The organism is Micromonospora sp. CNZ309, from assembly GCF_002846525.1.
This window is the reverse complement of sequence record NZ_PJNG01000001.1, coordinates 1503662-1559685: the sequence shown is the minus strand read 5'-3', so window position 1 is coordinate 1559685 and position 56024 is coordinate 1503662. Positions and strand designations below refer to the sequence as shown.

Sequence of the window (56024 nt, the reverse complement as noted above, 5' to 3'; positions counted from 1 at the left end):
CCGCGCAACCGCGGCTCGTCGCACGGCGACGAGGGTCGGCCGGTGCCCCGCGGGCAGGTGTCGCCGTACGGGCCGGCCGCCGAGCCGGTCGCCGACGACGAGAGCGCCCCGGGCTAGCGGCCCCGGTGCGAGGCGGGCGGCCGCAGCCGGTTCCAGGTGGCTGCGGCCGCCACGCCGTACGCGAGGTGCGGCACGAGGTCGGCCAGCCAGTCCCCGCGTCGCCACGTACGCGGATCGGTCACGCCGAGCACCGTCATCGACCCGTCGGACATCGTCATCACGCCGCCACCGAGCACCCCGGCGGCCAGCGGCAGCGGCATCCGGCGGCCCCGGGAGAGCAGGGCGTAGCCGATGCCCGCCGCGACGCCGATGCCGTAGCCGAGCAGCGGGCCGAGGCCCGAGCGGCGGTTGGCCGCACGGTCCCCGGGCCCCAGGTCCACGTGCGCCACCTGGGCCAGCCGTCCGGCGCTGCGCTCCGGGGTGCTGCTCGCCGGACGCGCCCGTACGACCATGTCCAGGTAGCTGACCACGTTCAGGGCGGTGCTGCCGACCGCGCCGGCGATCGCCCCGTCGGCCAGGCCGGCCGCCCTCACTTCGGGTCGCCCGGTTCGCGCTCGCCCTTGGGGCCGTAGACCCGCTCGCCGCGCACGACGCCCCGCTGCCCGCGGTCGGACTGCAGGATGCGGTTGGCCACGTCGTTGGCCTTGTCGTCCGGCACCCGTCGTCCCGAATCGTCTATCGCGTTGCGGATGCGTGCCCGCTGCTTGTCGTACGCGTTGCTGCCCGGCCGTGGTCCTGGCATCGCTGCCTCCTCCGGTCGTCGTCGCCGTTGGCGTACCGCGGTCGTCTACCCGCCTGCGCCGCGACCAACCCACGACCGGTTCGGCGGGGTGGGGCGGGCTCAGCGGGGCGCGCGGACCACCGCGACGGGACAGTCGGCGTGGTGCAGCATCGACTGGCTCACCGAGCCCAGCAGCAGCCCGGTCAGCTCGCCGCGGCCCTGCCGGCCGACCACCAGCAGCTGTGCCCGCCGGGACGCCTCGGCCAGCACGGTGGTGGGGCGGCCCCGGGAGGTCTCCCGGCTGACCGGCACGTCCGGCCACCGTTGCGTCAGCCCGGCCAGCGTCTCGGCGACCACCCGCTCCTCCTCGGAACGCAGCTCGGTGTCGTCGTACACCAGGGGCAGCATGTCCCCGGCGCCGGTGGAGGCGGGATGCCGGTAGGCGTGCAGCGCGACCAGCGGCGCGCCGCGCACGGACGCCTCCTCGATCGCGAACTCCGCGGCGAGCCGGGCGGTCTCGGAGCCGTCGACCCCCACGACCACGGGCCCGTCGGGGTGGTCGGTGCCCCGGGCGACCAGCACCGGGCAGTCGGCGTACGCGGCGACCTGCACCGCGACCGACCCGACCACCAGGGCGGAGAAGCCGCCGAGTCCCCGGTCGCCGAGCACGATCATCGCGGCGGCCGGGGACTCGCCGAGCAGCACCGCGGCGGCCTCGCCGTCGATGATCTCGCCGGAGATCCGCAACCCGGGCACCGTGGCCTCGGCCTCGTCCGTGGCGGCGGTGACGACCTGTTCCGCCTGTTCCCGCAGGCCGGCGCCGGGCGGTCCGCCGGCGGGGGCGTCGACCGGGACGCGCAGCAGGGGCCAGATGAAGCCGTGCACGATCCGCAGCGGCCGGTGCCGGCGGGCCGCCTCGACGGCGGCCAGCCGTACGGCACGCAGCGCCGATTCCGAGCCGTCCACGCCGACGACCACCGCCGCGCCGTTCGCCGAGTTCACCGCCCACCTCCCGCCGGTTCCCGGCCAGTATCGCGGCCGGCTGCCTGTCGGCGGGCCGATACCGCGCAGGCCGAGTGGTCGGTACGCTGTCCACGCCCACCGGGGAGGGAGCGTCGTCGATGGTTGAGCCCGACCAGCCGAGCACCGCGCGCATGATCGATTTCTGGCTCGGCGGGGAGCACCACTTTCCGGTCGACGTGGCGGCCGCCCGTGCCTTCGAGCACGCGTACGGGCCGTGCGCGCCGGTGTTCCGCGAGCTGCGCGCCTTCCTCGGTCGGGCGGTGCGGGCGATGGCCGCGCGGGGGGTGGACGGTTTCCTCGTCTTCGGCGCCGGGGTGCCCAGCATGGGCAACGTGCACGAGGTCGCCCCGGAGGCCACCGTGCTCTACACCGACGTCGACCCGGTGACCATCCGCCTCGGTCAGCGCCTGCTGGCCGGCAGCGACCGGGCCGGCTACGGCTACGGCGACGCCACCGACATCGGCACGGTCGACCGCGCCCAGCTGCACCGGTTCGTGCCGGGGTGGGGGAGGAGGCCGGTCGGGGTGGTCTTCCTCGGCCTGGCCGCGTTCCTGGACGACGAGACGCTGGCGCGCACCCTCGACGAGCTCTACCAGGCAACCGCGCCCGGCAGCCTGCTCGCCGTCGACTTCGACACCGAGGAGCTGGCCGGTCACCCGGAGGCCCTGGCGATGATGGGCCCGACGTTCCGGATGCGCGCGCCGGTCGCGTTCGCGCGGCTGCTGGGCCGCTGGACGCCCACGGACGACGGCATCGTGCCGATCAGCCGGTGGCGCCCGGACGGTCCGCCGGCGCAGGTGCCGGACGCCTTCCACGGGGGGCTCGCCGTCCGCTCGCCGGGCTGACAGCCTCGCCCGGCGGGCCGGGTCTCAGGGCGCTTACCGTCTGCTCGCCGGGGCTGACCGCCTCGCCCGGCGGGTCGGGTTCCAGGACGGCGGAGGCGGTACCGGCCGCCCGCCGCAGCACGCACGCGCCGGCACCGCCCCGGGTGGTGCCGGCGCCCAGTGTCGTGGCCGTCGACGCGTCCCGGCGGGCCCGCCCGCCGGGAGGCCGGGGCGCGGGTCTCCGTATGATGCTTGCCCTACGGCAAGCTTTTCGGAGGATGATCATGTTGGAGGCACCGGGCCAGGTCTCGCGTGCGCTTCGTGCGGCCCCGCCCGACCAGGTGGTGGAGGCGGCGGACCGGGCCATCCGGTCCGCTCTGGGCGCCACGCGAACGGACGTGTTCATCGCCGACTACCGGATCACCGGGCTGTGGCCGGTGCTGGACACGGACCTCGCCGACGGCGGGGAGTTCCTCGCCTGCCACACCATGGCACAGCGCTGCTTCAGCAGCCAGCAGCCGGTGACCGACGCCACGGACGAGGGCCGGTGGTGGCTCTACCTGCCGCTGTCGGTGTGGGGGGAGCGGCTCGGGGTGCTGCTGGTCGAGCTGCCCGACCCGCCCGGTCCGGACGTCGTCGAGCGGGTCGCGGACGTCGCCGGTGAGCTGGCCGTCGTGCTGCGCGCGGCGGACCGGGAGACCGACCGGTACCGCCGGGTCCGCCGGCGGGAGCGGCTCAGCATGGCCGCGGAGATGCAGTGGGAGCTGCTGCCGGGGCGCGGCGTGAGTCACGCGGCGTTCGATCTCGCCGGCCAGCTGGAGCCGGCGTACACCGTCGGCGGGGACCACTTCGACTGGTCCGTGGACGACGACCGGCTCACCGTGACGGTGCTCAACGGCGCCGGCATCGGGCTGGCGGCGGCGCTGCTGACCGCCGTCACCGTGAACGCTCTGCGCAACGCGCGGCGTTCCGGCGGGAGTCTCGTCGAGCAGGCCGAGCTGGCCTCCGACACGGTCTTCTACCAGCATCGTGGTCGCCGCTACGTGGCCACGCTCCTGCTCGAACTGGACACCGTCACCGGTCGGGTGCGGGCGGTGGATGCCGGCTCCCCGCACCTGTTGCGGCTGCGCGGCGGGACCGTGACACCCATCCACCTGGAACAGCAGCTGCCGCTGGGCATGTTCGCCGAGGCCCGCTACGACGTCCAGGAGTTCGATCTGGAGCCGGGGGACCGGCTCTTCGTGGTCAGCGACGGCGTGTGGGCCGCCGACCCTGGCGACCGCGGGGCCTACGGCGAGCGGGCGATGGCGCGGGCGATGCGGTCCACGCGGCTGCAACCGCCGGCGGAGGCGGTTGGTACGGTGATGCGCGAACTGCACGCCTGGCACGCGGATGTCGATTTGCGTGACGATGCTGTCGTCGTCTGCCTGGACTGGCGTGGCTCCGCCGGGCGGGGCGACGGGTGAGAGCCGTCGTCGCGCCGGCAGCACACGAGCGGGACGATCGCAGGGACACCTGGTGGAACGACCTCTGAATCTCGCCGCGGCGATCGACGCCGCCGCGGAGGCGCTCGTCGGTGTGCTCGACTCGGCGGTGTCCCGGCACCAGATGGCCGTCTCCCCGACGCAGTTGCGCGTGCTGTCGCTGATCTCCGGCCGACCGGAGACCAACGTCAACGGCCTGGCCGAGCTGCTGGACGTCGTACCCTCCTCGGCGAGCCGGCTCTGCGACCGGCTGGAGGCGACGGGCCTGCTGCGCCGGGTCCCCGACCCCCGCGACCGGCGGGAGGTGCGGCTGGTCCCCACCGCCGACGCCGAGCAGTTGCTGAGCGAGCTCCAGGAGCGCCGCCACCGCGCCGTGCAGGCCGTACTGGACCGGATGCCGGGTCGGGCGCAGCACGAGCTGCTGCTGGCGCTGCTGGCCTTCGAGCGCGCGGCCACCGCCGTGCCGACCGAGGTGCCGGCCGACACCTCCGCCCGCACCGCCTGACGCCCGGCCCGACGGCGGCTTTCCGGCAGCCCGTACGTTCCCATCGCTCCACTAGTGTCCTAGGACGCTTTGCGGGTGGTGACCCACCGCACAGAGACAGCCGGACACCGGCGGACGAGCGGGCTGAGCCGGAGGGCAGCGGCGGCGGCCCGATATAGTGGCAGCGCAATCAGCCGGCCCGTGATCATGACGATCGCGGGCCGAGTCAGGTGAAGGTCCCGTCGGGGGCCACAGGGGACGCCGGCGTGAGCCGGCCCGACAGCGCCCACGTTCTCCGCGCTCGGCCGGGCGGCGGAGCGTGTCGCGGAGGAGGTCCGGTGTCGCGTCCGCCGGCTCGGGAAGATCACCCGGAGGGCACCGCCGCCACGAGCGGGGCCGCCGTCGGCGACCGGGTCCTCACGCTGCCGAACGTCATCAGCTTCGTCCGCCTGCTCGGCGTGCCGCTCTTCCTCTACCTGCTGCTCGTGGCGCGGGCCGACGTGGCGGCGGTCGTGGTGCTGGCCATCGGTGGCACCACCGACTGGGTGGATGGCTGGGTCGCGCGCCGGATGCGCCAGGTCAGTCGGTTGGGGGAGCTGCTCGATCCGCTGGCCGACCGGCTCTACATCCTCGCCACGCTGCTCGCGTTCACCGCCCGCGACGTGGTGCCCTGGCAGTTCACCGCGGCGCTGCTGGCCCGGGAGCTGCTCCTGCTGGGTTCGCTGGCGGTGCTGCGCCGCCACGGCTACGGTCCGCCACCGGTGCACTACGTGGGCAAGACCGCGACGTTCCTGCTGCTGGCGGCCTTCCCGGTCCTGCTGCTCGCCGCGGCGGTGCCGGGGGCGGCGAGCGCCGCGGGGGCGATCGGCTGGGGCCTGGCCTGGTGGGGCCTGGTGCTCTACTGGGTTGCCGGCGCGCTCTACGTGGTGCAGGCCGCCCGGCTGGTCCGGTCGGTGCGGGCCGGGAGAGTGACGGCATGACGGGTACGCCGGACGACGGTCGGGGCCGTTCCGACCGGGTGTACGCCCCCGACTTCCTGACGGAGTTGTTCCGCAACCCGTTGGATCCCGGGTACGCCGACGCGGCGGCCCGGCGCCGGGAGCGGCAGACGCCGCCGGCGCGGTGGCGGCGTTGGTCGGCGCGCTCCGTGACCCTGGTGGTGGCGTTGCTGCTGGGTTTCCTGTTCGCGGTGGCGTACCGGCAGACGCTGGAGGCCGAGCCGGGGCGCAGCCAGGCCCGGTCCGGCCTGGTCGAGCAGATCAAGCAGCGGGAGACCGAGACGGACCGGCTGTCGGTGCGGGCCGACGAGCTGCGGGCGGAGGTGGCGCGGCAGCGGGCGGCGGCGCTGGGCGGCTCGGAGGCGGCGCGGCTGCACAACCTGGAGGCGGGTACCGGCCTGGGGCGGGTGCGCGGTGACGGCGTGGTGGTGCGCCTGGCGGACGCCCCGCAGAACCAGGACGCGGTGACCGGCGCGGACGTGGGGCCGTCCCGGGTGATCTACAGCGATCTTCAGGGTGTGGCCAACGACCTGTGGGCGGCGGGGGCGGAGGCGATCGCGATCAACGGTCAGCGGTTGACGGCGATGTCGACGATCCGTTCGGCGGGGCAGGCGATCCTGGTGGACTTCCGGCCGGTGACGGGCCCGTACGAGGTGTCGGCGATCGGTCCGGGGTCGATGCGGGACCGCTACGAGGACAGCCGCAGCGCGTTGACGATGCGCAAGGTGGCTGAGGACACGGGGTTGTCGTTCGGTGTGCGGGAGGCCGAGGACCTCACCCTGCCGGCGGCTCCGGACCCGCGGCTACGCTACGCGCAGCCCTCGGTGAGTCCGACGCCGTCGCCGTCGGGGGTCGACGGTTCCGTCAGTCCTGGGCCGACCGGTTCGAGGACGTCTCCCAGCCCCTCCGGAGGTGGTCGATGATCGCGGTGCTGGCCTTGCTGGCCGGTGTGGTGCTGGGGGTGTGGCTCGACCCCACGGTTCCCACGGCGTTGCAGCCGTACCTGCCGATCGCGGTGGTGGCCGCGCTGGACGCGGTGTTCGGCGGGGTGCGGGCGAAGCTCGACCGGATCTTCGACGACAAGCAGTTCGTGGTGTCGTTCATCTCGAACGTGCTGGTGGCGGGTCTGATCGTGTACCTGGGTGACCAGTTGGGGGTGGGCGGTCAGCTCTCCACCGGTGTGGTGGTGGTGCTCGGGGTGCGGATCTTCGGGAACGTGGCGGCGATCCGTCGGCACCTGTTCCGGGCGTAGGTTGGTGGCGATGAGCAGCGACGAGCACACGGAGACGGGCACGGGCTGGCCGCAGCCGGCGGGTCCGGGGCGGTCGGGGGGTCCGGCGGGGGAGCCCGATCCGCGGCCGGAGGCGCCGGATCCGGACGAGTTGAGCCCGTTGGTGCCGGAGCGGTCGGCGCCGTCGGTGGAGCCTTCCGTGCGGGAGCCTGAGGACGGGGCGACGGTGGATCTGAGCCGGGCGGCCGGTGCGGGTGACGTCGCGCCGCCGGCGGCTGCCGGGCCGGCGCCGCGGCGGCGGGTGAGTTCGGCCGGGGTGATGATCGCGGCGCTGTTGGCGTTGCTGGGGTTCACGCTGGTGGTGCAGTTCAAGACGACGTCGACGGATCCGACGGTGGCGGCGACGCGGCAGGAGGATCTGGTGCGGATCCTGTACGACCTGAATTCGCGGGAGGTTCGGCTGCGGCAGGACATCGCGACGTTGGAGGAGAGCCAGCGGCAGTTGCGGTCGGGTCAGCAGGGTCGGCAGGCGGCGTTGGAGGAGGCGACGCGGCGGGCCGACGAGTTGGGCATCCTGGCGGGGACGTTGCCAGCGACGGGGCCGGGGTTGTCGGTGCGGTTCGAGGCGGGTGAGAAGTCGATCTCGGCGTCGCGAGTGCTGGACGCGGTGCAGGAGTTGCGGGGCGCGGGCGCGGAGGCGATGCAGATCTCCGGTGGTGACCGGGCGACGGTACGGATCATCGCCTCGACGTTCTTCCTGGACGGGGAGGGCGGGGCGTTGGTGGTGGACGGGCGTCGGTTGACGGGTCCGTTCACGATCACGGTGATCGGTGATCCGGCGACGATGCGTACGGCCTTGAACATTCCTGGCGGGGTGGTGGCGTCGGTGACGGGTGACGGCGGTAAGTTGATCGTTGAGGATCGTGAGGTTGCCGAGGTTTCGGCGCTGCACGCGCCGATCAAGCTGGAACACGCCCGTCCGGTCGCCTGACCGGCGCGGCTCGCACCGGGTTTCCGGTGCGCCGATGGATGAAGGACGCGTCTGGTGATTCCTGAGGATCTGCGGTATACCGCCGAGCACGAGTGGGTGGCGGGTGACGGCGGTGGCACTGTCCGGGTCGGCATCACGCACTTCGCGCAGGACGCCCTGGGTGACATCGTGTACGTCCAGCTGCCCGAGGCGGGCGCGGTGGTGGCGGCCGGTGAGTCGTTGGGTGAGATCGAGTCGACCAAGAGCGTGTCGGAGATCTACGCCCCGCTCAGCGGTACGGTGTCGGCGCGCAACGAGGCGCTCGGCGACACCCCTGAGGTGATCAACACGGATCCGTACGGTGCGGGTTGGTTGGTGGAGATCGCCTTGGACGATCCGGCGGCGGTCGACGGCCTGTTGTCCGCGGACGCGTATCGTGAGCTCACCGAGAGCTGAGTGCGTCCCTTCCGGGCGTGGTGGGTGTTCCGCGCGTCCGGTTGCCCTGCATTTCGGCGCTGGCTAGGCTCGCCCAGTCGACCGAGAATCCAATAGTTCAGCGTTGCGGAATTGCCTTTCCGGGCACGGGGAGCCAGCCGCCGGGTGTGGTAGTGCCCGGCGGCCAGACCCGCCATTACCCGACGCCGACCGAACAGATCCGTGAGGTGGTCCCATGACGCGCCCAGACGACGAGTTCCCCCCACTCGACGTCACTTCGACGCTCAATCTCGGTTCGCTCGACGAAGTGCTGGAGGGGCCGGACACCGACGTGGTGCCGAGCCGGATGTCCGGTTCGTTGCCGCCGGGTATGGCGCTGCTGGTGGTTCGCCGGGGTCCGAACGCGGGTGCCCGGTTCCTGTTGGATCACGATGTGACGACCAGCGGTCGTCACCCGGACAGTGACATCTTCTTGGACGACGTGACGGTGTCGCGGCGGCATGCGGAGTTCCACCGTGACGGTGGGACGTTCACGGTGCGGGACGTGGGAAGTCTGAACGGCACGTACGTGAACCGGGAGCGGGTCGAGGCGGCCACGTTGAGCAATGGTGACGAGGTGCAGATCGGCAAGTTCCGGGTGGTGTTCATCGCCGGTCCGCGTCCCGAGGAGGGGGCCGGCCGGGGGTGAACGAGCCTGCGGCCTCCACGCCGCCCGAGGCGGCCCGCGCCCGTCCGCTGATGAGCATCGGCGAGGTGCTGGGTCAGCTGCGGGTTGATTTCCCGGACGTGACCATTTCGAAGTTGCGGTTCCTCGAGGCCGAGGGTCTGGTGGAGCCGCAGCGGACGGCTGCGGGTTACCGGAAGTACAGCTGGGACGATGTGGCGCGGTTGCGGTTCGTGTTGACCGCGCAGCGGGACCAGTATCTGCCCTTGCGGGTGATCCGTGATCAGTTGGCGCAGTGGGACGCGTCCGGGGAGTCGCCGGGTCGGCAGCGGCCGACGTTGGTGGCGGTGGGTCCGGACGGTGAGGTTCCGGGGCGGGTGTCGGAGGAGCCGGCCGGGTCGTCGCAGGTGCGGCTCGGCCGGTTGGATCTGGTGGCGCGCAGTGGGATCGACGAGTCGACGCTGGGCGAGTTGGAGCGCCTCGGTGTGGTGGTGTCGGATCCGCCGGGTTGGTACGACGACGATGCGTTGATCATCGCGCGTGCGGTGGCGGGTCTGGCGGCGTACGGGTTGGAGCCGCGGCATCTGCGGGCGTTCCGGACGGCGGCGGATCGGGAGGTCGGTCTGTTCGCGCAGTTGGTGGCGCCGTTGGCGCGGCAGAGTGATCCGGCGGCGCGGGCGCGGGCTGCGGAGACGGCGCGGGAGTTGGTGGCGTTGTCGCAGCAGTTGCATGCGGCGTTGGTGCGGGTGGGGTTGCGCTCGACGTTGGGTCGGTGATCGGGTGGGGCGTGCGGAAAGATCTTCCCCGGGAAGCGTGTCGTAGGCTTGCCGGGGTAACCCCTTTCTGGCGCGGGCGTGGTGCAGGTAGCGCATGGGACGGCCGTGTCGCGGTCCGTGTACCGTGCAGGGAAAGGGCGCGGTGCGGCGTAGGTGACAACGACACGGAGGCGGCGGTGCGCGAGCTGAGCGTGGTCGGAGTTCGGGTGGAGCTGCCCAGCAACCAGCCGATCGTCCTGCTCAGGGAGGTCGAGGGGGACCGCTACCTGCCGATCTGGATCGGTGCGGTCGAGGCGACGGCGATCGCCTATGAGCAGCAGGGGGTCAAGCCGGCCCGGCCGCTGACCCATGATCTTCTGCGGGACGTGTTGGCGGCGTTGAAGGCGCCGTTGCGGGCGGTGGAGATCACCGAGCTGAAGGAGAACGTCTTCTACGCGGATCTGTTGCTCGGTGACGGGGTGCGGGTGTCGGCCCGGCCGAGTGATTCCATCGCGTTGGCGTTGCGGGTCGGTGCGCCGATTCGTTGTGCCGAGGAGGTCCTCAGCGAGGCGGGGATCGTGATCCCGGACGAGCAGGAGGACGAGGTGGAGAAGTTCCGCGAGTTCCTGGACCAGGTGCGTCCGGAGGATTTCGCCGGCTGATTCCGGTCTTCCGCAGGGGCGTTACTTTCGGTGACGGTCCGGTGCTGTGGGTGATCGTCGTTGTCGTGTATCGCGGCGTGTCGCAACGGTTCCTGCGGGGCAATTTCTCAAGGCGGCTATAGGGTTGCCGTGTCGAGGGGTGCACGTCCCGGAAGCGACGTGTCACCGCACTGGCGGGGAGGTTGTCCGGATGCACGAGCCGCGAGATCCCGATCCGGGTACGGAGCTGGACGAGCCGGGTGTGGCGCCGCCGGGTTGGGCGACCGAGGGTGACGGTGCCGTGGGGTACCGGGGTGTGACGGCCTGCCACGCGGTAGGGATCAGCTACCGCCAGTTGGATTACTGGGCCCGTACGGGGTTGGTGGTGCCGAGTGTGCGCGACGCTTCGGGTTCGGGCACGCAGCGGTTGTATTCGTTCCGGGACCTGGTGGTCCTGAAGGTGGTGAAGCGGCTGCTGGACGCCGGGGTGTCGTTGCAGAACATCCGTAAGGCGATCGAGGCGCTGCGCTCCCGTGGGGTGGAGGATCTCGCGGGCATCACGTTGATCTCCGATGGCACGACCGTGTACGAGTGCCGGTCGCCGGAGGAGGTGGTCGACCTGTTGCAGGGTGGCCAGGGCGTGTTCGGTATCGCGATCGGTGGGGCGTTCAAGGAGATCCAGGGTTCCTTGTCGCACCTGCCGTCGGAGCCGGCGACGTCGGTGGAGGCGCCGGTGGCGGCTGATCCGGTGGGTGACGAGTTGGCGGCACGTCGGGCGCGTCGTCGGGCTGGTTGACGGGCCCGGGTGGTCTTCTGTGGGCGGCTGCCGGTCCCGGGTGGGTGGCGGCTGACGTCCGGTGTGTGGTGTACGCCACGTCGTGACCTGTCGCCTTATTGACACTCTTGCCGATCATGGCAATCCTGTCTGCGTCGTTGCGCCTGTCACGCACGGATGTCGCCGCCCCGTCGGGTGTGGGCGGTCGTGGGCCGGTGCACGGAACACGACGCAGGCAGCGGCGGTGACGCCTGCCCGACGATCGGATTGAACCGAAGTGCAGACCGACCTGGATGCGGGCGCCGTGGGTGGAGGTTGCCCCGTGGCGCACGCGTCCGCCCCGTCGGTGGGGGATCCGACGGCGGAGGCGGTGGAGTTCCTGCACCTGTACCACGAGGAGCGTCGGCTGCCGGGGGTGGCGGCGCGGGTGGCGGGGGTGCGGGAGGAGATCGCGGTGACCGGCACGTACCGGCACACCGGCGACGAGTTGGCCTACGGGGCGAAGGTGGCGTGGCGGCAGTCGGCGCGTTGCGTGGGGCGGGCCCGGTGGGCGGGGTTGAAGGTCCGTGACCGGCGCGAGGTGACGACCGTGGCGGGGATGGCGCGGGAGTTGGCGCGGCATCTGGCGGTGGCGGACAACGGTGGGCGGATCCGGTCGGTGATGACGGTGTTCGCGCCGGACCGGCCGGGGGTGGGTCCGCGGGCGCGGATCTGGAACGACCAGTTGATCCGCTACTGCGGGCACCGGCTGGACGACGGGTCGGTGCTGGGCGATCCGGCGCAGGTGGCGATGACGGACGCGGTGCGGCGCCTGGGATGGCGGCCGCCGGCGGTGCCGGGGCGCTTCGATCTGCTGCCGTGGGTGCTCGAGACGGCGTACGAGGATCCGACGTTGGTGCCGGCGCCCCGGGAGTTGGTGCGGGAGGTGGCGCTGGCGCATCCGGCGTACCCGTGGTTCGCGCGGTTGCGGTTGCGGTGGCACGCGCTGCCGGTGATCAGCACGATGCGGCTGCGGGTGGGTGGGGTCGACTACAGCTGCGCCCCGTTCAACGGGCACTATCTGGGCGACGAGATCGGCACCCGGAACATGGGCGACGGGGACCGCTACGACCAGTTGCTGCCGGTGGCGCGCGGGTTGGGGTTGGACACGTCGCGTGAGGACACGCTGTGGCGTGAGCACGCGGCCCTGGTCCTCAACCAGGCGGTGTTGCACTCGTTCCGCTCGGCGGGGGTGCGGGTGTCGGATCCGCACTCGGAGTCGGAGCTGTTCATGCGGTTCTGCGCGCAGGAGGAGCGGGCGGGGCGGCCGGTGTACGGCGACTGGTCGTGGCTCAACGGCAGTGTGGGGTGGGCGGCGTTGCACGCGGTGCATCACCGCTACTACGACCCGCGGGTGCCGAATCCGAACCTGTGGCAGACCGGTCGCTCGTACGGTGCCGCGGGTGTCGGGCCGGCGACGTTGCGGCAGCGGCACGACGTGGCGGGCCGAGGGGAGGGCTGAGGCATGGACGTGGTGGCGTTGCGCCAGAGTTGGGCTCAGCTGTGTGTGGCGGGGGCGGAGGCGGCGAGGTACTTCTATGCGACGTTGTTCCTGATCGCGCCGGAGACGCGGACGATGTTCCCGACGAACATGGAGTACCAGCAGGACAAGTTGCTGGCGGCGTTGGGGCACATCGTCACGCACGTCGACGACGAGCGGGAGGTGACGGCGTTCGCGCGGCGGCTGGGTGCCGATCACCGACGGTTCGAGGGCGAGGACCGGCAGGGCCGGCTGGTGCCGTTGGGGGAGGGGCACTACATCCGGGTGGGGCAGGCGTTGCTGGCCACGTTGGAGCGGTTCCTCGGTCCTCGGTGGACGCCGCAGTTGCGGGCGGAGTGGGCGGCGGCGTACGAGTTGGTGGCGCGGTTGATGCTCGCCGGTGCGGCGGAGGCGGAGCGGACGTCGCCGCCGTACTGGGAGGCGGAGGTGCTGGCGGCGCAGCGGCGGCGGGCCGACGTGTGTGTGTTCACGGTCCGCCCGAACTATCTGTGCGAGTACCTGCCGGGGCAGTCGTTGCCGGTGCAGGTGCCGCAGTTGCGGGCGTGGCGGTATCTGTCGCCGGCGAACGCGCCGCGCGCGGACGGGACGATCGAGTTCCATGTGCGGGCGACGGGTCGCTTCTCCACGCATCTGGTGCGCAGGCTGCGTGAGGGTGACCGGGTGTTGCTGGGCTCGCCCGTGGGGACGGCGTTGTCGTCGTACGACCGGTCTGCGGGGTTGGCGTTGCTGTTGGTGGCGGGGGGTACGGGGGTGGCGCCGCTGCGGGCGGTGGTGGAGGCGTTGCGGCAGGGCTCGGATCGGGCGACGACGCTGGTGGTGGGTGCGCGGACCCCGGACGACCTGTACGACGACGCGGCGCTGCGGGAGTTGGCGTCGGCGTCGGCGCAGCCGTGGGGCTCGGCGTGGCTGCGGTACGTGCCGACGGTGGAGTCGGGTTGGCAGTGGCAGGGGGCGGTGGGCACGGCCGCCGAGACGGCGGTGCGGTTGGGTCCGTGGCCGGACACCGAGGTGTTGGTGTGTGGCAGCCCGGAGATGACCGGGGCGACGGTGGCGGCTCTGACGGCGTCGGGGGTGCCGCCGCAGCGGATCCTGGTGGAGGGGTTCGACCATTCGCTCTATCCGCCGCTGGCGGGCGCGGCTGCCGCCGTGCGGGACGACTTCGGTGGGACGGGGGTGCGATGAGCGTCGAGCATGGCGACCTCGCCGGTGGGCGTGGTGAGCTGGCCCGGGCGGTGGGTGCGTTGGAGGTGCGTCGGTTCCGGGGCAGCCGGTGGTTGTCCGCCGACGAGGTGGCCGACGTGGCGCGTTCGCTCGACGAGCGGGTGTCGTTGCTGGGTGGTGAGGTGGACCGGCTGCGGCGGGAGAACGAGGGCCTGGTGCAGCAGGTGGAGATGCTGCGGCACGGCGCGTTGCCCAGCACCGCCGCGCAGGGCCCGGATCCGATGGTGATCGAGTTGGCGATGCGGGCGCAGGACGAGGCGAACCGGACGATCGGTGAGGCCAGCGCGGAGGGCGCGGAGATCATCGCTGACGCGCGACGGCAGGCCGACGAGATCATCGCGCAGGCGCAGGCGCAGGCGCAGACCCAGGGCGTTGTCGGTTCGTCGCGGGGTGAGCAGGTGCGGCAGTTGGAGCAGCGGCACGCTGCGCTGGTGGCGGCGGTGGCGTCGGCGCAGCAGCACCTGAGCCGGTGGCAGGCGTACCTGTCGGAGCAGTCGGAGCAGTTGCGCGCCGACGCGGCGGCTGCCGGTGCGGTGGGCGCGCAGCTGCGGGCCGTGCTCGGCGAGTAGCCGCGCCGGTCCCGTCCGGCGGGTCGGCGTCGGTCGGTGGGGGCACCGCGTCGCCGTCCCCGCCGTGCCGTCGCCACGACTGGCGGGTCGCGGCGGGTTGCCGTCGGACGCGGTGGTGCTGGGGCACGGCTGCCGTCAGCGTCGGTCGACGGCGGTGACGGCGTCGGCGATGGGGGTGTCACCGCCCACGACCTCCAGGATCGTGCCGGCGCTGTGTGGGTGGTAGAGCAGGGCGACGAGGACCCGGGCGACGTCGGTGCGGGTGACGGCGCCCGCCGGTGCCCGCCGGGCGAGGGTGATGCGTCCGGTGGGCGGGTCGTCGGTGAGGCGGCCGGGGCGCAGGATCGTCCAGTCCAGGTCGCGGCCGGTCAGGTCGTCCTCGGCGGCCTTCTTCGCCCGCAGGTACGCGGCGAACACCTCGTCGGTGCCGGCGGGCGCCTCGCCCTCCACGCCCATGGACGACACCAGCAGGTAGCGGCGGACGTCGGCGCGTTGCGCGGCGTCGGCGAGCAGGACGGCGCCGGCCCGGTCGACGCTGTCCTTGCGGCCGGCGCCGCTGCCGGGGCCGGCGCCGGCGGCGAAGACGACGGCGTCGGCGCCGCGCAGGTGTTCGGCGAGTTCGTCGACGTCGACGTGTTCGAGGTCGGCGACGACGGGGTGGGCGCCGGCGGCGCGCAGGGCGGCGGCGTGGTCGGGGTTGCGGATCAGGCCGACGGCGGTGTCGCCCCGACCGGCGAGTTCGCGGTGGGCGAGCTGGGCGATCTTGCCGTGGCCTCCGGCGATGACGACGCGCATACTGTCAACCTAGCCGCCGCTTCGGCCCGGCGCGGCCGGTCGGCGGTGGCGCCCGCGTGACCGGGTGACGCGCGTGGCCGGCGGGGGTGGCGGTGCGGGGCGTGCACCGGCGGGACGGTCACCGGCGTTCGCCGAGGGGCACCTGCCTGAGGCAGCATGGACGGGTGACGGAGACGGTCGACGCGCTGGCCGGGCTGGTGGCCGGCGGCGGTGTCGTGGTGTTGAGCGGGGCGGGGCTGTCCACCGAGTCGGGCATCCCCGACTACCGGGGGCCCAGTGGCGCGGCGCGGCGGCACACCCCGATGACGTACCAGGTGTTCACGCGTGACCCCGTGGCGCGGCGGCGCTACTGGGCGCGCAGCCACCTGGGGTGGCGCACGATCGCGCGGGCGATGCCGAACGAGGGGCACCGGGCGGTGGCGCGGCTGCAACGCGGCGGGCTGGTCGACGGGATCATCACCCAGAACGTGGACGGGTTGCACACCGCTGCGGGCAGCCCTCAGGTGGTGGAGCTGCACGGCCGCCTCGACGAGGTGGTGTGCCTGGACTGCGGCAACCAGACGTCGCGGGAGGAGCTGGACCGGCGGCTGCGGGAGGTGAACCCGGGCTTCGACGCGCGGGTGGCGGCGGTCAACCCGGACGGTGACGTGGATCTCGCCGACGAGCAGGTGGCCGGGTTCCGTACGGTCGACTGCACGTTCTGTCGGGGTGGCGTGTTGAAGCCGGACGTGGTGTTCTTCGGTGAGACGGTGCCCGCGGAGCGGGTGGCCCGCTGTTTCGAGCTGGTGGCGCGGGCGCGGCTGCTGCTGGTGCTGGGGTCGTCGTTGACGGTGATGTCGGGTCGCCGGTTCGTGGTGGCGGCGGCGAAGTCGGGCATTCCGGTGGTGATCGTCAACCAGGGGCCGACCCGGGGTGACGGGTACGCGGCGTTGACGGTCGACGCGCCGTTGGGTCGGCTGCTGCCGGTGCTGGCCGACCGGGCGACCGGCGGTGTGCCGGTGGGCTGACCGGCAGGGGCGGCACCGGCCTGTCGGGGTGTGGACCAGGCGGCGCTGGTAGCGTTGACCATGCCGGTAGCACCCACGTGGGAGAGACCGCCCAGCAGCATCTCAGGCGGCGCCGAAGGGGCAAATCCTCCCCGGAACCTCTCAGGCAAAAGGACCTCGTGGGCAGGCACTGTGGAGCGCCTCGTGGGCGCGACAGAGGGGGAGGCCGACCTGTCGACCTCGCCCCCGGGAGTGCCGCCCATGACCGCAGAGCAGTTCGCCGCCCGCCACATCGGTCCCGATCCGCACGACGAGCGCCGGATGCTGGAGGCCGTCGGTTACGGCTCGGTCGAAGAGCTGATGGACGCGGCGATCCCCGAGGTGATCCGCTGGCACGGCACCCTGGACCTGCCGGAGCCGGCCAGCGAGCACGACGCCCTCGCCGAGTTGCGGGCGCTGGCGGCCCGCAACACCGTCGTGGTGTCGATGATCGGGTTGGGCTACCACGGCACGCACACCCCGGCGGTGATCCGCCGCAACGTGCTGGAGGATCCGGCCTGGTACACGGCGTACACGCCGTACCAGCCGGAGATCAGCCAGGGGCGGCTGGAGGCGTTGCTGAACTTCCAGACGATGGTCACCGACCTGACCGGGTTGGCCACCGCGAACGCGTCGATGCTCGACGAGGGCACCGCCGCGGCCGAGGCGATGACCCTCGCGCGCCGCGCGTCGAAGAGCAGGAGCGCGGTGTACGTGGTCGACGCCGACACCCTGCCGCAGACCATCGCGGTGATCACCAGCCGGGCCGAGCCGCTCGGTATCGACGTGCGGGTCGTCGACACCGGGCGTGACGAGTTGCCGGCGGAGTTCTTCGGTCTGCACCTGCAGTATCCGGGGGCGTCGGGGGCGGTGCGTGACCAGGCGGGTCTGGTCGAGGCGGCGCACGCCGTGGGGGCGCTGGTGACCGTGGCGGCGGATCTGCTGGCGCTGACGCTGCTGCGCCCGCCGGGGGAGATCGGCGCCGACATCGCCGCCGGCACGACGCAGCGTTTCGGTGTGCCGATGGGCTTCGGTGGGCCGCACGCCGGCTACCTGGCGGTGCGGGCGGGGTTGGAGCGGATGCTGCCCGGCCGGCTGGTGGGGGTGTCGCGTGACGCGGACGGCAACCCGGCTTACCGGTTGGCGTTGCAGACCCGGGAGCAGCACATCCGCCGGGAGAAGGCGACCAGCAACATCTGCACGGCGCAGGTGCTGCTGGCGGTGATGGCCGGCATGTACGCCGTCTACCACGGTCCGGACGGGCTGCGGGAGATCGCCCGCCGTACGCATGACAGGGCGGCGCGGTTGGCGGCGGCGCTGCGGGGCCTGGACGGCGTGGAGGTGGTGCACGAGGCGTTCTTCGACACGGTCCTGGCGCGGGTGCCGGGCCGCGCGGGGGCGGTCGTGGCCGACGCCGCCGCGCGGGGCGTGAACCTGCGCCTGGTCGACGCCGACCACGTGGGGGTGTCGTGCGACGAGACGACCACGCTGGCGCACCTGCGGACGGTGTGCGACGCGTTCGCGGCCGTGCTCGGCGGGCGGGTCGGGGGTGTGGCGGCGGTGTGGGACGCGCCGGTCGGGGGCGTGTTGCCGGCGGCGCTGGCCCGTACGTCGGACTTCCTCACCCACGCGGTGTTCCGCAGCCACCACTCGGAGACGGCGATGCTGCGCTATCTGCGGCGGCTGTCGGACTTCGACTACGCCCTGGACCGGGGGATGATCCCGCTCGGGTCGTGCACGATGAAGCTCAACGCGACCACCGAGATGGAGCCGGTGAGCTGGCCGGAGTTCGCCCACATCCACCCGTTCGCGCCGGACGCGCAGACCTCCGGTTACCGGGAGATGATCTCCCAGTTGGAGGGGTGGCTGGCGGAGGTGACCGGCTACGACGCGGTCAGTGTGCAGCCGAACGCCGGTTCGCAGGGCGAGCTGGCGGGCCTGTTGGCGATCCGCGCCTACCACCGCGACCGGGGTGAGGGGCACCGCGACGTGTGCCTGATCCCGTCGTCGGCGCACGGCACCAACGCGGCTAGCGCGGTGATGGCCGGCATGCGGGTCGTCGTGGTGGGCTGCGACGACGGGGGCAACATCGACCTGGTGGACCTCGACGCGAAGATCGACAAGCATCGGGACGCGCTCGCGGCGATCATGGTGACGTATCCGTCGACGCACGGGGTGTACGAGACGGGCATCGCGTCGCTGTGCGCGAAGGTCCACGACGCCGGTGGGCAGGTGTACGTCGACGGGGCGAACCTCAACGCGCTGGTCGGTTTCGCCAAGCCGGGCAAGTTCGGGGCGGACGTGTCGCACCTGAACCTGCACAAGACGTTCTGCATCCCGCACGGCGGCGGTGGTCCGGGGGTGGGTCCGGTGGCGGTGCGGGCGCACCTGGCGCCGTTCCTGCCGGGCGATCCGCTGGGCGTGCACGTCGACGGCCGGCCGGCGATCTCGGCGGCGCGGTACGGGTCGGCGGGGATCCTGCCGATCCCGTGGGCGTACCTGCGGATGATGGGCGCGGCGGGGCTGGTGCGGGCCACGGGTGTGGCGGTGCTGGCGGCGAACTACGTGGCGGCGCGCCTGCGCGGGCACTTCCCGGTGCTGTACGCGGGCAACAAGGGCCTGGTGGCGCACGAGTGCATCCTGGACCTGCGGCCGTTGACGAAGGCGACGGGGGTGAGCGTGGACGACGTGGCGAAGCGGCTGATCGACTACGGGTTCCACGCGCCGACGATGTCGTTCCCGGTGGCGGGGACGCTGATGGTGGAGCCGACCGAGAGTGAGGACCTGGCCGAGCTGGACCGGTTCTGCGATGCGATGATCGCCATTCGGGAGGAGATCGACAAGGTGGGGTCGGGGCAGTGGCCGGCGGGCGACAATCCTCTCGCCAACGCCCCGCACACGGCGGCGATGGTGTCCGCGGACGAGTGGCCGCACGCGTATGCGCGCTCGGTGGGCGCGTATCCGGGCGGGGTGGAGCGCGCCGGGAAGTACTGGCCGCCGGTGCGGCGCATCGACGGCGCGTACGGCGACCGGAACCTGGTGTGTTCGTGCCCGGCGCCGGAGGCGTTCGAGAGCTGACGTCGCGTGACGCCGGGGCGGTCGTGGTGCCGCCCCGGCGGGTGCGCCGACCTGGCCGGGGGGTGTCCCGACCGGGGGACCAGCCTGGATCGGCGCGTCGCTATTGCGTGACGCAGCGTGACAGGGTCAGGCGACGAGGGCGTGTCGGGCGGGGCCGCGGTGGGGGGCGATGCTGCTGCCGTCGGGGAGGAGCTCGCCGGTGTCCTCGAAGACGATGACACCGTTGCAGAGCAGGCTCCAGCCCTGCTCAGGGAAGCAGGCGAGGATTCGGGCGGCTTCCCGGTCGGTCGCTTCGGCGGAGGGGCAGGTGGGTTGGTGCTGGCACATCGGGATCTCCGGACTGTGGGGGCACTGTGTCATGGTTCACATGACCAGTGACGCACAGTACCAAGCAAAAGCGGTCAGCATCGAGCAGGTACGCGCGTGGATTCGCTGAAATCCACTGAACGGATGAGGGTGGATGGGCCGGACGGCGTGGAAACGCTCCCAGGGTTAGGGGTCGACGTGCCGGGGGCGCCGGCCGACTGCCGCCGCACGCTCGTCGAGCGGGCCCGCTGGCAGTGGCGGCCCGCCGACGGCGGGGACCCGGCGGCGCGGGTCGAGGAGTTCCTCGCCGCGTACGGCCTGCCGCTGCACGAGCTGGCCCGCCCCGCGCCCCGCCACGACCCGGCCGGGGTGTGCGGCGCCGCCCTCTACGTCTCCGCCGCCGCCGGTGCGGCCCTCATCGGCGCGCCCCCGGGCGCCGCCAACCCCGCCCCCGCGCTGCCGGAGGTCGCCGTGGTCGTCTACGGCCACGACCCGGCCGCGGTGGCGTCGAGCCGCCCGGTCGCGGCGGGCGCCACGGCACCCGACGCGCACTGGTGGCGCGGCGAGTGGGCGCAGAGCTGGACTCCGCGCCAGCACGCCGACGCCGTCACGGCGGTGCGCGCTGCGATCGGTCGCGGCGACGTCTACCAGGTCAACCTCGTCGGTCACGCCGCCGCCCGCTACGGCGGCGACCCGCTGCCGGCCCTGCGTCGGTTGGCCGCGCTGCCCGGCGCCCGCTACGGCGGCACCCTCACCGGTGCGGGCTGGGCGATCGGCTGCGCCAGCCCGGAGACCCTGGTGGAGCTGGCCGACTCTCGGCTGATCACCCGGCCGATCAAGGGCACCCGGCCGGCCACCGCCGCCGGCCGCGCGGCGCTGCTCGCCTCGGCGAAGGAACGCGCCGAGCACGTGATGATCGTCGACCTGGAGCGCAACGACCTGGCCCGCGTCGCCCGCACCGGCAGCGTGCGCGTCGACGAGCTGTTCGCCGTACGCCGCTGGTGCGACCTGTGGCAGGCCGAGTCGACGGTGTCCGCGGCGGTCGCCGACGGGCTCGGTCTGGCGGACCTGCTGCGCGCGTTGTGTCCCGGCGGCTCGGTCACCGGCGCCCCGAAGCTCGCCGCCCTGGCGCATGTCGCCGCGCTGGAGCCGGTGGGTCGGGGCGCCAGCATGGGCGCGCTCGGCTGGGTCGCCCCGGGCCGCATCGACCTGGGCCTGACGATCCGCACCGCCGCCGTCGACGGCGAGCGGGTGCACGTCTGGGCGGGCGGGGGCATCACGTGGGGCAGCGATGCCGACGCCGAGGTCGCCGAGGCCGCCGCGAAGGCTGCCCCGGTGCGCGCCGCCCTCGGCGAGCGCTGAGCGCGGCGCGCACCGGGGCAGCGCGGCCCCGGGCGTCAGCGCGTCCCGCCCGTGCCGCGGCCCTGAGCGTGCACCGCCGTGCCGCGGCCCTGAGCGTGCACCGCCGTGCCGCGGCCCTGAGCGTGCACCGCCGTGGCGCGGCCCGTCGGTGCTGGGCACGTTGGAAGAGGCGCCGCGGCGCCTTCGTCCGGTCAGATGAGCGGTAACCGGATCGAGGGCGTCCGCAGCCGAGGCGGTCGGTATGTACCAGCAACCCCTGCAACCCGTCGGCGGGTCGCTCGCGCTGAGCGCCGCCTGCGCCGCGCTGCCCCTGCTCACCCTGTTCGTGCTGCTCGCGGTGGTGCGTACGCGGGCCTGGGTGGCGGCGTTCGGTGCGCTGTCCGTGGCGGTGGTGCTGGCCTGGGGGCTGTGGCGGATGCCGCTGCCGCAGGCGCTGCTGGCCGCTGCCCAGGGCGCCACCTTCGCCCTCTTCCCGCTCGTCTGGACGTTCGGCACGGCGATCTGGATCCACCGGCTGACCGTGCACACGGGGCACTTCGACACGCTGCGGCGGGAGTTCGCCCGCCTCAGCGACGACCGCCGCGTGCAGGCCCTGGTGATCGCGTTCTGCTTCGGGTCGCTGCTGGAGGCCCTGGCCGGTCAGGGCACGCCGGTGGCCGTCACCACGGTCATGCTGCTGGCCCTGGGCTTCAGCCCGCTGCGCGCCGCCGCCGTGGCGCTGGTCGGCAACACGGTGCCGGCGGCGTTCGGTCCGCTCGGCCTGCCGATCACCACGCTGGCCGGTGTGACGGGGCTGCCGGCGACGGAACTGGGCATGATGGCCGGCCGGCAGGTGCCGGTGATCGCGGTCGTCGTCCCGCTGGTGCTGCTGGTCGTCGCCGACGGCCGTCGGGGCGTACGCGAGCTGTGGCGCCCGGCGCTGGCGTGCGGCGGCGCCTTCGCGGTGGCGCAGTTCGTCACCGCGAACTGGCTGACGGCCGCGCTGGCCGACATCACCGCCGCGTTCGCGGGGCTGGGCGTGCTGCTGCTCGTCGCCCGCCGGCGCCGACCGACACGGCGACCGGTCGCCGTGCCGGTCGGCGCCGGGTCGCCGCACCACGACGCCCCGGTCGACGACCCCGCCGCGCCGCCGTCGACCGCGCTCCACGACGCCGGTACGGCGCTCGCCGAGCGCGCGTCCGGGGCGCGGTGGCGGGCGTACGCGCCGTACGTGACGATCGTGGCGGTCTTCGCCGTCTCCCAGGTGCCGGCGCTCAAGCGGCTGCTCGACGCCGGCACGCTGGCGTTCTCCTGGCCGGGGCTGCACGTCGTCACGGCCGGCGGGGACCCGTCACCGGTGACGACGTTCCGCTTCGCCTGGTTGGCGGCTCCCGGGTCGTTGCTGCTGGTGGCGGGCCTGATCACGGTGGTGCTGCTGCGGGTGTCGCCGCGCGAGGCCGTCGGGCTCTACGGGCGCACCCTGGTCGAGCTGCGGTGGGCGGTGGCGACGGTGGTCGGGCTGCTGGCGCTGTCGTTCACCATGAACGCCGCCGGGCAGGTCGCCACGCTGGGCGTCTGGATGGCCGGCGCGGGTGGGTTCTTCGCAGTGCTGGCGCCGGTCCTCGGGTGGCTCGGCGTCGCCCTGACCGGTTCGGACACGTCGTCCAACTCGCTGTTCGGCGCGTTGCAGGTGGCGGCGGCGCAGCGCGCCGGCCTCGATCCGGTCCTGTTGGCCGCGGCCAACGCCTCGGGCGGCACGCTCGGCAAGATGATCAGTTTGCAGAACCTGACGATCGCCGCCGCCGCGGTCGGGCTCACCGGCCGCGAGGGCGACCTGTTCCGGCGGATGGTCGGCCCGAGCGTGCTGCTGCTCGCCCTGATGTGCCTGCTGGTCGGGTTGCAGGCCACGCCCCTGCTGGCCTGGATGGTGCCGTAGCGCGGCTCCAGCGCGGGAGCGGCCCGCCACCAACCGACAACTTATTCTGTCTTGACAGGGAATCCTGTCGGTAGGAGGCTTTCGGGGCGCGGTGCCCGCCGGGGACACACCACCGCACCCTCGCCCGCCGCGTCGCGGGCCCTTCAAGGAGGACCGTCATGCAGATCAGCGTCCACGCCTTCGTCAGCCTCGACGGCGTCATGCAGGGCCCGGGCGGCGCCGAGGAGGACACCAGCAACGGCTTCACGCGCGGGGGCTGGCTCGTGCCGCACAGCGGCGACGGTCAGCTCGACGCCGTCGACGGGTGGTTCCGGCAGGCCGACGCGTTCCTGCTGGGACGCCGCACCTTCGAGATGATGCGCGGCTACTGGCCGCAGGTCACCGACCCCGACAACCTCGTCGCCACCGCGCTGAACACCTGGCCGAAGTACGTCGTCAGCAACAGCCTCTCCGACGCCGACGCGGCCTGGGGCGACACCACCGTCCTGCGCGGCGACGTCGTCGCGCAGGTGCGGCGGCTCAGCCAGCAGCCGGGCGGCGAACTGCAGGTGCACGGCAGCTGGCAGCTCGCGCGCACCCTGCACGACGCGAGGCTCGTCGACACGTACCGGCTGCTGCAGTTCCCCGTCGTGGTCGGCGCCGGCAAGCGCCTGTTCGCCGACGGCGCGGCCCCTGCCTCGTACCGGATCACCGACTCGGCGGTGGCCGACGGGGGCGCGGGGGCCGTCGCGCTGACCCTGCGCCGCACCGGGTTCGGCGCCACCGACGTCGGCGAGTTCGTCGTGCGCGACGGCCGGGAGGCCGTGGCGTAGCCCGCCGGCGTCAGCGGCGGCCGGCGAAGTCGTCCAGCGCCGCCACGACCCGCTCCGCCATGCCGTTGGCGGATCCGTGCCCGGCGGTCTCCAGCAGTTCCAGCCGGGCGTCGGGCCAGGCCTGGGCCAGCTGCCACGCCACCTCCGGCGGGCTGCTGATGTCGAGCCTGCCGTGCAGCAGCACGCCGGGGATGCCGGCGAGCCGCCCCGCCTCGCGCAGCAGTTTCCCCTCCGGCAGGAAGCATCCGTTACGCCAGTAGTGGGTGACCAGCCGGGCCTGCAGCATCCGGAACACCGGGTCGTCGTAGCGGGGGTCGGGCCGGTGCCCGGGGGCGGTGGCGACGTGGGTGTCCTCCCAGTCGCACCACTGCCGCGCCGCCCGTTCGCGCACCGCCGGGTCCGGGTCGGCCAGCAGCCGGGCGTACGCGTCGGCCAGGTCGCCGTCGCGCTCGGCCGGCGGCACGCCGTCGCGGAACCGCGCCCACTCGGCCGGGAAGATCCGCCCCATGTCCCGGGTGAGCCACTCGATCTCCCGTCGGGTGCCGGCGGTCACGCTGAACAGCACCAGCTCGCTGACCTGTCGCGGGTGCCGCTGCGCGTACGCGAGGGCGAGGGAGGCGCCCCAGGAGGCGCCGAGCACCAGCCAGCGGTCCACGCCGAGGCGTTCGCGCAGCAGTTCGATGTCGGCGATCAGGTGGTCGGTGGTGTTGGTGGACAGGTCCACGTCCGGGTCGGCGGCGTGCGGGGTGCTGCGGCCGCAGCCCCGCTGGTCGAACAGGACCACCCGGTAGCGGGCCGGGTCGAACAGGTCCCGCCAGCCGGGCGCACAGCCGGAACCGGGCCCGCCGTGCAGCACCACGGCGGGCTTGCCGTCGGGGTTGCCGCAGGTCTCCCAGTAGACGAGCTGCCCGTCGCCGACGTCGAGCATCCCGTGCGCGTACGGCTCGATCCGTGGGTAGCGCCCGCTCATCGCCCCGCCTCTTTCGTCACCGACCAATCTGACAGCGCTGTTACATTAGCCGGGTCGCGGTCTGTCGGCACGGGGGCGGCGTCCGCGCCCCGGTGCGTCTGCAGCAGGGCCGCCGCCCGGCCGGCCGCCACCGCCACGGCCGAGCGCAGCGCGTCGACGTCGACGTCCGGGCCGGGCGGCAGCAGCGGCAGCGTGGGACCGTCCGCCACCGGCCCCGGCCCCGGCGGCAGCGGCGGGGCAGCCTGGGCGTACGCCTCGGCGGCGGCCGTGCCCACCTCGGTGCTCCGCCTCGACGACGCCGACCCGTCCCCGGTGGCGGTGACCGCCGGAGCCGGCGCGCCGGCTCCGGCGGTCACGAGCGTGCGGGCCTCGCGGCCGCGGATCAGCAGCAGCAGGGTCGGGTCGGTGTCCAGCAGCCAGGACACCTGGTGGCACAGGGCGGCGGCGTGCCGGCACGGGTGGTCCCACCCGGGACAGTCGCACTCCGGGGTGAGCTCGCCCAGCCCCGGCAGCAGCGGCACCCCGGTCGCCTCGGCCAGGTCCCGGGGCAGCTGCCCGGCCAGCAGCGCCGCCTGGTGTCCGGTGCGGGCGGCCACCTCACCGGCCAGCCGCGCCCAGTCGTCGTCCCCGAGCGGCGCGACGCGGATCCGGGTGTCGTACGCCTGCTCGGCGTCGCCGTCGTGCACGGCCGCGGCGAGCCGGCCGGGACTGACGGTGATCGGCCCGACGTGCCCGGCGGTGGCCAGCCGGCGCCCGGCGCGCAGCGGCCCGGCGTCCAGGGCGTCGGCCTCCCACGCCCGGTTCCACGTCGTCGCCCACCAGGTACGGGGCCGGCGGACCCGCCCGGGCGCGAAGGCGGGAAAGCCGCGCGGGGTCACCGGTCACCGCCGAGGGCCACCAGGTCGGCCAGTTCGGTGTCGCTGAGCGCGGCCAGCGCCGCCGGCCCGGCGTCGAGGACCGCCCCGGCGAGTTCCCGTTTGCCGGCCAGCAGGGCGGCGACGCGGTCCTCGACGGTGCCCTCGGCGACGAGCCGGTGCACCTGCACCGGCCGGGTCTGTCCGATCCGGTACGCCCGGTCGGTGGCCTGGTCCTCCACGGCCGGGTTCCACCACCGGTCGTAGTGCACGACGTGGTCGGCGCGGGTGAGGTTCAGGCCGGTGCCGGCGGCGCGCAGCGACAGCAGGAACACCGGGGCTTCCCCGGCGTCGAAGCGGCGTACGAGTTCGTCGCGGGCGGCGACGGGCAGCCCACCGTGCAGCAGCAGCGCCCCGACGCCCCGGTCGCTCAGGTGCCGGTGCAGCAGCCGGGCCATCGCCACGTACTGGGTGAAGACCAGCACCGCGCCACCGGCGGGCAGGATCGCCTCGAGCAGCTCGTCGAGCAGGTCCAGCTTGCCGGAGCGCCCCGCCAGCCGCGGCGCGCTCTCGCGCAGGTACTGCGCGGGGTGGTTGCAGATCTGCTTGAGCGCGGTGAGCAGCTTGACCACCAGCGCGTGCCGGGCGATGCCGTCGGCGTCGGCGATCGCGTCGAGCAGTTCGGCGACGCAGGCCTGGTAGAGGGCGGCCTGCTCGGCGGTGAGGGCGACCGGCTGGTCGGTCTCGGTCTTGGCGGGCAGCTCGGGGGCGATACCGGGGTCGCTCTTGCGGCGGCGCAGCAGGAACGGCCCGAGAAGTCGGGCCAGCTCCCGGCCCGCCCCGGGGTCGCGGTCGACCTGTACCGGCCCGACCCAGCGGGCACGGAACTCGCTGAGGGTGCCGAGCAGCCCGGGCGTGGTCCAGTCCAGGATCGCCCACAGGTCGGTGAGGTCGTTCTCGACGGGGGTGCCGGTCAACGCGACCCGGGCGGCGGCGGGGATCGCGCGCAGCGCCCGCGCGGTCTCCGCGTACGGGTTCTTGACGTGCTGGGCCTCGTCGGCGACGAGCAGCGGCCACCGTCGGGCGGCGAGCCGGTCGGCGTCGCGGCGCAGCGTCGCCCAGGTGGTGAGCACGAACCCGCCGTCGAGGTCGTCGAGGCTGCGGTGTGGTCCGTGGAAGCGGCGTACGGCGGTGCCGGGGGCGAAGCGGCGGATCTCGCGCTCCCAGTTGCCCAGCAGCGACGCCGGGCACAGCACGAGCGTCGGGCCGGCGGTGGCCGGGTCGGCTTGGCGGTGCAGGTGCAGGGCGATCAGCGTGACGGTCTTGCCCAGCCCCATGTCGTCGGCGAGGCAGCCGCCGAGACCGAGAGAGGTCAGTCCGGCCAGCCAACGCAGCCCGTGGCGCTGGTAGTCGCGCAGCGTCGCGGCCAGCCCGGCCGGTACGGCCACCGGGGGCGCGGCGTCGCCGTCGGTGAGCCGCCGGGCGGCCTCGGCCAGCCAGCCCTCGGTGTGCACGTCGACGCGTTCGCCGTCGACGTGCGTGGCGCCGGTCAGCGCGGCGCGCAGGGCGGGCATCGCCGCCAGCGCCCCGGCGTGTGGCTGCCGGGCGCGGCGGGCCAGCTCGGGAGGCACCAGCACCCACCGCTCGCGCAGCCGCACGACGGGCCGGTGCGCCTCGGCGAGCCGGGCCAGTTCGGCGCCGGTGAGCGCGCTGCCGTCGAGGTGCAGCCGCCAGTGCAGCGCCACGTCGCCGGGCGCGGCGAGCGGGCCGGGGCCGCGGGCCGGGGCGCGCAGCACCGCCGAGGCGGTGAGGCCACGGTCGAGTCCGGCCGGCCAGTGCACGTCGACGCCGTCGGCGGCGAGCCGGGCCGCCGCGCCGGTGGCCAGGTCGACGATCTCCGCGTCGCTGGGCGTGAGCGCGTCGGGCACGGCGGTGTCCAGCAGCCGCGCCAGGGGCGGCCACACCCGCGCGGCGTGGCGCAGGGCCAGCAGGGTGGCGTCGCGGCAGGCGGGCGGGAACCCGGGTACGCCGGCGCGCCAGAGCGCCGCGGCGTCGGTGAGCAGTCCCGGCGCGCTGCGGCGGTGCACCTGCGCCACCAGCCGCCACGGCGCGTCGGGGCTGTCGTGGTGCTCGAGGCGCAGCGACAGCCGTACCGCCGCGTCGGCGTCGGCGGCGACGCGGGCGGCCCAGCCGCGCAGCCGCCCGACGGGGGTGGGGGCGGGCGCCGACCACGCCCCGGTGGCCGCGTCGTCGCGGGGCAGGGTGTCGGCGACGGCGTCGAGGAAGTCGCGCAGCAGCCGCGCCGGATCGGGCAGCCACGTCGGGTCGCGCCCGGGCACGGGGGTGGCACGGGCCGTGGCGGGCATCGCGGCGGCGAGGTCTGCCTGCCGGGCCTCGTCGTCGGTGGTGAGCGGCCCGACCCGCCAGGTGTCGTGTCCGGCGGCGGTGACGGCGGGCAGCAGCAGGCCGCGGGCGGCCAGGTGCAGGGCCTCGCGGGCCGCCGCGGCCCAGAACGCCGCCGCCGGGTCGGTGGCCGCCGCGGCCAGCAGCAGCGGTACGCCGGCGGCCACGCCCAGCCGTCGCGCGGGCACGGTCCCCGGGTGCCCGTGCGGTGGCGTCGCCAGGGTCACCGTCACCGCCTCGCCGGGCCCGTCGGGCGGGGCGTCGGCGTCCGGTGACCAGACGAGCAGCGTCCCGGCGCGGGGCGGGTCGGCGGGGCTGAACGTGACGGCGTGGCAGCCGATCGGCACGGGCGTCCTCGTTTCGGCTTGGTGGTCGCGCTGCCCGCCGCGGCGCGGGACGTCGCGTCCGCCCGGATGCGACGCCGCCGCGCGGCAGGCGGCGCGTGTGCCGCGCATCGCGTCGGTCACCGGCCGAGCCTGCGGTAGCGGCGTACCGCCAGGGGCCCGAACACGGCGATCAGCAGCAGCGGCCACGCCACGGCGAGCGCGACGGCGTGCTGCGCGGGGAACGTGTCGCCGCCCGCGCCGGGGTTGCCGAACAGGTGCCGGCAGGCCGCGACGGTCGCCGACAGCGGGTTCCACGCGGCGACGGCGGCGAGCCAGCCGGGCATGGTGTCGGGGGAGACGAACGCGTTGGAGGTGAACCCGAGCGGCCAGACGAGGATCTGCAGCATCACCACCGACTCGGGTCTGCGCAGCACCAGCGCCAGGTGGATGCCGACCCAGATCAGGGCGAAGCGCAGCAGCAGGAGCAGCCCGACGGCGCCCAGCGCGCCCGGGGCGCCGGAGCGCCACTGCCAGCCGACGGCGACGCCGCAGGCGAGCATGACGGCCAGGCCGGCGGCGCTGTGCAGCAGGTCCGCGGCGGCCCGGCCGGTGAGCACCGCCGAGGACGTCATCGGCAGCGACCGGAACCGGTCGGTCACGCCGCGCGCGGCGTCGGTGGCCACGGCCGCGTACGTCGACTCGATGCCGAACAGCATCGTCATGGCGAACATGCCGGGCAGCAGGAACTCGCGGTAGTCGCCGCCGCCGGGCACGCTCATCGCGCCGCCGAACAGGTAGCCGAACATCAGCACCATCAGTACCGGGAAGAGCAGTCCGACGACGAACTGTCCGGGTTGGCGCCGCCAGTGCGCCACCGCCCGGCCGGTGAGGGTGACGCCGTCGGCGACGGCCCAGCGCAGGCGCCGCGGCACGGGTCGCACGCTCGTCGCGCTCATGCGCTCACCTTCTCCCCGTCGGGGCGGGCGGTGGGGGAGTCGCCGCCGGTGAGCCGCAGGAACACCTCATCGAGGGTGGGGCGGCGCACCGCGACGTCGGCGGCGGCCAGGCCGGCGTCGTGCAGGGCCCGCAGCACGGCGCCCAGCGCGGCCACCCGCCCGGTGACGGCGACGCTGAGGCGCAGGCCCACCGCGTCGACGACGGGGGTCGCCGCGACGGCGGCGCCGACGACGCGTACGGCCCGGTCCAGGTCGTCGGCGCGGGTCAGCACGACGTCGACGCGGTCGCCGCCGAGCGCGGTCTTCAGCTGCTCCGGGGTGCCGTCGGCGACGACCCGGCCGCCGTCGACGACCCGGACGGTGTGGGCGAGCTGGTCGGCCTCCTCCAGGTACTGCGTGGTCAGCAGCACGGTGGTGCCGTCGGCGACGAGCCCGCGTACGGCGTCCCACACCTGGGCGCGGGCGCGCGGGTCGAGGCCGGTGGTGGGCTCGTCGAGGAAGAGCACCGGCGGGTCGAGGATCAGGCTCGCCGCCAGGTCGAGGCGGCGGCGCATCCCGCCGGAGTAGGTGCCGACGGGCCGCTCGGCGGCGTCGGTCAGGTCGAAGCGGGTCAGCAGGTCGGCGGCCCGGGCGCGGGCCCGCGCGCCGCCGAGGTGGTGCAGCCGGCCGAACAGCACCAGGTTCTGCCGGCCGCTGAGCACCTCGTCGAGCGCGGCGTGCTGGCCGACCAGACCGATGCGGGCGCGCACCCGATCGGGGTGGCGCAGCACGTCGGCGCCGGCCACCCGCGCCGCGCCGGCGTCGGGCCGCAGCAGGGTGCTCAGCACCCGTACGGCCGTGGTCTTGCCCGCCCCGTTCGGGCCGAGCAGCCCGCAGACGGTGCCGGCGGGCACGGTGAGGTCCAGCCCGGCGAGGGCCTGCGTGTCGCCGTAGCGCTTGCGTAGTCCCTCGGCCTCGATCGCCGCTTCGTCGTGCATCGCGCCCCCACCCGCTCGTCTCGTACACCGTACCGTACACCATACGGTACGGCGCACGCTAAGGTGCCGGCATGACGACCGAGTACAGCGGCACCGGCGACCCGGCACGCAGCCTCGCCCTGCTCTGGCGCACCCGCGAACGCACCAGCCGCAAGGGCCGACCCGACCTGTCCGTGGACCGCATCGTGCGCGCCGCCATCGAGGTGGCCGACGCCGAGGGCCTCGCCGCCCTGTCCATGCGCCGCGTCGCCGAACGACTCGGCGTGGGCACCATGTCCCTCTACACCTACGTGCCCGGCAAGGGCGAACTGCTCGACGTCATGCTCGACACCGTCTACGGCGAGACCGCCCGCCCCGACGACGTGCCCGGCGGCTGGCGCGGCCGACTCACCCACATCGCCCGCGAGTCCTGGGCGCTCTACCTGCGCCACCCCTGGCTGCTACAGGTCGCCACCACCCGCCCCCCGCTGGGCCCCAACGTCATCGCCCGCTACGAGTACGAGCTGCGCGCCGTCGACGGCATCGGCCTGACCGACCTGGAGATGGACGCCGTCGTCACCCTCGTCTCCGGCTACGTGCACGGCACCGTACGCAGCGCCGTGGAGGCCGCCCAGGCCGCCGCGCACACCGGCATGACCGAGCAGCAGTGGTGGCAGGCCCACGCCCCCTACCTGGAGAAGGCCCTCGACCCGCGCCGCTACCCCCTGGCCGCGCGCGTCGGCACCGCAGCCGGCCAGGAGTACCAGGCCGCCGCCGACCCCCACGGCGCGTTCGAGTTCGGCCTGGCCCGCATCCTCGACGGCATCGAGGTGCTCGTCGCCGCCCGCCCGGACGCCACCGCCGCGACCGACGACCGATAACCTTGCCGGCATGACCATGCGTCCCATCAGGATCATCGGTGACCCCGTGCTGCGCACCCCCAGCGAGCCCGTCACCAGCTTCGACACCGAGCTGCGCGCCCTGGTCACGGACCTGATGGACACCCTGCTCGGCGCACCCGGGCGCGCCGGCGTCGCCGCCCCCCAGATCGGCGTCAACGCCCAGGTGTTCGTCTACGACGCCGACGGCGAACGCGGCCACCTGGTCAACCCGACGCTGGAGCTGTCGGAGGAACTCCAGGACGACGACGAGGGCTGCCTGTCCATCCCCGGGCTCTACTTCCCGACCCCGCGCGCCCTGCACGCCACCGCCCACGGCTTCGACCAGCACGGCGAGCCGCTGACCATCTCGGGCAGCGGCTTCCTCGCCCGGGCCCTGCAACACGAGACCGACCACCTCGCCGGGCGCCTCTACGTCGACACGCTGCGCGGCGACACCCGCCGCAAGGCGCTGCGGGAGATCCGCGCCGGGCGCTTCGACTCACCCAGCCGCCGCGGCTGAGCCCCGCCCACCAGCCGCCGGTGACCACGCCCCGTGCCTGCCGGCCGACGGGTCACCGCCGGCCTGCCGTCACGTCTCCGCGCGTCACCGCTGGTGGGCGTGCAGCGCGTACTCGCCGTAGTCGGCCACCCGGGTGAAGCCCAGCCGCCCGTAGAGCCGCACCGCCGCCGCGTTGTCCGCCTTCACGTTGAGCGTCACATGCGTGACGCGCTCGCGCAGCCGCCGGCACAGGGCGGTCACCGCCGCGGCGGCCAGCCCCCGCCCGCGCCACCGGGGATGGGTGGTCACGTTGCCCAGCGCCGCGACCCCGTACGCCGGGGAGAACACGTGCACCCCGGCGACCGCCACCAGCTCGCCGCCGTCGCGCACCCCCACGTACTGGCCGGTGTCGAGCATCCGCGGATCGAACCAGTTGCCCGGGTACGCGACCTCGTAGAGGCGGAGCAGCGCCGGCAGGTCATCGACATGCAGCACCGTACCCGCCGCGACCTGCCCGTCCAGCCGCGCCGGATCCGTCAGCGCCATCCGGTGGTGCGGGCCGGCCGCATCCATCCGGAACGCCCCCGCCAGGGCCGGCTGCACGCCGGGGGACAGGTGCGCCCACAGGCGGGCCGGCAGCACCGGCGCCACCTCGCGCAGCAGCGCCGCCAGCCGCCCGGCCCGGCACGGCGGGGCGAACGCCAGCAGCGTGGGCGTCCCGGCGCCGTGGTAGAGCAACGCCACCTCCTCGTCGCGGCGGAACCAGGAGGTGTACGGCCAGAAGAAGTCGTCCAGGTCGCCGAGCTGGTACGCGTGCAGCACCGGGTCCCGCCCGAGCAGCGCGGCGAGGACGGCGCGGTCGTGTTCGGCGCGTACCGGCATCCGCCGATGATCACACACGCGGCCCCCGCTGCGCCGACGTGCGCCGGGGCTGCTGCGCCGACGCGCGCCCGGGCGGGTCAGCAGCCCGGGTCCGCCTCGGCGGGAAGGTGCTCGTGCGCCCACCGGCCCAGCGCGTCGAGCACCGGCAGCAGGGCCGCGCCCGGCCCGGTGAGCTCGTAGCTCACGCCCAGCGGGGGACCCTGCCGGACCGTGCGGCTGACCAGCCCGACCCGGACCAGCTCGCCCAGGCGGTCCGACAGCACCGACTCGCTGATCCCGGGCAGGGCACGGGTCAGCTCGGCGAACCCGGCGGGCCCGTCGGCGAGGGTGCTCAGCAGCATGCCGTTCCACCGCTTGCCCAGAAACGCGAAGGCCCGGGCCACGCCCCCGTCACACGTGCGGGGCGTGTCGCCCACCTCCGGCCTGACCGTCATGACCCCAGGATACGGGGGACATCGCCCGAACAAGGGACTACTAAAAAGCTAGCTGCTACCGTTACCGAAGCAAGCCAGCCGACTCCATGGAGACGCCCCGATGACCGACGTCCACCCGCCCCTGATCAACCTGGACCCCGAAGCCCAGGCGCTGCTGTTCACCGACGCCCGCACCGCCAACACCTTCACCGACGAACCCGTCACCGACGAACACCTGCGCGCCATCTACGAACTCGCCAAGTACCCGCCCACCGCCGCCAACACCCAGCCCCTGCGCATCCTCTACGTACCCCCCGGCGAAGCCCGCACCCGCCTCGTCGCCCACATGAGCGAAGGCAACCAGGCCAAGACCGCCACCGCCCCCATGGTCGCCGTACTCGCCGCCGACACCGACTTCCACGAGCACATCCCGCGGGTGTTCCCCATCCGCCCCCAGATGCGCGACGACCTCGCCGGCAACCGCGACGCCCGCGAGCGCATGGCCCGCTTCAACGCCACCCTCCAGATCGGCTACTACCTGCTCGCCGTACGCGCCGCCGGCCTCGCCGCCGGACCCATGGCCGGCTTCGACGCCGCCGCCGTCGACCGCGAGTTCTTCACCGACAGCACCTGGAAGACCCTGCTCGTGGTCAACATCGGCCGCCCCGGCGACAACGCCTGGTTCCCGCGCCTGCCCCGCCTCGACTACACCGACGTCGTCCGGCACGCCTGAACGACCAACCACCCCGACGACCAGTGGGTGGCGAACCGTCAGGCCGCCACCCACTGGTCGAAACCCAACTTGCCGACCAACGCCACCACCACCACCAACAACACGACCCGCACGAAACCCGAACCACGCCGCAACGCCATCCGCGCCCCCAACGCCGCCCCCGCGATGTTGCACACCGCCATCGCCGCCCCCAGCAGCCACCACACGTGCCCCGTCGCCGCGAACACCGCCAACGCCCCCAGGTTCGTCCCCACGTTCACGACCTTCGCCATCGCCGAACCGTGCACGAAGTCCGCCCCCACCAACGCCGTGAACGCCACCACCAGAAACGTCCCCGTACCCGGGCCCACCAACCCGTCGTACAACCCGATACCCACCCCCGCCACCACCACCGCCACACCCACCCGCACCCGCGTACGCCGATGCGGCTGCGCCACCACCCCCAACCGCGGCCGCAGCACCACGAACGCCGCCACCGACACCAACACCACCAACACCACCGGCCGGTACGCCGACGCCGGCACCGCACCCGCCAACGCCGCACCCACCCCCGCACAACACATCGCCAACCCCGCCGCCGGCCCCGCCACCGCCCAATCGATCTTCGTACGCCGCGCGTACGTCACCGCCGCCGTCGCCGTCCCCGCGATCGCCGTCAACTTGTTCGTACCCAACGCCGACGCCACCGGCATCCCCGGCGCCGCCACCAGCAACACCGGCAACAACAGCAACCCACCACCACCCACCACCGCGTCGATCCAACCGGCCACAGCGGCCGCGGCGAGCAGAGTCGTCAACGACACCGGATCCACATCCACGGGCCGCCATTCTTCCCACCACCACCCACCCACCGGCCCGCCCTGTGGCCAGCCTCACCAGCGACGACACTCACCGACCCCGCAGCCGCCGCAACCACACACCCACCGCCGACAACGCCACGAACAACAGCACCGAGCACAACAACACCTTCAACACCGGGCAACCCTCCCACCGACACGTAGGGTGCAAGCGTGCGCCTGGCCACCTTCAACCTGCTACACGGCCGGTCCCTCGCCGACGGACTCGTCGACCCCGACCGACTCACCGCCGCCGTCACCGCCCTCGACGCCGACGTCCTCGCCCTCCAGGAAGTCGACCGCGACCAGAGCCGCAGCGGCAACCTCGACCTCACCGCCATCGCCGCGCGCGCCCTCGACGCCGACGAACACCGCTTCGCCGCCGCCGTCGTCGGCACCCCCGGCGAACAGTTCCGCCCCCTCACCCACGACGACGACGGACACGGCGAACCCTGCTACGGCGTCGGCCTCGTCACCCGCCACCGCGTCCACACCTGGCAGGTCACCCGACTACGCCCCGCCCCCGTACGCTCACCCGTCTACGTCCCCGGCCCCCGCGGCGGACTCATCCTCCTGCGCGACGAACCCCGCGTCGTCCTCGCCGCGGTCCTCGACACCCCGCACGGCCAACTCACCGTCGCCGCCACCCACCTGTCCTTCGTCCCCGGCTGGAACGCCCACCAACTGCGCCAGACCGTCCGCGCCCTACGCGCCCTGCCAGCCCCACGCATCCTCCTCGGCGACCTCAACCTGCCCGCCGGCCCCGCCCGGCTCCTCACCGGCTGGCACCCCCTCGGCCGCCGCCCCACCTACCCCGCCGGACAACCCCGCGTCCAACTCGACCACATCCTCGCCGACCGCCACGGCCTCGACCGCCTGCCACCCGTCACCGCCGTGCACACCCCGCTGTCCACCATCTCCGACCACCGCCCCCTCCTGGTCGACCTCGGCTGAACACCCGCCCCGCCACCGGGGGAGCCGACACCCTCACCGCAGGTCGCGTCACCGTCACCACACCCAGCGTTGACACCGCCCCGGCGCATCGGCGAAGGTCTCTGGGGTGACGGCACCCACCCCAGGCCCGACGAGCCACACCACCGAACACCACCAGTACGTCATCATCGGAGCCGGACCAGCCGGCCTCCAACTCAGCTACTACCTCCAACAGGCCGGCTGCGACTACGTCACCCTCGAACGCGCCCCCGCACCCGCCGCCTTCTTCCGCCACTTCCCCCGCCACCGCCGCCTCATCTCCCTCAACAAGGTCCACACCACCAGCACCGACCCCGAGATCCGACTGCGCTGGGACTGGAACTCCCTGCTGCACGAACCCGCCGACCTGCCCTTCGCCAAATACAGCAGCGAATACTTCCCCCACGCCGACGACATGGTGCGCTACCTCACCGACTTCCAGCGCTACCACCAACTCGCCGTACGCTTCGACACCCCCGCCCACCGCATCGAACGCCTCGACGACGGCTTCCTCGTCCACACCCCCGACCGCGTCCTGCACTGCCGCGGCCTCATCGTCGCCACCGGCTGGGGACGACCCCACATCCCCGACATCCGCGGCATCGAACACGCCACCGGCTACGAGGACATGCACACCGACCCCGCCCACTACGCCGGGCAACGCGTCCTCATCCTCGGCAAGGGCAACTCCGCCTTCGAAACCGCCTCGGCGATCCTCGGACACGCCGCCATGATCCACCTCGCCAGCCCACGCCCCCTACGCCTGGCCTGGAACACCAAACACCCCGGAGACGTCCGCGGCCACCACGGCGCCGTCCTCGACAGCTACCAGTTCAAGACCCTGCACTCCGTACTCGACTGCGTCATCGACGAGATCCGCCCCCTCGACAACCGCTACCAGGTACACCTCACCTACACCCACGCCGACGGCGAAACCGCCGTCATGGAGTACGACACCGTCCTGCGCTGCACCGGCTTCACCATGGACACCACCCCCTTCGACCCCACCAGCCGACCCGCCATGGTCCCCAGCGGCCGCATGCCCGCCACCACCGCCGACTGGCAGTCCACCAACATCGACGGCCTCTACTTCGCCGGCACCCTCGCCCAGGACCGCGACTTCAAGAAAGCCTCCTCCGCCTTCATCGACGGATTCCGCTACAACCTGCGCACCCTCACCGCCCTGCTCCGCGAACGCTACGACGGCGTACCCCTGCCACACACCCTCGTCGACCGCGACCCCGACACCCTCACCACCCTCGTCCTCGACCGCGTCAACCACAGCTCCGCACTGTGGACCCAGTTCGAATTCCTCTGCGACGCCCTCGTCGTCGAACCCCACGGACAGCTACGCCACTACATCGACCTGCCCGAAGACCACATCCGCACCCGCTTCCGCCACCACCCGCACTACTACACCGTCGGCCTGCGCTGGGGCCGCGACGACCACGGCGACGTCTTCGCCATCCAACGCCACCCCCAACCCGACCGCGCCGCCGAAAGCGCCTTCATCCACCCCGTCATCCGCCGCTACCACGGCGACACCCTCGTCGACGAACTCCACCTGCTCGAAGACCTGCTCGCCGAATGGCGCCGCCCCGACCGCCACGTGACACCCCTGCGCGACTTCTTCACCCGCGAACTGCACCGCGACCGCTGACCCCACCACGCACGCGCCCCGCCAACGCCCCCGGCCACCCCACGCCTACGCCGGCTGCAACTCCTCCACCACCGTCCGCGCCACCAGAAAATCCACCACATCCGTCAACCGACCCCGACGACCCGCCGCCCCCCGCTGCCGCACCGCCCCACCACCCACCACCAACAACCGCTCACACCAACCCCGCACCAGCTCCTCATCCCCGCACGCCCGCAACACCGGCCCCAACCAGTCCACCACCTCACCCAACACCTCCCGCGCCGGACGCAACCGACCCGACCCCACCTCCAACAACGAACCCTCCAACCCATCACGCGCCGCCCGCCAGTACGCCGCCCGCAACCACTCACCGGCAACCTCCGGACCGTGGTCACCCCGCTCCACCGCCTCCGACGCACGCACCACCAACGCCCGCACCAACGCCGCCACCAACGCCGACTCCTGCGCCGACACCGGCACGTCCGCCACCCGCACCTCCAACGTCGGATGCGTCACCGACGGCCGGACGTCCCAGAACAACGTCCCCGCATCCACGATCGCCCCCGCCGCCGACAACATCTCCACCACCGCCTCGTAATGAGCCACCGACGTGAACCGCGGCGGCGGCCCCGCCACCGGCCACCGCGGCCACACCATCGACCGCCAACTCGCATAACCCGAATCCCGCCCCTCCCAAAACGGCGAGTTCGCCGTCAACGCGATCAACAACGGCAGATACGCCCGCAGATGATTGCTCACCAGCAACGCCCGCTCCCGATCCGGCAACTCCACATGCACGTGCACCGCACAGATCGCCAACTCGTCGTGCAACCCCCGAAACGTCGCCGTACCCCGATCCGGCCGCGGCCCCCGCCGCACCGGCGGCGACGTCGCCCCCGGCAACACCGGCGTACCGGTCGCCACGATCCGCAACCCCTCCGCCTCCGCACACTCCGCCACCACCCGACGAGCCCACACCAACTGCTCCAGCAACCCCCGCACCGACGACGTCGGATCCGTCCGCGTCTCCACATGCAACGTCGTGATCTCACCCGACACCCGCGAACCCAACCGCGCCACCGCCCGCCCCACCACCGCGTCCGCCCCCGCCACCACACCCCGACTCACCGGATCCACCAGCAGGAACTCCTCCTCCACCCCCAACCTCGGACCCGACGCCCCCAACTCCCCACCCACCCGCTGCGGCACCCCAGCCTCCACTCACGACACACGACACGAACAGGCCGACAGGGTAGCCCGAACCAGTAACCAGCGGGACACCCACAGTCAACACACCGACGACGCCACCACCCACCGGGACACCCCGCCCCCGACCCCTGTGGCAAGCTGACCCCACACGCGACTGGCGGCCAGAGGATGGGCACCAAACCATCGGGGAGCTGCACGCGCGGAGGTCGACCGCCTGGGCCCCGCCGGCAGAGGAGCACCATGCCCACCGCCCGACTCCTGCCCGGCACCCCCGTCGCCGAACACATCCTCACCGACGTCGCCGCCGGCGTCACCGCCCTACGCGCCGCCGGCACCACCCCCGGCCTCGCCACCATCCTCGTCGGCGACGACGACGCCAGCGCCGGCTACATCCGCATCAAGCAACGCCAGGCCACCGAACTCGGCTTCACCTCACCCCACCTACACCTGCCCGCCACCGCCACCCAGGCAGACCTGCACCACGCCATCGCCGAATTCAACACCGCACCCGACGTGCACGGCCTGCTCATCCAGCACCCCATCCCCACACACCTCGACTACGACCGGGCGCTGCAAACCATGGACCCGGACCTCGACGTCGACGGCATGCACCCCCTCAACATGGGACGCCTCGCCCTCGGCCTGCCCGGACCCCTGCCCTGCACACCCGCCGGCATCGAAGCCCTGCTCGCCTTCCACGACATCCCCGTCGCCGGCCGCGACGTCGTCATCCTCGGCCGCGGCGCCACCCTCGGCCGCCCCCTCGCCCTGCTGCTCACCCAGAAACGACCCACCGCCAACGCCGCCGTCACCGTCGTGCACACCGGCGTCCCCGACTGGGCCACCCACACCCGCCGCGCCGACATCCTCATCGCCGCCGCCGGCGTCCCCGGCATCATCCGACCCGAACACGTCCGCCCCGGCGCCGTCGTCATCGGCGGCGGCGTCCGCTACGAAGGCCGACGCCTCCTACCCGACGTCGACGAATCCTGCGCCGACGTCGCCGGCGCCATCACCCCCCGCGTCGGCGGAGTCGGCCCCACCACCGTCGCCATGCTCTTCCGCAACGCCCTCGACGCCGCCCGCCGCGCCACCGGGCACGCCTGACCACCCCGGCCCGGGCGCCGAGGTGGTCGGCGCCCGGGCCACCGCCGGCACCACACCGGACCCCGTCGAAACGCCCCCGGCAGAGCTGGACGCGCAGACCACCCGCCGCCCACGCCGAACGCACAGCTGCGACCGACCCGCCACGTACCGCCGGATCCCGCTCACGACCGCCCGTCGCGCTCCGCCGCCACCAACCCCGCCAACGCCCGATTCGTACGGTTGGACCGCACCGCCGCACGCTGCTGCCCGGCCGTCACCTCGATGTACGTCTGCGACGACGCCAACGACGCGTGACCCAGCAACCGCATGATCTCCGCCGCACTCGCCCCGTCCTCCGCCAACCGCGTCGCGAAGGTGTGCCGCAACGCGTGCAACCGCGCCCCCCGCGGCACCCGGTCGGTGATGCCCGCCCGCCGGTAACAGGACTCCACCAGATACTGCAATCCGCCCCGGCGCAGCGGCTCACCCTGACGGTCCACCAGCAGCGGCGCGTCCGGCCGTACCGTGCGAGACCCGAACCGGCGCACCCGGCTCTCCAGGTAGCCCACCAGCACCCCGTCCAGCTCCGGCTCGATCGGCACCACCCTCGGCCGCCCGCCCTTGCCGGCCACGTCGACCCGCCGCTCGCCCGCACGGCCCGTCAGCGATCCCACGCGCAGTGCCAGCAGCTCCGACAGCCGCAGCCCCGCGCAGAGCGCCAACGCCAGCACCGCCAGGTCGCGCTCCGGCCACGGGTCGCGCTGGCGGCCCTCCTGCCGGGCCACCGAGGCGAGCAGATGCTCCGGAGTGTCCGCGCCACGCAGCGGCTTGGGCTGGGGGAGAGGCGCCCGGGGTCGACCGACCGCCGGCATCGGGTTGCCGGCGACCACCCCGTCAGCGACCAGGAAGGAGAAGAAACTGTTCCAGGTGGACCATGCCCGGTGCACCGACGCGGCCGCACGGGGAGCGGCGAACCGGGCAAATGCCGCGCGCATGACGCGGGCGGTGAGGGCGGCGACGGGGAGCGCGTCGAGGGGGAGGGGAGGGGTGGCCTCCTCGGCCGCGAGTGCGGCGACGGCACGCAGGTCCCGCCGGTACGCCTCCAGCGTGTGGGGGGAGGGCTTGCGGGTGGCGCGGGCCGTCAGGAACTCCTCGATCAGCCGCTGTACCGATTCGTCCTGTTTGTCATGCATAAGGGATATTATGCAGCATTTTCGGGTTCGCCGGCAACGGCGGGAGAGGGGGAGAAGCGTGCGGTGCTACGTACTGACCGGCGCGCCGGGGGCGGGCAAGACGACACTCGCCGAGGCCCTGCGCCGACGCGGGTGGCCCGTCGTCGCCGAGGCGGCCACCGACGTCATCGCGGCGGAGCAGGCGCGGGGCGTCGGCGAACCGTGGCGGGAGGCGGGCTTTCTCGACGCGGTGGCCCGGGTGCAGCGGGAGCGCCGCGAGGCGCCCGGGACGTACGGGAGGGTGCGGATCCACGACCGGTCGCCGCTGTGCACGTTGGCCCTCGCGCGACATCTGGGCCGCCCGCCGGGGCGCGTGCTGGTCGAGGAGGTGCGGCGGGTGCTCCGCGACGGCGCCTACGAGCGGCCGGTCTTCCTAGTCCAGCCGCTGGGCTTCGTGCCGCGCGCGCCGGTGCGGGTGCGGGTGGCGCTGGTGGAGACGCACCTGCGGCACCTCGCCGTCCTGCCGCCGGACCGGGCCGAGGGAGTGCCCGATCCGGCGTACTTGACATAATGTACATTATCGAACCGGCTGCTTCAGCGCTGATATCCGCAGAAGAGGGCTCTTCCGGCCGCCCGCAGTCGCACCGCCTTCGGCGTGCGTGTCCCTGCTGGCGTTGCGGGGCGCCTCGGTGTCGGCGGGAAACTGGCCGCGCGGCCGACGCGTCGCCAGCCGTTGCCGGCGTCCAGCCCCTGACGCCGGCGGCACGCGGTAGTGTCCGTGGCTCGGTGCCCCCTCGTCGGCGTCGGTCGGCGGTGATCCACGCCGACGGGTGCGCTGCGGCGGCGCGAACCCGTACGCACGCCGGGCTCGTCGCACTCCCCTGGCGTGCCCTGCGGCGTACACCCGGCCTGCGGTCCTGGCGTGCGTCCGGTGCCGCGGGCCTGCCCGGCGTCGTGTCAGGCGCCGACGTAGGCGGCGAGGTGCTTGCCGGTGAGGGTGGAGGCGGTGGCGACGAGGTCGGCGGGGGTGCCCTCGAAGACGATGCGGCCGCCGTCGTGGCCGGCGCCGGGACCGAGGTCGATGATCCAGTCGGCGTGGGCCATGACCGCCTGGTGGTGCTCGATGACGATGACCGACTTGCCGGCCTCGACGAGGCGGTCGAGCAGGGCGAGCAGTTGCTCGACGTCGGCGAGGTGCAGGCCGGTGGTCGGTTCGTCGAGGACGTAGACGCCGCCCTTCTCAGCCATGTGGGTGGCCAGCTTGAGGCGCTGCCGCTCGCCACCGGAGAGCGTGGTGAGGGGCTGGCCGAGGCTGAGGTAGCCCAGGCCGACGTCGGCGAGGCGGGCCAGGATCGCGTGGGCGGCGGGGATGCGGGCGTCGCCGGAGCCGAAGAACTCCTCGGCCTCGGCGACGGACATGGCGAGTACGTCGGCGATGTTGCGGCCGCCGAGCGTGTAGTCGAGTACGGCGGCCTGGAAGCGCTTGCCGCCGCACTCCTCGCAGGTGGTCTCGACGGTCGCCATGACGCCCAGGTCGGTGTAGATGACGCCGGCGCCGTTGCAGGTGGGGCAGGCGCCCTCGGAGTTGGCGCTGAACAGTGCCGGTTTCACGCCGTTGGCCTTGGCGAACGCCTTGCGGATCGGGTCGAGCAGGCCGGTGTAGGTGGCCGGGTTGCTGCGTCGCGAGCCGCGGATGGCGCCCTGGTCGATGACGACCACGCCGTCGCGGCCGGCGACCGAGCCGTGGATCAGTGAGCTCTTGCCGGAGCCGGCGACGCCGGTGATGACGCAGAGGACGCCGAGTGGGATGTCGACGTCGACGTCGCGCAGGTTGTGTGCGTTGGCGTCGCGGATCTGCAGGGTGTCGGTGGGGGTGCGTACGGTCTTCTTGAGGGTGGCGCGGTCGTCGAGGTGGCGGCCGGTGACGGTGCCGCTCCCCCGCAGTTGTTCCACGCTGCCCTCGAAGCAGACGGTGCCGCCCTGGGTGCCGGCGCCGGGGCCGAGGTCGACGACGTGGTCGGCGATCGTGATGGTCTCGGGTTTGTGTTCGACGACGAGGACGGTGTTGCCTTTGTCGCGTAGTTGCCGCAGCAGGCTGTTCATCCGCTCGATGTCGTGCGGGTGCAGGCCGATGGTGGGTTCGTCGAAGACGTAGGTGACGTCGGTGAGGGACGATCCGAGGTGGCGGATCATCTTGGTGCGTTGTGCCTCTCCCCCGGAGAGGGTGCCGGCGGGTCGGTCGAGTGAGAGGTAGCCCAGGCCGATCTCCTCGAAGCTGTCGAGGAGGTGTTGCAGCCCTTTGAGCAGGGGTGCGACGGATGGTTCGTCGAGGTCGCGTACCCAGGTGGCGAGGTCGCTGATCTGCATGGCGCAGACGTCGGCGATGCTCTTGCCCTTGATCTTCGAGGAGCGGGCTTCGGGGCTGAGGCGGGTGCCGTCGCAGTTGGGGCAGGTCTGGAAGGTGACGGCCCGTTCGACGAAGGCCCGGATGTGGGGCTGTAGGGCGTCGACGTCCTTGGTGAGGAAGGACTTCTGGATCTGCGGGATGAGGCCGGCGTACGTCAGGTTGATGCCGTCGATCTTGATTTTGGTGGGTTCGCGGTGGAGCAGGTCGTGCAGTTCCTTCTTGGTGAACTTGTTGATGGGCTTGTCGGGGTCGAAGTAGCCGCAGCCGCGGAAGATGCGGCCGTACCAGCCCTCCATGCTGTAGCCGGGGATGGTGAGTGCGCCCTCGTTGAGTGACTTGCTGGCGTCGTAGAGGGCGGTCAGGTCGATGTCGTTGACGGTGCCCATGCCCTCGCAGCGTGGGCACATGCCGCCGAGGCGGTGGAAGGTGGCCTTCTCCGCCTTGGTCTTGGTGCCGCGTTCGACGGTGATCGCGCCGCTGGCCGTCACGGTGGGGATGTTGAAGGAGTACGCGTTGGGTGAGCCGATGTGGGGTTGGCCGAGCCGGCTGAACAGGATGCGCAGCATGGCGTTGGCGTCGGTGGCGGTGCCGACGGTGGAGCGCGGGTTGGCGCCCATTCGTTCCTGGTCGACGATGATCGCCGTGGTCAGTCCTTCGAGCAGGTCGACCTCGGGTCGGGTGAGCGACGGCATGAAGCCCTGCACGAAGGCGCTGTAGGTTTCGTTGATCATTCGTTGTGACTCGGCGGCGATGGTGCCGAACACCAGTGAGCTCTTGCCCGAGCCGGAGACGCCGGTGAAGACGGTCAGGCGGCGCTTGGGGATCTCGACGCTGACGTCCTTGAGGTTGTTGACGCGGGCGCCCTGCACGCGGATCAGGTCGTGGGTGTCGGCGGCGTGCGGGGTGTGCGTCCTCGTGGCCGGGCTCATGGTGTCTCCATCTGTTGCGCGGGGGCCGGCGGTGCGGTCTCCGTCGGGCGTCTTCCTCTGCTGGTGGCGGGGGTTCAGCGCAGCTCGTTGATGCGGATCAGGTTGCCCGTGGGGTCGCGGAAGGCGCAGTCGCGCACGCCGTACGGCTGTTCGGTGGGTTCCTGGACGACGTCGGCGCCGCTGGCCTGTAGCCGGTCGAAGAGGCCGTCGAGGTCGTCGGTGGCCAGGGTGATGGTGCCGTAGCTGCCCTTGGCGATGAGTTCGAGGATGGTCTGGCGTTCGGCGTCGGTGATGCCGGGGTCGGCGGCCGGCGGGTGCAGGACGATGGAGGTGCCGGGCTGGCCGGGTGGGCCGACGGTGAGCCAGCGCATGCCGTCGTATCCGACGTCGTTGCGGATCTCGAAGCCGAGGGTGTCGCGGTAGAAGGTCAGGGCGGCGTCGGCGTCGGTGTGCGGGAGGAAGGCGTAGTGGATGGTGATGTTCATGCCGGTCACGCTAGTTGTGGCTGGGTGGCCCGTGCTTCTCGATTCCTGATCGGTCTGGTCACCTGTCGGGTGATGCACGACGGCAGCTCCCCGGTGGTGTGGGCGGCGCGGGCGCGGTAGGTGCTCGGTGGGACGCCGACGAGTTCGGTGAAGCGGGTGCTGAAGGTGCCCAGGGAGGAGCAGCCGACGGTGAAGCAGACTTCGGTGACGCTGAGGTCGCCGCGACGCAGCAGGGCCATGGCCCGTTCGATGCGCCGGGTCATGAGATAGGCGTATGGGGACTCGCCGTAGGCGAGGCGGAACTGGCGGCTGAGGTGTCCGGCGGACATGTTCACGCCGCGGGCGAGGGCTTCGACGTCGAGCGGTTTGGCGTACTCGCGGTCGATGCGGTCGCGTACGCGGCGCAGTCGGGCGAGGTCGCGCAGGTGCTGGGCTGCGGCGGTGGGGCTGCTCACGTGCAGGATCGTGCCACGTCGCGCCGGAGTTGCCCAGGAGGTTCGCGGTCTGTCGCCGGTGGTTGGTGGGAGGCGCCGGTGGTGTCGGGTGTGGGTGGTAGCTCCCCGCCGCGGCTGTGCGTCGAGCCGCGGCGGGGTGGGGCGCTGGTCTCGGGTCAGGTGGGGTCGAGGGCGCGGTGCAGGCGGCGGGCCTCGGTGACGAGGCGGCTCGATCCGCCTCGGGCGGCGACGTCGGCCAGGCCGGGCACGTCGATGCGGACGCCGGTCGTGGTGGCCGTCTCGGCGGCCAGGCTCAGCAGGTCGGGCAGGCCGCGTGGGGTGCGGGGTGCGGCGAGGAGCGCCGGTAGGGCGGCGGCGGTCAGTCGCCACACGCTCAGGGGTGCTCCGGCGAGGGCGGCGTCGCGTAGTGGTTCGAGTGCCCTGGACAGCTTGACCAGTTGTTCGGCGGCCAGTTGACCGAGGTGGTGGCCGGTCGCGGTGGCGTCGAGGTGCCCGGCTGCGGCGAGTGCGAGCAGGGCGTCGAGGGTGGCGACGCGGTCGGTGCCGTGGCGGGCGCCGAGGCCGTAGGCCAGGGTGAGGTCGAGGGCGGTTCCGCCGGGGCCGGTGCTGTCGGCGAGCAGGGGCAGGATGGTGGCGCCGTCGCGGTGGTCCATGTCGGCGGTGGCGGCCACGATCGGTAGTGCGTGTGCGGCGACGATTGCCCTGTGCCCCGGCAGGATCGACGGCCACAGGTTCATCCAGGCGGAGTGTTCGATGCCGATGGGTGCGGGGTCGGCGGTCAGCAGGCCGTACGGGTCGTCGTGTCCGTCGGGTGGGCGCAGCTCGACGGCGAGGCGTTTGGGGGGCAGTTGGTCGTGCTCCCAGTCGTGGCCGTTCTTGCGGGGGCGTCGGGTGACGGTGGTGAGGCGGGTGCGGGGTTGTGGTAGGCCGCCGGCGCGTAGCCAGGTGGCGAGCCGCTCCCCCGCCGGGGTGCCGAGTGCGGCGGCCTTGTCGGCGACGGTGTCGTCGGTGTCGGCGGGCAGGCGCAGCAGGGCCTGGGTGAGGTCCCAGTGCCAGGGTGTGCGGTCGCCGAGTGCGGTGAGGCGTTCCAGCAGGGTGAGCGGGTCGAGGGCGCCGTTGGCGTGGGTGGGGGTGGCGAGCAGTCCGGGGTGTCCCGGCTGCTGGTTGAGGTGTGCGCCGATCTCGGCGAGGCGGGCTCGGAGCAGTCGGTGTGGTGGGGGTACGCGGGGGTCGGTGGTGATGAGTTGTGGGGTGGGGTTGTCGTGGTCGGTGCGGTGGATGGCGGTGAGCAGGGCTTGCCATCGGCTGCGTCGGCGGTCCTGCTGGTCGGTGGCTGCGGCGGTGGTGAGGACGTCGACCAGGACCTGGCAGAGGCAGAGGGGGTCGTGGTGGTGTTCGTTGCCCCAGGACCAGTGGCGGCGGGCGATGACGGGGGCGAGGGTGGCGTGTACGCGTGGGCCGTCGGTGGCGGTGAGGCGCACGAGTGCGTCGAGGATGCGGTCCAGGGGTGTGCCCTGCGACGGGGTGCCGAGCAGGGCGGCTGTCTCTTCGGCGAGTTCGTCGATGTCGGTGATGGGGGTGGGTGCCGGTGCGGGCGGCGGGGGCGGTAGTTCGTCGGTGCGGGGGCGGGTGGTGGCCGGGCCGGGTGCTGCGGGGGTGTCGTGGCCGTGGCGGGCGGCCAGGGTGGTGGCCCGGTCGCGCAGTTCGACGGCGGGGTGTGCGGTGGCGGTCGCGATGACGTCGGCGATGTCGCGGGCGCGGTGGGGGTGTTGGCGGGCCAGCCGGTCGAGCCAGGTGAGTTGGGTGCGTACGAGGGTCTTGTCGGGTCGGGGTAACACGTCGCGGGAGGCGTCGAGCAGGGTGTCGATGTCGGGGTCGGGCAGGTCGCGGAGGGCCTTCTGGGCGATGGTGGCGACGGGGGCGGGTGCGTCGGTGAGCAGGCGCAGGTAGTCGGTGGCGCGGGCGGTGACTTCGGCGGTGGTGGGTGCCAGTTCGGTGAGCAGGGTGGTGAAGGCGCGCAGGGCTGTGGCGCGGTCGCCGCGTAGGAGTCGGCCGATGGTGGCGTCGATGAGGGTGGTGCGGTCGAGGACGCCTTCGGCGGCGAGGGTTGCCAGTGCGGTGGGTAGGGGGTGGCGTTGGCGGTTCTCCCAGGTGGTGACGATCTCGTCGAACATCATGGGTGTGCCGAGGCCGTCGATTTCGAAGAGTCGGGGCAGCATGGTGGTGAGCATCGGGTCGTCGCGGAGCCGCTGCAGCACGGTTGCGGGCCGGGCGTGGTGGTGCCGCGGTGGTGTGGCCACCGAGTTGAGCCACAGTTCGACGAACCGGTCGTTGGTGGGTGCGGTGGTGCCGGTGGCGTGCAGGAGTGCGGCGATGAACTGCCACCGTACGGGCCAGGTCTGTTGGTTGACCTTGGTGGCCAGGCGGTGTGCGAGGTCGCCGAGCCAGGTGATGCCGCGTTCGTCGGCGACGTGGACGACGAGGGTGGCGGCTCGTTCGCCGTAGGGGTTGATCGTGTTGCGGGACAGGATGGTGGCGGCCTGTGCGGCGGTGGGTAGGCAGCCGACCACGGCGACGGCCAGGGCGGCGCCCGCGCCGACGGTCCAGCGGGTGGTGTGCTGCCGCTGCTTGTACCAGGTCGTCAGGTCGGTGCCGATGTCTCGGCGGCGTTGTTCGGGCAGCCCGGCGAGGGCGGCGGCGATCTGGTTGGCGGCGCCGTTGGTGATCAGGTCGAACAGGTCGCTGGTGCCGCCGGCGGCGAGTTCGCGGTGGCGTCGTGCGGTGCTCTTGAGGAAGAGCATCTGCTGTGCGCGGCTCACGACCGCTGCTCGGCGTGGTGGGTGGCGAGCATGCGGGTGGCGAGGGCGTGGCGGCAGGGTCCGCGTTGCCCGCGGTGTTTGGCCCACCAGGGGCAGGTGCAGGTGAGGTCGCCGTCGGGTAGGCGGCGTACCCGGTAGGTGTGTTCGCCGCTGCGGACGGTGGCGGTGGTGGCGTCGAGTTCGACGGCTCCGGCGTCGAGCAGGGCCCGGGCGCCGGCCAGGCGGGGGTTGTCGCGTTCGGCGCGGCCGGCGTCGTAGGGCATGGCCCGGTGGAAGTAGGCGGCTTCGGAGACGTCGTAGCCGACGCGGCCGGCGGTGCCGAGTTGGGCGAGTGCGGCGCGGACGCGGGTGGGGTCGAGGTTGGTGTCGATGGCCAGTCGGTCGACGTCGATGGTGGGGTCCCAGGAGAGGACGGCGGCGACGAGGTTGGCGTCGTCGACCACGTCGTCGCCGGCCAGTGGGGTGAGGGTGGCGCCCTCGCCGGAGAATCCGCGGTATGGCTCGGGTGAGAGGGTCAGGGAGAGTCGCAGTGCGCCGGTGTCGAGTTCCCAGGTGCTCGGTACGGGTGCCGAGGCGGCGGTGACGGTGGGACCGTAGACGCGCAGGGTGTGGGCGAAGCGGAGCATGCCGTGCAGGGCGGTCAGTCGGCTGGCGCCGGCGAGGCAGACGGCGCCGGGGACGGGTCGGGAGGTCAGTCGTAGTGACCGGCCGGCGGGTACGACCCAGAGGGCCGAGCGGTCGCTGGTGGTGGGCAGTCGGCGTAGGAAGGTCGCCGCTTCGGTGGCGGGGATCTCGGCGCGGGGTTCGAAGGTGGCGGCCAGGATCTGCACCTCGGCGAAGCCGCGCAGCCAGCGCGCCGGCAGGGGGACCTTCTTCTCGACGACGGGGCCGTGCATGGTGTGGACGGTGAGGTCGTCGGGGCCGACGGACAGGTGTAGTGGGTCGAGGCCGCGGACGCGGGCCAGTGCCTGGCGTAGGGGGTTGTTGACGTCGACGTTGGTGGTGCCGTGTTCGAGTGTGTCGCCGTCGATGCCGGCGGGCAGGGTGTCGAGGCGGGCGTAGACGCCGCAGCAGCCGGAGAAGGATTCGAAGCGCAGTCGGTCGCGGCTGCCGGTGACGACGGGGTCGAGGCTGGCGGGGCTGACGGGGCGGTGGTAGCGGGTGCGGGCGACCTCGGCGACGGCGAGCAGGCCGGCGGCGGCGGCCTGTGCGGTGGTGAGGAAGCCGGTGAAGAACCGGGGGTTGGGTGTGGGGCCGCCGCTGGTCTGCAGGCCGAGGCGGCCGTGTCCGAGGGTGGAGGGTCCGAGGTAGCGGTAGGTCTGCACTGCGCTCACGTCCGCGGACGGTAGAGGACCCCACCGACAGCATCGAGTCGTACGGTCGTGGCGCGTGCCGGGGGCGGCCCTCAGGGTCGGTCGGTGTGGGGGCGGTGGGCGAGGACGAGGGTGGTGCGCAGGCGCGGTACGACGGTGCCGCCGAAGCCGTCGACGAGGGTGCGCATCGCGGTGGTCGGCTGGGCCTGCTGGTCGGCGGGGCGGGGTCAGAGGCCGCCGGCGACGCGTAGGACGGTGCCGGTGGTGTAGGTGGCGTCGGGGCCGAGCAGCCAGGCGATGGCGGCGGCGACCTCGTCGGGTTCGCCGGGGCGGCCCAGTGGGATGCGGGCGGCGGCCCTCTCGGGTCGGTCGGGTTGGCCGGAGAGGGCGTGGATGTCGGTGCGGATGATGCCGGGGGCGACGGCGTTGACGCGGATGCCGCGGGGGGCGAGTTCCTTGGCGAGGCCGGTGGTGAGGGTGTCGGTGGCGGCTTTGACGGCGGCGTAGTGGATGTATTCGCCGGGGCTGCCGAGGGTGGCGGCGACGGAGGAAACGTTGACGATGGCGCCGTGGCGGTCCATGCGGCGGGCGGCCTGCTGGGCGCAGAGGACGTAGCCGATGAGGTTGACGTCGACGACGTCGCGCAGGTCGGTGGGGTCGAGGTCGACGAAGGCGCCGATGGGGCTGGTGATGCCGGCGTTGTTGACCAGTCCGGTGAGGGGGCCGAGGTCGGCGGCGGCGTCGAACAGGGCGGTGACCTGGTCGGGGTCGCGGGTGTCGGCGGGGACGGCGAGGCCGCGTACGCCGGTGGCTTCGATGTCGGCGAGCACGGCGGTGGCGGCGTGGTGGTCGCGGCGGTAGCTGAAGGCGATGTGGTGTCCGGCGTGGGCGAGGCGGCGGGCGGTGGCGGCGCCGATGCCGCGGCTGCCGCCGGTGATGACGGTGACCGGTGTCAATGTGCCTCTCCCCTGTGGTGGCTGCGGGGCCGACGCTACCGCCGGGCGGTGCGGGGCGGGCCGGTGGGTCGGCGCATAGGCTCGGGCGCATCGGTGGTCGGCGACGTGGAGGTGCACGGTGGCGGGTGTGGGTGTCGGGGACGTGGTGGACGACTTCGAGTTGCCGGACGAGACGGGTACGCCGCGGCGGTTGTCGGAGTTCCTGGCCGCCGGTCCGGTGGTGCTGTTCTTCTATCCGGCGGCGATGACGCGGGGGTGCACGGCGCAGAGCTGTCACTTCCGGGACCTGGCGGCCGAGTTCGCGGCGGTGGGCGCGACCCGGGTGGGGATCAGCCGTGATCCGGTGGCGAAGCAGGCGGAGTTCTCCCGGCGTCACGGGTTCGACTATCCGTTGCTGTCGGATGTCGAGGGCGTGGTGGCGGAGCGGTTCGGGGTACGGCGGCGGTTGCCGTTGGGCGCGCTGAGCACGCGACGGATGACGTTTGTGATCGGCACCGACCGGCGGGTGGTCGAGGTGGTGCACAGCGAGCTGAACATGGACGACCACGCGGACGCGGCGCTGCGGGCGCTGGGGGGTTGATCTTCCGGTTGTCGGGGCGGGCTGGTATCAAGGCAGGCACTGAACAGGTGTGCGAGGGAAGAGGTTGCTGATGGGTGCTGCTGGCCAGGGTTTGTCCACTGACGAGGTGCAGAGCATCCGGGAGGCGCTGGCGGCGGGCCGCAAGCCGAAGGTGGTGTTCACTGCCTCGGCGGGTCAGATCGCCGGGCAGGTGGGTCAGGTGGTGCAGCTGACCGACCCCGAGGTCTCCGACGAGTACGTGGTGGTCCGCTTCGGGCGCGACGAGTTGCCCTTCTCCCCCGCCGACGTCGCGGTGGCCCCGCGCGGCGCCGGGCGCAGGGCGGCCGAGCCGCAGTCGGAGGCGCCGGAGCCGGAGCCGGCGGCGCCTGCGGAGCCGGAGTTCGTGTTGGACCGGGTGCCGCAGCAGCGGCGGGAGGAGCCGAAGGTGGAGACGGTGGAGGCGAAGCCCGCACCGGCGCGCAAGGCGGTGAAGGCTGTGAAGCCGAAGGGGCCGGCGGGGCTGACGGTGACGCTGGCGTACGCCGACGGTGAGTGGACGGTGGCGGCGCAGCAGGGCAGCAAGTCCCTCGCGAAGCCGTACGTGGTGAAGCCGGCGGAGGCGCTGCGGATGGTGGCGCTGGTGGACGTGCCGGGTGTGCACGAGGCGGTGGAGCAGATCATGGCCGTCGAGCGGGCCGAGGCCGAGCAGCAGGCGGAGAAGCTGCGCGCGGAGCTGGCGGAGATCGAGGCGCGCCTGGCGGAGTTGCGCGAGGCGCGTTGACGGTGCGGCCCCGGTGGCCGACGCGGGCGGGGAGGCCCGTGTCGGCCACCGGGGCCGTTTCCGGTGGGCCGGGGCCACCGGGTGGGAGGGGTCAGTGCCGCGGGATGTGGGCCACTCCGATGCGCTTGCGGAACACCCAGTAGGTCCAGCCCTGGTAGGCCAGCACGATCGGGGTGAACACGACCGCCACCCAGGTCATGATCTTCAGGGTGTAGGGGGTGGAGGCGGCGTTGGTGGCGGTCAGTGTCCCGGCGGCGTCCGCGGTGGAGGGCAGCACGTTCGGAAACAGCGCCGCGAACAGCGTCGCCACGGCCAGCGCGATGGCCACGGCGGTGCCGGTGAAGGCCCAGCCCTCCCGGCGTACCCGGGCGGCGGCGAGGCCGCCGAGCAGCGCCAGGGCCGCGCCGACGGCGAACACGACGGCGGCGGTGCTGGAGCGGATGTTCAACGTCCAGCTCAGGAACGCCACCGCGAGCACGGCGGCGGCCACGCCCAGGCGCACCGCGAGGGCGCCGGCGCGTTCGCGTACCTCGCCGACGGTCTTGAGGGCGATGAACACGGCGCCGTGGGTGAGGAACAGCGCCGCCGTGGTCGCGCCGCCGAGCAGGGCGTACGGGTTGAGCAGGTCGAGCAGGCCGCCGATGTACTCGTGCTCGGCGTCGAGCGGCACGCCGCGCAGGATGTTGGCGAACGCGACGCCCCACAGCACGGCGGGCACCACCGAGCCGACGAAGATGGCGGTGTCCCAGCGGCGCTTCCAGGACGCCTCGGGCCGCTTGTGGCGGTACTCGAAGGCGACGCCGCGGATGATCAGGGCGAGCAGGATCAGCAGCAGCGGCAGGTAGAAGCCGGAGAACAGGGTGGCGTACCACTCGGGGAACGCGGCGAACATGGCGCCGCCGGCGGTGATGAGCCAGACCTCGTTGCCGTCCCAGACGGGCCCGATGGTGTTGATCAGGACGCGGCGTTCCCGGTCGTCGCGGCCGAGCACGGGCAGCAGCATGCCGACGCCGAAGTCGAAGCCCTCGAGGATGAAGTACCCGGTGAACAGGACCGCGACGAGCAGGAACCAGATGGTGGTGAGTTCCACGGTGTGTCTCCGGTGTTCAGTAGGCGAACGCGAGCGGGCGCTCGGCGTCGTCGTGGGTGTCGTCGATGTCGGGGTCCGGGGTCAGGTCGGGTACGCCGGCCTTGGCGTAGCGCAGCAGCAGCTTGACCTCGACGACGGCGAGGGCGGCGTAGATGAGGGTGAAGGCGGTGAACGAGGTGAGCACCTCGGTCAGCGAGACGCTGCGGGACACGCCGTCGCGGGTGAGCATCTCGCCGAAGACGATCCATGGCTGGCGGCCCATCTCGGTGAAGATCCAGCCGAAGGAGTTCGCCGCCAGCGGCAGCAGGGGCATGACCAGGCCGGCGCGCAGCAGCCACTTGCTGGTGGGGGTGCGGCCCTTGCGTTGGCTCCAGAGCACCAGCAGGGCGATGGCGGCGGCGGCCATCCCGAAGCCGATCATGAAGCGGAAGCTCCAGTAGGTGACGGGGATGATCGGGGTGTAGCTGCCGGCGCCGTACTGGGCGGCGTACTGGGCCTGTAGGTCGTTGATGCCCTGCACGGTGCCGTTGGGGTCGCCGGTGCCGAGCCAGGACAGCAGGTGCGGGATCTTGAGGGCGAACAGTTCGCGGCTGCCGTCGAGGCTGCCGACGGTGAGTACGGAGAACGAGGCGGGGCTCTCGGTGGTGTAGAGGCCCTCGGCGGCGGCCATCTTCATGGGCTGGACCTCGGTCATGATCTTGCCCTGGATGTCGCCGGTGAAGGCGACGGCGGCGGCGGAGACCAGGGTGACCCAGGAGCCGAACTTCGCGGCGAAGCGGTAGGCGGGGGTGTCTGCGGAGTCGCGGTTGCGCACCAGGTGCCACATGGCGACGGCGACCAGCAGGGAGCCGGCCACCAGGAACGCGCCGGCGATGGTGTGCGGGAAGGTGATCATGGCGACCTTGTTGGTCAGCACGGCCACGAAGTCGGTGAGTTCGGCGCGGCCGGTCTCGGGGTTGATCCGGTAGCCGACCGGGTTCTGCATGAACGAGTTCGCCGCGAGGATGAAGTACGCGCTGAGGTTGGTGCCGATCGCGGCGGCCCAGATGCTGGCCAGGTGCAGCCGCTTGGGCAGCCGGTCCCAGCCGAAGATCCACAGGCCGATGAAGGTCGACTCCAGGAAGAACGCGACCAGCGCCTCGATCGCCAGTGGGGCGCCGAAGATGTCGCCGACGAAGCGGGAGTAGTCGCTCCAGTTCATGCCGAACTGGAACTCCTGCACGATGCCCGTCACCACGCCCATGGCGAAGTTGATCAGGAAGAGCTTGCCGTAGAACTTGGTGAGCTTCAGGTACTTCTCCTCGCCGGTGCGGTGCCACATCGTCTGGAGGATCGCCACCAGTACGGACAGGCCGATGGTCAGCGGCACGAAGAGAAAGTGGTAGACGGTGGTGACACCGAACTGCCAGCGGGCGACGTCCAACGCGTCCACCAGTAACCCCCAGGCTTTGCATACTACGAGACGTAGTAAATACTACTGCGCGTCGTAGAAAAAGCGGCAGGGGCGGGGGTCCCGAAGCGACCCGGGACCAATGACCCTGATCACCTCGGCCGTACGGCCCGCGCGGTGCGCATGCCGTACGCCACCCGCACCGCGCGGGCCGCCGGCCGCGTGCGACCATTGCGCGCTGATGGACACCACCCGCCCGACCTGGCAGCCGCCGCTGATCTGGCGTGCCGCGCAGCTGCTCGCCCGCGTCGTCGTCGCGCTCCTGGCCCGCCTCGAGGTCAGCGGCGACGTGCCCGAGGCGCTGCGCCGGGGTCCGCTGATCCTGGCCGCCAACCACATCAGCCCGTTCGACCCCGTCGTGCTCGCCGCCGCCTGCCGCGCCCGGGGGGTCTCCCCCCGGATCATGGCCACCGGCGGACTGTTCCGCACCCCCGTCATCGGCGCCGCGATGCGCCGCGCCGGGCACCTGCGGGTCGACCGGGGCACCGCCGCCGTCGGGCGCGCCCTCGACGACGCCTCGGCGGCGGTCTCCGGCGGCTCCGTGATCCTGGTCTACCCGGAGGGCCGCATCGGGCTGGACCCCGGCATGTGGCCCGAACGCGGCAAGACCGGCACCGCCCGCCTCGCCCTGGCCTGCGGCGCCCCGGTCATCCCCGTCGCCCAGTGGGGCTGCCACGAGGTGGTGCCCTACCGTGCGCCCAAGGGCCTGCTGGGGGGCATCGCCCGTGCCCTGGTGCGCCGTCCCGTGGTGCGGGTGCACTTCGGCGACCCGGTGGACCTCACCGACCTGACGCCGACAGCCCCGGGCGCCGCCCTGCGCGCCACCGACCGGATCATCGAGGCCATCACCGCATCGCTGGTGCCGTTGCGGCCCGACGAGCCCGACAGGCCCCGTCACGTCGACCCGGGCCGACCGGTCGACACCAGCCGCTCCCAGCGCCGTGGGAGAGCCTGATCCCCGGGCGTGGACACGATGGCGAAGGTGTCCGCCTGCGGGTGCCGCTGTTCGTCTCCGCCCTGCTCGTCCTCGCCTGCGCAGGCGGGTACGCCGTCCTGCGCTCGGCGTACCACGACGCGAAGGACCGCCGGGACCTCAGCGACCTGACCCGCTCCTCCCCCTGGCCTGCCGACAAGCTGCTGGTCCCCGACGACCTGCCCCGCTCCGGCGCCGTCGGCTGGCTGGACCGGCTCGGTCTCGACATCGCCTACGGCCTGCGCACCGGCGACGGCCGTGAGGTGCCCGTGGTGTGGCAGCAGCACCACCCGAACGCCGACGGGTCGCTGGCCGACGGGGTCGACTGCGGCGTCCGGACGATCCACGTCTGCACCGACGCCGGCGACGGTCTCACCCTCGTCGTGACCCGGGACACCGACAACAGCGACCCCGCCACCGCGCTGTACCTCTTCGCCGGTGACCAGGTGCTCAGCGTCAGCGTGCAGGGTCCGGATCCGGTGACCGCCGACGACCTGCGTGCTCCGCTCACCCGCACCCACCATCCCTCCGACGGCGAGCTGCTCGCCCTGCTGCGCCGGCCCGGCCACCGGACGGACTGGAGTTGACCCGGTCTGGCCGCCGGCCGGTCACGCGCCGGCCACCGCGTCCGGGCATACTCCCCGCGTGAACCACGCCTACCTGGACGGGCCCGCACCGCTGGCGTTCGCCCACCGTGGCGGCGCCGCCGAGGGCGACGAGAACACCGCGGCGGCGTTCGCCCGGGCGGTCGGGCTCGGCTACCGCTACGTCGAGACCGACGTGCACGGCACCGCCGACGGCGTCGCGGTGGTCTTCCACGACGCCACGCTGAGCCGGGTCACCGGCGAGGCGGGGCGCATCGCCGAGCTGCGCTGGGCCGACCTGGCCTCGGTACGCGTCGGCGGCGCCGCCGTGGTCCCCCGCCTCGACGAGGTCCTCGACGCCTGGCCGCAGGTGCGGTTCAACATCGACGTCAAGGCCGACGGCGGGGTGGAGTCGACCGTGTCCACCATCGCCCGCGCCAACGCCGGCGACCGGGTGCTGCTCGCCTCCTTCAGCGACGCGCGGCTGGCCCGGCTGCGCGCCCTGACGCAGGGCCGCGTCGCCAGCAGCCTCGGCATGCGCGGGGTGGCCCGGCTGCGGATGGCGTCGCTGACCGGCCGGCCGCTGCGCCTGCCCCCGTCGGTGGTCGCCGCGCAGGTGCCGGTGCGCTACGGGCGCCTGCCCGTGGTGGACCGCCGGTTCCTGCGTCACGCCCACCGACTCGGCCTGCACGTGCACGTCTGGACGATCGACGAACCTGCCGAGATGCACGAGTTACTTGATCTTGGG

At 73.2% G+C, this 56024-nt stretch carries 56 protein-coding genes and 1 riboswitch (2 of these 57 running past the window's edge); of the genes, 33 read left to right on the top strand and 23 right to left on the bottom strand.

The window, feature by feature from the left end:
• Positions 1-117, top strand: the 3' portion of a protein-coding gene (locus CLT72_RS06260) for a hypothetical protein (protein ID WP_089000295.1). Its footprint begins 87 nt before the window's first position; the window shows 117 of its 204 coding nt (coding positions 88-204); the start codon falls outside the window, past its left edge; the stop codon is at positions 115-117.
• On the opposite strand, the gene CLT72_RS06255 is transcribed toward CLT72_RS06260, so the two are convergent.
• The 3 genes from CLT72_RS06255 to CLT72_RS06245 all read right to left on the bottom strand — a co-directional run bounded on the left by CLT72_RS06255 (position 114) and on the right by CLT72_RS06245 (position 1783).
• Positions 114-593: a hypothetical protein gene (locus CLT72_RS06255; protein ID WP_101409923.1), complete on the bottom strand. Its 480-nt coding sequence runs from the start codon at positions 591-593 to the stop codon at positions 114-116. The two genes, CLT72_RS06260 and CLT72_RS06255, sit on opposite strands and share 4 nt — an antisense overlap.
• The gene (locus CLT72_RS06250; protein ID WP_101409922.1) at positions 590-802 is read right to left on the bottom strand and encodes a phosphatidylethanolamine-binding protein; all 213 of its coding nucleotides are present in this window, start codon (positions 800-802) and stop codon (positions 590-592) included. The genes CLT72_RS06255 and CLT72_RS06250 overlap by 4 nt, the downstream gene beginning before the upstream one ends.
• A gap of 99 nt (positions 803-901) precedes the next feature.
• A complete protein-coding gene (locus CLT72_RS06245) occupies positions 902-1783 on the bottom strand; it encodes a universal stress protein (protein WP_101409921.1) in 882 nt (293 codons plus the stop codon).
• A gap of 119 nt (positions 1784-1902) precedes the next feature.
• Here CLT72_RS06245 and CLT72_RS06240 point away from each other — a divergent pair, with 119 nt between their 5' ends.
• The 15 genes from CLT72_RS06240 to CLT72_RS06170 all read left to right on the top strand — a co-directional run bounded on the left by CLT72_RS06240 (position 1903) and on the right by CLT72_RS06170 (position 14395).
• Positions 1903-2649 (top strand): SAM-dependent methyltransferase, encoded by a 747-nt coding sequence (locus CLT72_RS06240; RefSeq protein WP_101409920.1) that lies wholly within the window; start codon positions 1903-1905, stop codon positions 2647-2649.
• 263 nt (positions 2650-2912) lie between these two features.
• Positions 2913-4094 carry a PP2C family protein-serine/threonine phosphatase gene (locus tag CLT72_RS06235; protein ID WP_101409919.1) on the top strand — a complete coding sequence of 394 codons (1182 nt, stop codon included), beginning with the start codon at positions 2913-2915 and terminating at the stop codon, positions 4092-4094.
• 52 nt (positions 4095-4146) lie between these two features.
• Positions 4147-4617 carry a MarR family transcriptional regulator gene (locus CLT72_RS06230; protein WP_101409918.1) on the top strand — a complete coding sequence of 157 codons (471 nt, stop codon included), beginning with the start codon at positions 4147-4149 and terminating at the stop codon, positions 4615-4617.
• Between the two features lie 317 nt (positions 4618-4934).
• The gene (gene clsA, locus CLT72_RS06225) at positions 4935-5576 is read left to right on the top strand and encodes a cardiolipin synthase ClsA (RefSeq protein WP_101409917.1); all 642 of its coding nucleotides are present in this window, start codon (positions 4935-4937) and stop codon (positions 5574-5576) included.
• Positions 5573-6517 carry a DUF881 domain-containing protein gene (locus tag CLT72_RS06220; protein ID WP_101409916.1) on the top strand — a complete coding sequence of 315 codons (945 nt, stop codon included), beginning with the start codon at positions 5573-5575 and terminating at the stop codon, positions 6515-6517. The genes clsA and CLT72_RS06220 overlap by 4 nt, the downstream gene beginning before the upstream one ends.
• On the top strand, positions 6514-6846 hold the full coding sequence (locus CLT72_RS06215) for a small basic family protein (protein WP_089000302.1): 333 nt from the start codon (positions 6514-6516) through the stop codon (positions 6844-6846). Before CLT72_RS06220 ends, CLT72_RS06215 begins: the two co-directional genes overlap by 4 nt.
• 10 nt (positions 6847-6856) lie before the next feature.
• Positions 6857-7816: a DUF881 domain-containing protein gene (locus tag CLT72_RS06210; RefSeq protein WP_101414972.1), complete on the top strand. Its 960-nt coding sequence runs from the start codon at positions 6857-6859 to the stop codon at positions 7814-7816.
• A 54-nt stretch (positions 7817-7870) separates the two neighbouring features.
• Positions 7871-8251, top strand: coding sequence for a glycine cleavage system protein GcvH (gcvH, locus tag CLT72_RS06205; RefSeq protein ID WP_089000304.1), 381 nt, complete (start codon positions 7871-7873; stop codon positions 8249-8251).
• 214 nt (positions 8252-8465) lie between these two features.
• Positions 8466-8918 carry an oxoglutarate dehydrogenase inhibitor Odhl gene (gene odhI / locus CLT72_RS06200; protein WP_089000305.1) on the top strand — a complete coding sequence of 151 codons (453 nt, stop codon included), beginning with the start codon at positions 8466-8468 and terminating at the stop codon, positions 8916-8918.
• 50 nt (positions 8919-8968) lie between these two features.
• Positions 8969-9670: a transcriptional regulator FtsR gene (gene ftsR / locus CLT72_RS06195; RefSeq protein ID WP_172896671.1), complete on the top strand. Its 702-nt coding sequence runs from the start codon at positions 8969-8971 to the stop codon at positions 9668-9670.
• A 176-nt stretch (positions 9671-9846) separates the two neighbouring features.
• Positions 9847-10311 (top strand): bifunctional nuclease family protein, encoded by a 465-nt coding sequence (locus tag CLT72_RS06190; protein ID WP_101409915.1) that lies wholly within the window; start codon positions 9847-9849, stop codon positions 10309-10311.
• A 190-nt stretch (positions 10312-10501) separates the two neighbouring features.
• Positions 10502-11086: a MerR family transcriptional regulator gene (locus CLT72_RS06185; protein WP_101409914.1), complete on the top strand. Its 585-nt coding sequence runs from the start codon at positions 10502-10504 to the stop codon at positions 11084-11086.
• Between the two features lie 283 nt (positions 11087-11369).
• On the top strand, positions 11370-12566 hold the full coding sequence (locus tag CLT72_RS06180) for a nitric oxide synthase oxygenase (protein ID WP_486484365.1): 1197 nt from the start codon (positions 11370-11372) through the stop codon (positions 12564-12566).
• 3 nt (positions 12567-12569) lie between these two features.
• Positions 12570-13787: a globin domain-containing protein gene (locus tag CLT72_RS06175; protein ID WP_101409912.1), complete on the top strand. Its 1218-nt coding sequence runs from the start codon at positions 12570-12572 to the stop codon at positions 13785-13787.
• A complete protein-coding gene (locus tag CLT72_RS06170) occupies positions 13784-14395 on the top strand; it encodes a hypothetical protein (RefSeq protein ID WP_101409911.1) in 612 nt (203 codons plus the stop codon). The genes CLT72_RS06175 and CLT72_RS06170 overlap by 4 nt, the downstream gene beginning before the upstream one ends.
• Positions 14396-14530: 135 nt before the next feature.
• On the opposite strand, the gene CLT72_RS06165 is transcribed toward CLT72_RS06170, so the two are convergent.
• The gene (locus CLT72_RS06165) at positions 14531-15190 is read right to left on the bottom strand and encodes an SDR family oxidoreductase (protein WP_101409910.1); all 660 of its coding nucleotides are present in this window, start codon (positions 15188-15190) and stop codon (positions 14531-14533) included.
• Positions 15191-15354: 164 nt separating this feature from the next.
• On the opposite strand from CLT72_RS06165, the gene CLT72_RS06160 reads away from it, so the two are divergent.
• Complete coding sequence (locus CLT72_RS06160) at positions 15355-16197, top strand: NAD-dependent protein deacetylase (RefSeq protein ID WP_101409909.1); 843 nt, start codon at positions 15355-15357, stop codon at positions 16195-16197.
• Between the two features lie 68 nt (positions 16198-16265).
• Positions 16266-16364, top strand: a riboswitch (glycine riboswitch).
• Positions 16365-16437: 73 nt separating this feature from the next.
• Positions 16438-19293 carry an aminomethyl-transferring glycine dehydrogenase gene (gcvP, locus tag CLT72_RS06155; RefSeq protein WP_101409908.1) on the top strand — a complete coding sequence of 952 codons (2856 nt, stop codon included), beginning with the start codon at positions 16438-16440 and terminating at the stop codon, positions 19291-19293.
• Positions 19294-19419: 126 nt separating this feature from the next.
• Here the strand turns inward: gcvP and CLT72_RS06150 are convergent, their stop codons facing one another.
• Positions 19420-19620, bottom strand: coding sequence for a DUF5999 family protein (locus CLT72_RS06150; RefSeq protein WP_101409907.1), 201 nt, complete (start codon positions 19618-19620; stop codon positions 19420-19422).
• Positions 19621-19743: 123 nt separating this feature from the next.
• Between CLT72_RS06150 and CLT72_RS06145 the strand changes: the two genes are divergently transcribed.
• The 3 genes from CLT72_RS06145 to CLT72_RS06135 all read left to right on the top strand — a co-directional run bounded on the left by CLT72_RS06145 (position 19744) and on the right by CLT72_RS06135 (position 23688).
• Complete coding sequence (locus tag CLT72_RS06145; RefSeq protein ID WP_486484364.1) at positions 19744-20961, top strand: chorismate-binding protein; 1218 nt, start codon at positions 19744-19746, stop codon at positions 20959-20961.
• 241 nt (positions 20962-21202) lie between these two features.
• Entirely contained in the window at positions 21203-22876 is a 1674-nt protein-coding gene (locus CLT72_RS06140) for an L-lactate permease (RefSeq protein ID WP_101409905.1), read from the top strand.
• A gap of 158 nt (positions 22877-23034) precedes the next feature.
• Entirely contained in the window at positions 23035-23688 is a 654-nt protein-coding gene (locus CLT72_RS06135; protein WP_101409904.1) for a dihydrofolate reductase family protein, read from the top strand.
• A gap of 10 nt (positions 23689-23698) precedes the next feature.
• On the opposite strand, the gene pip is transcribed toward CLT72_RS06135, so the two are convergent.
• The 5 genes from pip to CLT72_RS06110 form a co-directional block, all read right to left on the bottom strand.
• Positions 23699-24658, bottom strand: coding sequence for a prolyl aminopeptidase (gene pip, locus CLT72_RS06130; protein WP_101409903.1), 960 nt, complete (start codon positions 24656-24658; stop codon positions 23699-23701).
• A complete protein-coding gene (locus CLT72_RS06125) occupies positions 24655-25536 on the bottom strand; it encodes an SWIM zinc finger family protein (protein WP_101409902.1) in 882 nt (293 codons plus the stop codon). Before CLT72_RS06125 ends, pip begins: the two co-directional genes overlap by 4 nt.
• On the bottom strand, positions 25533-28262 hold the full coding sequence (locus CLT72_RS06120; RefSeq protein ID WP_199184493.1) for a DEAD/DEAH box helicase: 2730 nt from the start codon (positions 28260-28262) through the stop codon (positions 25533-25535). The genes CLT72_RS06125 and CLT72_RS06120 overlap by 4 nt, the downstream gene beginning before the upstream one ends.
• A gap of 116 nt (positions 28263-28378) precedes the next feature.
• Complete coding sequence (locus CLT72_RS06115) at positions 28379-29197, bottom strand: ABC transporter permease (RefSeq protein ID WP_101409901.1); 819 nt, start codon at positions 29195-29197, stop codon at positions 28379-28381.
• Positions 29194-30174 carry an ATP-binding cassette domain-containing protein gene (locus tag CLT72_RS06110; RefSeq protein ID WP_101409900.1) on the bottom strand — a complete coding sequence of 327 codons (981 nt, stop codon included), beginning with the start codon at positions 30172-30174 and terminating at the stop codon, positions 29194-29196. The genes CLT72_RS06115 and CLT72_RS06110 overlap by 4 nt, the downstream gene beginning before the upstream one ends.
• A gap of 71 nt (positions 30175-30245) precedes the next feature.
• Here CLT72_RS06110 and CLT72_RS06105 point away from each other — a divergent pair, with 71 nt between their 5' ends.
• Both CLT72_RS06105 and def read left to right on the top strand, forming a co-directional pair.
• A complete protein-coding gene (locus CLT72_RS06105; RefSeq protein ID WP_089000323.1) occupies positions 30246-31034 on the top strand; it encodes a TetR/AcrR family transcriptional regulator in 789 nt (262 codons plus the stop codon).
• Between the two features lie 10 nt (positions 31035-31044).
• Complete coding sequence (def, locus tag CLT72_RS06100; protein WP_101409899.1) at positions 31045-31554, top strand: peptide deformylase; 510 nt, start codon at positions 31045-31047, stop codon at positions 31552-31554.
• 84 nt (positions 31555-31638) lie between these two features.
• On the opposite strand, the gene CLT72_RS06095 is transcribed toward def, so the two are convergent.
• Positions 31639-32415 carry a GNAT family N-acetyltransferase gene (locus tag CLT72_RS06095; protein WP_101409898.1) on the bottom strand — a complete coding sequence of 259 codons (777 nt, stop codon included), beginning with the start codon at positions 32413-32415 and terminating at the stop codon, positions 31639-31641.
• 77 nt (positions 32416-32492) lie between these two features.
• Positions 32493-32849 (bottom strand): winged helix-turn-helix transcriptional regulator, encoded by a 357-nt coding sequence (locus CLT72_RS06090; protein WP_101409897.1) that lies wholly within the window; start codon positions 32847-32849, stop codon positions 32493-32495.
• Positions 32850-32949: 100 nt separating this feature from the next.
• Here CLT72_RS06090 and CLT72_RS06085 point away from each other — a divergent pair, with 100 nt between their 5' ends.
• Positions 32950-33561 (top strand): malonic semialdehyde reductase, encoded by a 612-nt coding sequence (locus CLT72_RS06085; RefSeq protein WP_101409896.1) that lies wholly within the window; start codon positions 32950-32952, stop codon positions 33559-33561.
• A 38-nt stretch (positions 33562-33599) separates the two neighbouring features.
• On the opposite strand, the gene CLT72_RS06080 is transcribed toward CLT72_RS06085, so the two are convergent.
• Positions 33600-34373 (bottom strand): sulfite exporter TauE/SafE family protein, encoded by a 774-nt coding sequence (locus CLT72_RS06080; protein ID WP_199184709.1) that lies wholly within the window; start codon positions 34371-34373, stop codon positions 33600-33602.
• Positions 34374-34571: 198 nt separating this feature from the next.
• Between CLT72_RS06080 and CLT72_RS06075 the strand changes: the two genes are divergently transcribed.
• Positions 34572-35351 carry an endonuclease/exonuclease/phosphatase family protein gene (locus CLT72_RS06075; protein WP_101409894.1) on the top strand — a complete coding sequence of 260 codons (780 nt, stop codon included), beginning with the start codon at positions 34572-34574 and terminating at the stop codon, positions 35349-35351.
• A 106-nt stretch (positions 35352-35457) separates the two neighbouring features.
• On the top strand, positions 35458-37029 hold the full coding sequence (locus CLT72_RS06070) for an NAD(P)-binding domain-containing protein (protein ID WP_101409893.1): 1572 nt from the start codon (positions 35458-35460) through the stop codon (positions 37027-37029).
• Between the two features lie 45 nt (positions 37030-37074).
• Here the strand turns inward: CLT72_RS06070 and CLT72_RS06065 are convergent, their stop codons facing one another.
• Entirely contained in the window at positions 37075-38217 is a 1143-nt protein-coding gene (locus tag CLT72_RS06065; protein ID WP_308220782.1) for a glutamate--cysteine ligase, read from the bottom strand.
• Between the two features lie 240 nt (positions 38218-38457).
• On the opposite strand from CLT72_RS06065, the gene CLT72_RS06060 reads away from it, so the two are divergent.
• Positions 38458-39324, top strand: coding sequence for a bifunctional 5,10-methylenetetrahydrofolate dehydrogenase/5,10-methenyltetrahydrofolate cyclohydrolase (locus tag CLT72_RS06060; RefSeq protein WP_101409892.1), 867 nt, complete (start codon positions 38458-38460; stop codon positions 39322-39324).
• A 161-nt stretch (positions 39325-39485) separates the two neighbouring features.
• Here the strand turns inward: CLT72_RS06060 and CLT72_RS06055 are convergent, their stop codons facing one another.
• On the bottom strand, positions 39486-40496 hold the full coding sequence (locus CLT72_RS06055; protein WP_101409891.1) for a tyrosine-type recombinase/integrase: 1011 nt from the start codon (positions 40494-40496) through the stop codon (positions 39486-39488).
• 58 nt (positions 40497-40554) lie between these two features.
• On the opposite strand from CLT72_RS06055, the gene CLT72_RS06050 reads away from it, so the two are divergent.
• The gene (locus CLT72_RS06050; RefSeq protein WP_158241976.1) at positions 40555-41046 is read left to right on the top strand and encodes an AAA family ATPase; all 492 of its coding nucleotides are present in this window, start codon (positions 40555-40557) and stop codon (positions 41044-41046) included.
• A gap of 386 nt (positions 41047-41432) precedes the next feature.
• On the opposite strand, the gene CLT72_RS06045 is transcribed toward CLT72_RS06050, so the two are convergent.
• The 6 genes from CLT72_RS06045 to CLT72_RS06020 form a co-directional block, all read right to left on the bottom strand.
• Positions 41433-43811, bottom strand: a complete 2379-nt coding sequence (locus CLT72_RS06045) for an excinuclease ABC subunit UvrA (RefSeq protein ID WP_101409889.1) — start codon at positions 43809-43811, stop codon at positions 41433-41435.
• A gap of 74 nt (positions 43812-43885) precedes the next feature.
• Complete coding sequence (locus CLT72_RS06040) at positions 43886-44296, bottom strand: VOC family protein (protein ID WP_101414969.1); 411 nt, start codon at positions 44294-44296, stop codon at positions 43886-43888.
• Between the two features lie 5 nt (positions 44297-44301).
• Positions 44302-44751, bottom strand: coding sequence for a helix-turn-helix transcriptional regulator (locus tag CLT72_RS06035; protein WP_101409888.1), 450 nt, complete (start codon positions 44749-44751; stop codon positions 44302-44304).
• A gap of 155 nt (positions 44752-44906) precedes the next feature.
• Positions 44907-47570, bottom strand: coding sequence for a DUF7824 domain-containing protein (locus CLT72_RS06030; protein ID WP_486484189.1), 2664 nt, complete (start codon positions 47568-47570; stop codon positions 44907-44909).
• The gene (locus tag CLT72_RS06025; RefSeq protein ID WP_101409887.1) at positions 47567-48904 is read right to left on the bottom strand and encodes an SWIM zinc finger family protein; all 1338 of its coding nucleotides are present in this window, start codon (positions 48902-48904) and stop codon (positions 47567-47569) included. Before CLT72_RS06025 ends, CLT72_RS06030 begins: the two co-directional genes overlap by 4 nt.
• 206 nt (positions 48905-49110) lie before the next feature.
• A complete protein-coding gene (locus CLT72_RS06020; RefSeq protein WP_101409886.1) occupies positions 49111-49839 on the bottom strand; it encodes an SDR family oxidoreductase in 729 nt (242 codons plus the stop codon).
• Between the two features lie 118 nt (positions 49840-49957).
• On the opposite strand from CLT72_RS06020, the gene CLT72_RS06015 reads away from it, so the two are divergent.
• Together CLT72_RS06015 and CLT72_RS06010 are read left to right on the top strand one after the other, a co-directional pair.
• Positions 49958-50419, top strand: a complete 462-nt coding sequence (locus tag CLT72_RS06015) for a peroxiredoxin (protein WP_101409885.1) — start codon at positions 49958-49960, stop codon at positions 50417-50419.
• Between the two features lie 70 nt (positions 50420-50489).
• Complete coding sequence (locus tag CLT72_RS06010; protein WP_089000355.1) at positions 50490-51179, top strand: hypothetical protein; 690 nt, start codon at positions 50490-50492, stop codon at positions 51177-51179.
• Between the two features lie 91 nt (positions 51180-51270).
• On the opposite strand, the gene cydB is transcribed toward CLT72_RS06010, so the two are convergent.
• Together cydB and CLT72_RS06000 are read right to left on the bottom strand one after the other, a co-directional pair.
• Complete coding sequence (gene cydB, locus CLT72_RS06005; protein ID WP_101409884.1) at positions 51271-52269, bottom strand: cytochrome d ubiquinol oxidase subunit II; 999 nt, start codon at positions 52267-52269, stop codon at positions 51271-51273.
• Between the two features lie 16 nt (positions 52270-52285).
• A complete protein-coding gene (locus tag CLT72_RS06000) occupies positions 52286-53701 on the bottom strand; it encodes a cytochrome ubiquinol oxidase subunit I (RefSeq protein ID WP_101409883.1) in 1416 nt (471 codons plus the stop codon).
• Positions 53702-53900: 199 nt separating this feature from the next.
• Here CLT72_RS06000 and CLT72_RS05995 point away from each other — a divergent pair, with 199 nt between their 5' ends.
• The 3 genes in view from CLT72_RS05995 to CLT72_RS05985 are tightly spaced (at most 58 nt apart) and all read left to right on the top strand, a layout consistent with a single transcriptional unit that may run on beyond the window.
• Entirely contained in the window at positions 53901-54674 is a 774-nt protein-coding gene (locus tag CLT72_RS05995; protein WP_101409882.1) for a lysophospholipid acyltransferase family protein, read from the top strand.
• A 41-nt stretch (positions 54675-54715) separates the two neighbouring features.
• Positions 54716-55279, top strand: coding sequence for a hypothetical protein (locus tag CLT72_RS05990; protein ID WP_101409881.1), 564 nt, complete (start codon positions 54716-54718; stop codon positions 55277-55279).
• Between the two features lie 58 nt (positions 55280-55337).
• On the top strand, positions 55338-56024 hold the 5' portion of the coding sequence (locus CLT72_RS05985; RefSeq protein WP_101409880.1) for a glycerophosphodiester phosphodiesterase family protein. It continues 75 nt past the right edge of the window; 687 of the gene's 762 nt are visible here — the first part of the coding sequence; the start codon lies at positions 55338-55340; its stop codon lies beyond the right edge, outside the window.

Bases quoted from the DNA above. Each gene is read 5' to 3' on its own strand.
- CLT72_RS06060 (WP_101409892.1), top strand. From the start codon at position 38,458: ATGCCCACCGCCCGACTCCTGCCCGGCACCCCCGTCGCCGAACACATC.
- CLT72_RS06010 (WP_089000355.1), top strand. From the start codon at position 50,490: ATGGGTGCTGCTGGCCAGGGTTTGTCCACTGACGAGGTGCAGAGCATC.
- ftsR (WP_172896671.1), top strand. From the start codon at position 8,969: ATGAGCATCGGCGAGGTGCTGGGTCAGCTGCGGGTTGATTTCCCGGAC.
- gcvP (WP_101409908.1), top strand. From the start codon at position 16,438: ATGACCGCAGAGCAGTTCGCCGCCCGCCACATCGGTCCCGATCCGCAC.
- CLT72_RS06250 (WP_101409922.1), bottom strand. From the start codon at position 802: ATGCCAGGACCACGGCCGGGCAGCAACGCGTACGACAAGCAGCGGGCA.
- def (WP_101409899.1), top strand. From the start codon at position 31,045: ATGACCATGCGTCCCATCAGGATCATCGGTGACCCCGTGCTGCGCACC.
- CLT72_RS06095 (WP_101409898.1), bottom strand. From the start codon at position 32,415: ATGCCGGTACGCGCCGAACACGACCGCGCCGTCCTCGCCGCGCTGCTC.
- CLT72_RS06110 (WP_101409900.1), bottom strand. From the start codon at position 30,174: ATGCACGACGAAGCGGCGATCGAGGCCGAGGGACTACGCAAGCGCTAC.
- CLT72_RS06045 (WP_101409889.1), bottom strand. From the start codon at position 43,811: ATGAGCCCGGCCACGAGGACGCACACCCCGCACGCCGCCGACACCCAC.
- CLT72_RS06165 (WP_101409910.1), bottom strand. From the start codon at position 15,190: ATGCGCGTCGTCATCGCCGGAGGCCACGGCAAGATCGCCCAGCTCGCC.
- CLT72_RS06145 (WP_486484364.1), top strand. From the start codon at position 19,744: ATGAGGGTGGATGGGCCGGACGGCGTGGAAACGCTCCCAGGGTTAGGG.
- CLT72_RS06135 (WP_101409904.1), top strand. From the start codon at position 23,035: ATGCAGATCAGCGTCCACGCCTTCGTCAGCCTCGACGGCGTCATGCAG.
- pip (WP_101409903.1), bottom strand. From the start codon at position 24,658: ATGAGCGGGCGCTACCCACGGATCGAGCCGTACGCGCACGGGATGCTC.
- CLT72_RS06090 (WP_101409897.1), bottom strand. From the start codon at position 32,849: ATGACGGTCAGGCCGGAGGTGGGCGACACGCCCCGCACGTGTGACGGG.
- CLT72_RS06175 (WP_101409912.1), top strand. From the start codon at position 12,570: ATGGACGTGGTGGCGTTGCGCCAGAGTTGGGCTCAGCTGTGTGTGGCG.
- CLT72_RS06140 (WP_101409905.1), top strand. From the start codon at position 21,203: ATGTACCAGCAACCCCTGCAACCCGTCGGCGGGTCGCTCGCGCTGAGC.
- CLT72_RS06170 (WP_101409911.1), top strand. From the start codon at position 13,784: ATGAGCGTCGAGCATGGCGACCTCGCCGGTGGGCGTGGTGAGCTGGCC.
- CLT72_RS05995 (WP_101409882.1), top strand. From the start codon at position 53,901: ATGGACACCACCCGCCCGACCTGGCAGCCGCCGCTGATCTGGCGTGCC.
- CLT72_RS06105 (WP_089000323.1), top strand. From the start codon at position 30,246: ATGACGACCGAGTACAGCGGCACCGGCGACCCGGCACGCAGCCTCGCC.
- CLT72_RS06185 (WP_101409914.1), top strand. From the start codon at position 10,502: ATGCACGAGCCGCGAGATCCCGATCCGGGTACGGAGCTGGACGAGCCG.
- odhI (WP_089000305.1), top strand. From the start codon at position 8,466: ATGACGCGCCCAGACGACGAGTTCCCCCCACTCGACGTCACTTCGACG.
- CLT72_RS06235 (WP_101409919.1), top strand. From the start codon at position 2,913: ATGTTGGAGGCACCGGGCCAGGTCTCGCGTGCGCTTCGTGCGGCCCCG.
- CLT72_RS06240 (WP_101409920.1), top strand. From the start codon at position 1,903: ATGGTTGAGCCCGACCAGCCGAGCACCGCGCGCATGATCGATTTCTGG.
- CLT72_RS06215 (WP_089000302.1), top strand. From the start codon at position 6,514: ATGATCGCGGTGCTGGCCTTGCTGGCCGGTGTGGTGCTGGGGGTGTGG.
- CLT72_RS06115 (WP_101409901.1), bottom strand. From the start codon at position 29,197: ATGAGCGCGACGAGCGTGCGACCCGTGCCGCGGCGCCTGCGCTGGGCC.
- CLT72_RS06150 (WP_101409907.1), bottom strand. From the start codon at position 19,620: ATGTGCCAGCACCAACCCACCTGCCCCTCCGCCGAAGCGACCGACCGG.
- CLT72_RS06085 (WP_101409896.1), top strand. From the start codon at position 32,950: ATGACCGACGTCCACCCGCCCCTGATCAACCTGGACCCCGAAGCCCAG.
- CLT72_RS06055 (WP_101409891.1), bottom strand. From the start codon at position 40,496: ATGCATGACAAACAGGACGAATCGGTACAGCGGCTGATCGAGGAGTTC.
- CLT72_RS06210 (WP_101414972.1), top strand. From the start codon at position 6,857: ATGAGCAGCGACGAGCACACGGAGACGGGCACGGGCTGGCCGCAGCCG.
- CLT72_RS06220 (WP_101409916.1), top strand. From the start codon at position 5,573: ATGACGGGTACGCCGGACGACGGTCGGGGCCGTTCCGACCGGGTGTAC.
- CLT72_RS06040 (WP_101414969.1), bottom strand. From the start codon at position 44,296: ATGAACATCACCATCCACTACGCCTTCCTCCCGCACACCGACGCCGAC.